Annotated in this window: 54 protein-coding genes and 1 other annotated feature; of the genes, 15 read left to right on the top strand and 39 right to left on the bottom strand. The window is 34.8% G+C overall.

Annotated elements, in window-relative coordinates:
* The first annotated feature begins 83 nt into the window (after positions 1 to 83).
* Positions 84 to 419, top strand: a complete 336-nt coding sequence (locus ACH0B5_RS10550) for a hypothetical protein (RefSeq protein WP_122973366.1) — start codon at positions 84 to 86, stop codon at positions 417 to 419.
* A 186-nt stretch (positions 420 to 605) separates the two neighbouring features.
* Here the strand turns inward: ACH0B5_RS10550 and ACH0B5_RS10545 are convergent, their stop codons facing one another.
* The 3 genes from ACH0B5_RS10545 to ACH0B5_RS10535 all read right to left on the bottom strand — a co-directional run bounded on the left by ACH0B5_RS10545 (position 606) and on the right by ACH0B5_RS10535 (position 2743).
* Complete coding sequence (locus ACH0B5_RS10545) at positions 606 to 1022, bottom strand: hypothetical protein (RefSeq protein WP_122973367.1); 417 nt, start codon at positions 1020 to 1022, stop codon at positions 606 to 608.
* A gap of 417 nt (positions 1023 to 1439) precedes the next feature.
* A complete protein-coding gene (locus tag ACH0B5_RS10540) occupies positions 1440 to 1643 on the bottom strand; it encodes a hypothetical protein (protein WP_122973368.1) in 204 nt (67 codons plus the stop codon).
* 518 nt (positions 1644 to 2161) lie between these two features.
* Positions 2162 to 2743 carry a phosphatidylglycerophosphatase A family protein gene (locus tag ACH0B5_RS10535; protein WP_122973369.1) on the bottom strand — a complete coding sequence of 194 codons (582 nt, stop codon included), beginning with the start codon at positions 2741 to 2743 and terminating at the stop codon, positions 2162 to 2164.
* 141 nt (positions 2744 to 2884) lie between these two features.
* Here ACH0B5_RS10535 and ACH0B5_RS10530 point away from each other — a divergent pair, with 141 nt between their 5' ends.
* From ACH0B5_RS10530 to ACH0B5_RS10520, 3 genes are all read left to right on the top strand, one after another.
* Positions 2885 to 3604, top strand: coding sequence for an alpha/beta hydrolase (locus ACH0B5_RS10530; RefSeq protein ID WP_122973370.1), 720 nt, complete (start codon positions 2885 to 2887; stop codon positions 3602 to 3604).
* An 81-nt stretch (positions 3605 to 3685) separates the two neighbouring features.
* On the top strand, positions 3686 to 4201 hold the full coding sequence (locus ACH0B5_RS10525; RefSeq protein WP_122973371.1) for a YjcG family protein: 516 nt from the start codon (positions 3686 to 3688) through the stop codon (positions 4199 to 4201).
* Between the two features lie 4 nt (positions 4202 to 4205).
* Positions 4206 to 4637, top strand: a complete 432-nt coding sequence (locus ACH0B5_RS10520; RefSeq protein WP_341361827.1) for a GNAT family N-acetyltransferase — start codon at positions 4206 to 4208, stop codon at positions 4635 to 4637.
* Positions 4638 to 4717: 80 nt separating this feature from the next.
* On the opposite strand, the gene ACH0B5_RS10515 is transcribed toward ACH0B5_RS10520, so the two are convergent.
* The 6 genes from ACH0B5_RS10515 to ACH0B5_RS10490 all read right to left on the bottom strand — a co-directional run bounded on the left by ACH0B5_RS10515 (position 4718) and on the right by ACH0B5_RS10490 (position 7449).
* Positions 4718 to 4966, bottom strand: a complete 249-nt coding sequence (locus ACH0B5_RS10515; protein ID WP_122973373.1) for a stage VI sporulation protein F — start codon at positions 4964 to 4966, stop codon at positions 4718 to 4720.
* Positions 4967 to 4979: 13 nt separating this feature from the next.
* On the bottom strand, positions 4980 to 5156 hold the full coding sequence (locus ACH0B5_RS10510) for a YjcZ family sporulation protein (RefSeq protein ID WP_174232710.1): 177 nt from the start codon (positions 5154 to 5156) through the stop codon (positions 4980 to 4982).
* 67 nt (positions 5157 to 5223) lie between these two features.
* Positions 5224 to 5592 carry a stage V sporulation protein AE gene (gene spoVAE / locus ACH0B5_RS10505; protein WP_122973374.1) on the bottom strand — a complete coding sequence of 123 codons (369 nt, stop codon included), beginning with the start codon at positions 5590 to 5592 and terminating at the stop codon, positions 5224 to 5226.
* Positions 5593 to 5602: 10 nt separating this feature from the next.
* Positions 5603 to 6598 (bottom strand): beta-ketoacyl-[acyl-carrier-protein] synthase family protein, encoded by a 996-nt coding sequence (locus tag ACH0B5_RS10500; RefSeq protein WP_122973375.1) that lies wholly within the window; start codon positions 6596 to 6598, stop codon positions 5603 to 5605.
* The gene (gene spoVAC / locus ACH0B5_RS10495; protein ID WP_341361826.1) at positions 6592 to 7047 is read right to left on the bottom strand and encodes a stage V sporulation protein AC; all 456 of its coding nucleotides are present in this window, start codon (positions 7045 to 7047) and stop codon (positions 6592 to 6594) included. The genes ACH0B5_RS10500 and spoVAC overlap by 7 nt, the downstream gene beginning before the upstream one ends.
* A complete protein-coding gene (locus ACH0B5_RS10490) occupies positions 7048 to 7449 on the bottom strand; it encodes a hypothetical protein (protein ID WP_122973377.1) in 402 nt (133 codons plus the stop codon). It abuts the gene before it with no gap.
* 192 nt (positions 7450 to 7641) lie between these two features.
* Here ACH0B5_RS10490 and ACH0B5_RS10485 point away from each other — a divergent pair, with 192 nt between their 5' ends.
* Positions 7642 to 8154, top strand: coding sequence for a CotY/CotZ family spore coat protein (locus ACH0B5_RS10485; RefSeq protein ID WP_122973378.1), 513 nt, complete (start codon positions 7642 to 7644; stop codon positions 8152 to 8154).
* A 47-nt stretch (positions 8155 to 8201) separates the two neighbouring features.
* Here ACH0B5_RS10485 and ACH0B5_RS10480 read toward each other — a convergent pair whose 3' ends face one another.
* The 6 genes from ACH0B5_RS10480 to ACH0B5_RS10455 all read right to left on the bottom strand — a co-directional run bounded on the left by ACH0B5_RS10480 (position 8202) and on the right by ACH0B5_RS10455 (position 12976).
* The gene (locus tag ACH0B5_RS10480) at positions 8202 to 8534 is read right to left on the bottom strand and encodes a 4-diphosphocytidyl-2C-methyl-D-erythritol kinase (RefSeq protein WP_122970996.1); all 333 of its coding nucleotides are present in this window, start codon (positions 8532 to 8534) and stop codon (positions 8202 to 8204) included.
* Positions 8535 to 8608: 74 nt separating this feature from the next.
* Positions 8609 to 9985 carry a magnesium transporter gene (gene mgtE / locus ACH0B5_RS10475; RefSeq protein ID WP_122970997.1) on the bottom strand — a complete coding sequence of 459 codons (1377 nt, stop codon included), beginning with the start codon at positions 9983 to 9985 and terminating at the stop codon, positions 8609 to 8611.
* 128 nt (positions 9986 to 10113) lie between these two features.
* A complete protein-coding gene (locus ACH0B5_RS10470; protein ID WP_122970998.1) occupies positions 10114 to 11022 on the bottom strand; it encodes an RluA family pseudouridine synthase in 909 nt (302 codons plus the stop codon).
* Between the two features lie 12 nt (positions 11023 to 11034).
* Positions 11035 to 11829, bottom strand: coding sequence for an NAD kinase (locus tag ACH0B5_RS10465; protein ID WP_241559269.1), 795 nt, complete (start codon positions 11827 to 11829; stop codon positions 11035 to 11037).
* Between the two features lies 1 nt (position 11830).
* Positions 11831 to 12505: a GTP diphosphokinase gene (gene yjbM, locus ACH0B5_RS10460; RefSeq protein WP_122971000.1), complete on the bottom strand. Its 675-nt coding sequence runs from the start codon at positions 12503 to 12505 to the stop codon at positions 11831 to 11833.
* A gap of 84 nt (positions 12506 to 12589) precedes the next feature.
* Entirely contained in the window at positions 12590 to 12976 is a 387-nt protein-coding gene (locus ACH0B5_RS10455; RefSeq protein ID WP_122971001.1) for a UPF0738 family protein, read from the bottom strand.
* 100 nt (positions 12977 to 13076) lie between these two features.
* Here ACH0B5_RS10455 and ACH0B5_RS10450 point away from each other — a divergent pair, with 100 nt between their 5' ends.
* From ACH0B5_RS10450 to ACH0B5_RS10435, 4 genes are all read left to right on the top strand, one after another.
* Positions 13077 to 13667, top strand: a complete 591-nt coding sequence (locus ACH0B5_RS10450; protein ID WP_338322884.1) for a CYTH domain-containing protein — start codon at positions 13077 to 13079, stop codon at positions 13665 to 13667.
* A 21-nt stretch (positions 13668 to 13688) separates the two neighbouring features.
* Positions 13689 to 14423 (top strand): lytic transglycosylase domain-containing protein, encoded by a 735-nt coding sequence (locus ACH0B5_RS10445; protein WP_122971003.1) that lies wholly within the window; start codon positions 13689 to 13691, stop codon positions 14421 to 14423.
* Positions 14424 to 14642: 219 nt separating this feature from the next.
* Positions 14643 to 15044: a globin domain-containing protein gene (locus ACH0B5_RS10440; protein WP_122971004.1), complete on the top strand. Its 402-nt coding sequence runs from the start codon at positions 14643 to 14645 to the stop codon at positions 15042 to 15044.
* Positions 15041 to 15853: a DsbA family protein gene (locus tag ACH0B5_RS10435; RefSeq protein ID WP_122971005.1), complete on the top strand. Its 813-nt coding sequence runs from the start codon at positions 15041 to 15043 to the stop codon at positions 15851 to 15853. Before ACH0B5_RS10440 ends, ACH0B5_RS10435 begins: the two co-directional genes overlap by 4 nt.
* A 415-nt stretch (positions 15854 to 16268) precedes the next feature.
* On the opposite strand, the gene pepF is transcribed toward ACH0B5_RS10435, so the two are convergent.
* The 4 genes from pepF to spxA form a co-directional block, all read right to left on the bottom strand.
* Positions 16269 to 18077: an oligoendopeptidase F gene (pepF, locus tag ACH0B5_RS10430; RefSeq protein WP_406927799.1), complete on the bottom strand. Its 1809-nt coding sequence runs from the start codon at positions 18075 to 18077 to the stop codon at positions 16269 to 16271.
* A gap of 53 nt (positions 18078 to 18130) precedes the next feature.
* Positions 18131 to 19264 (bottom strand): competence protein CoiA, encoded by a 1134-nt coding sequence (locus ACH0B5_RS10425; RefSeq protein ID WP_122971007.1) that lies wholly within the window; start codon positions 19262 to 19264, stop codon positions 18131 to 18133.
* 151 nt (positions 19265 to 19415) lie between these two features.
* Positions 19416 to 20069: an adaptor protein MecA gene (gene mecA / locus ACH0B5_RS10420; RefSeq protein ID WP_122971008.1), complete on the bottom strand. Its 654-nt coding sequence runs from the start codon at positions 20067 to 20069 to the stop codon at positions 19416 to 19418.
* Between the two features lie 414 nt (positions 20070 to 20483).
* The gene (gene spxA / locus ACH0B5_RS10415) at positions 20484 to 20879 is read right to left on the bottom strand and encodes a transcriptional regulator SpxA (protein ID WP_174232646.1); all 396 of its coding nucleotides are present in this window, start codon (positions 20877 to 20879) and stop codon (positions 20484 to 20486) included.
* A 474-nt stretch (positions 20880 to 21353) separates the two neighbouring features.
* Positions 21354 to 21571 (top strand) — a binding site (T-box leader).
* A gap of 84 nt (positions 21572 to 21655) precedes the next feature.
* On the opposite strand from spxA, the gene trpS reads away from it, so the two are divergent.
* Positions 21656 to 22645, top strand: coding sequence for a tryptophan--tRNA ligase (gene trpS, locus ACH0B5_RS10410; RefSeq protein WP_122971010.1), 990 nt, complete (start codon positions 21656 to 21658; stop codon positions 22643 to 22645).
* A gap of 275 nt (positions 22646 to 22920) precedes the next feature.
* Here the strand turns inward: trpS and fabF are convergent, their stop codons facing one another.
* Both fabF and ACH0B5_RS10400 read right to left on the bottom strand, forming a co-directional pair.
* Positions 22921 to 24156: a beta-ketoacyl-ACP synthase II gene (fabF, locus tag ACH0B5_RS10405; protein ID WP_122971012.1), complete on the bottom strand. Its 1236-nt coding sequence runs from the start codon at positions 24154 to 24156 to the stop codon at positions 22921 to 22923.
* A gap of 68 nt (positions 24157 to 24224) precedes the next feature.
* Positions 24225 to 25163: a beta-ketoacyl-ACP synthase III gene (locus ACH0B5_RS10400; protein WP_122971013.1), complete on the bottom strand. Its 939-nt coding sequence runs from the start codon at positions 25161 to 25163 to the stop codon at positions 24225 to 24227.
* Between the two features lie 190 nt (positions 25164 to 25353).
* On the opposite strand from ACH0B5_RS10400, the gene ACH0B5_RS10395 reads away from it, so the two are divergent.
* Positions 25354 to 25545 carry a YjzD family protein gene (locus ACH0B5_RS10395; RefSeq protein ID WP_122971014.1) on the top strand — a complete coding sequence of 64 codons (192 nt, stop codon included), beginning with the start codon at positions 25354 to 25356 and terminating at the stop codon, positions 25543 to 25545.
* Between the two features lie 111 nt (positions 25546 to 25656).
* Here ACH0B5_RS10395 and ACH0B5_RS10390 read toward each other — a convergent pair whose 3' ends face one another.
* From ACH0B5_RS10390 to ACH0B5_RS10380, 3 genes are all read right to left on the bottom strand, one after another.
* Positions 25657 to 27789 carry an ATP-dependent Clp protease ATP-binding subunit gene (locus tag ACH0B5_RS10390; RefSeq protein ID WP_406927798.1) on the bottom strand — a complete coding sequence of 711 codons (2133 nt, stop codon included), beginning with the start codon at positions 27787 to 27789 and terminating at the stop codon, positions 25657 to 25659.
* Positions 27790 to 28006: 217 nt separating this feature from the next.
* Positions 28007 to 28321: a metal-sulfur cluster assembly factor gene (locus ACH0B5_RS10385; RefSeq protein WP_122971016.1), complete on the bottom strand. Its 315-nt coding sequence runs from the start codon at positions 28319 to 28321 to the stop codon at positions 28007 to 28009.
* A 54-nt stretch (positions 28322 to 28375) separates the two neighbouring features.
* Positions 28376 to 29140 (bottom strand): prolyl oligopeptidase family serine peptidase, encoded by a 765-nt coding sequence (locus ACH0B5_RS10380; protein WP_406927797.1) that lies wholly within the window; start codon positions 29138 to 29140, stop codon positions 28376 to 28378.
* Positions 29141 to 29351: 211 nt separating this feature from the next.
* Between ACH0B5_RS10380 and ACH0B5_RS10375 the strand changes: the two genes are divergently transcribed.
* Together ACH0B5_RS10375 and ACH0B5_RS10370 are read left to right on the top strand one after the other, a co-directional pair.
* A complete protein-coding gene (locus ACH0B5_RS10375; RefSeq protein WP_122971018.1) occupies positions 29352 to 30158 on the top strand; it encodes a Cof-type HAD-IIB family hydrolase in 807 nt (268 codons plus the stop codon).
* Positions 30159 to 30252: 94 nt separating this feature from the next.
* On the top strand, positions 30253 to 31107 hold the full coding sequence (locus ACH0B5_RS10370) for a DegV family protein (protein WP_122971019.1): 855 nt from the start codon (positions 30253 to 30255) through the stop codon (positions 31105 to 31107).
* 97 nt (positions 31108 to 31204) lie between these two features.
* Here the strand turns inward: ACH0B5_RS10370 and ACH0B5_RS10365 are convergent, their stop codons facing one another.
* The 12 genes from ACH0B5_RS10365 to ACH0B5_RS10310 all read right to left on the bottom strand — a co-directional run bounded on the left by ACH0B5_RS10365 (position 31205) and on the right by ACH0B5_RS10310 (position 49946).
* A complete protein-coding gene (locus tag ACH0B5_RS10365; RefSeq protein WP_406927796.1) occupies positions 31205 to 33031 on the bottom strand; it encodes an oligopeptide ABC transporter substrate-binding protein in 1827 nt (608 codons plus the stop codon).
* A gap of 153 nt (positions 33032 to 33184) precedes the next feature.
* Positions 33185 to 34090, bottom strand: a complete 906-nt coding sequence (locus tag ACH0B5_RS10360) for an ABC transporter permease (protein WP_122971021.1) — start codon at positions 34088 to 34090, stop codon at positions 33185 to 33187.
* A gap of 30 nt (positions 34091 to 34120) precedes the next feature.
* Complete coding sequence (gene opp4B / locus ACH0B5_RS10355) at positions 34121 to 35083, bottom strand: oligopeptide ABC transporter permease (RefSeq protein WP_406927795.1); 963 nt, start codon at positions 35081 to 35083, stop codon at positions 34121 to 34123.
* Between the two features lie 2 nt (positions 35084 to 35085).
* Positions 35086 to 36033, bottom strand: coding sequence for an ATP-binding cassette domain-containing protein (locus ACH0B5_RS10350; RefSeq protein WP_122971023.1), 948 nt, complete (start codon positions 36031 to 36033; stop codon positions 35086 to 35088).
* Positions 36011 to 37039 (bottom strand): ABC transporter ATP-binding protein, encoded by a 1029-nt coding sequence (locus ACH0B5_RS10345; protein ID WP_122971024.1) that lies wholly within the window; start codon positions 37037 to 37039, stop codon positions 36011 to 36013. Before ACH0B5_RS10345 ends, ACH0B5_RS10350 begins: the two co-directional genes overlap by 23 nt.
* A 306-nt stretch (positions 37040 to 37345) precedes the next feature.
* On the bottom strand, positions 37346 to 38806 hold the full coding sequence (locus tag ACH0B5_RS10340; protein ID WP_122971025.1) for an alpha-amylase family glycosyl hydrolase: 1461 nt from the start codon (positions 38804 to 38806) through the stop codon (positions 37346 to 37348).
* Between the two features lie 255 nt (positions 38807 to 39061).
* Positions 39062 to 39427, bottom strand: coding sequence for a YisL family protein (locus tag ACH0B5_RS10335; RefSeq protein WP_122971026.1), 366 nt, complete (start codon positions 39425 to 39427; stop codon positions 39062 to 39064).
* A gap of 152 nt (positions 39428 to 39579) precedes the next feature.
* Positions 39580 to 40482 carry a fumarylacetoacetate hydrolase family protein gene (locus ACH0B5_RS10330; protein ID WP_122971027.1) on the bottom strand — a complete coding sequence of 301 codons (903 nt, stop codon included), beginning with the start codon at positions 40480 to 40482 and terminating at the stop codon, positions 39580 to 39582.
* Positions 40483 to 40600: 118 nt separating this feature from the next.
* Positions 40601 to 41773 carry a DUF418 domain-containing protein gene (locus tag ACH0B5_RS10325; protein WP_406927794.1) on the bottom strand — a complete coding sequence of 391 codons (1173 nt, stop codon included), beginning with the start codon at positions 41771 to 41773 and terminating at the stop codon, positions 40601 to 40603.
* Between the two features lie 127 nt (positions 41774 to 41900).
* A complete protein-coding gene (addA, locus tag ACH0B5_RS10320) occupies positions 41901 to 45623 on the bottom strand; it encodes a helicase-exonuclease AddAB subunit AddA (protein WP_341361821.1) in 3723 nt (1240 codons plus the stop codon).
* Complete coding sequence (gene addB / locus ACH0B5_RS10315; RefSeq protein WP_122971030.1) at positions 45604 to 49125, bottom strand: helicase-exonuclease AddAB subunit AddB; 3522 nt, start codon at positions 49123 to 49125, stop codon at positions 45604 to 45606. The genes addA and addB overlap by 20 nt, the downstream gene beginning before the upstream one ends.
* A 167-nt stretch (positions 49126 to 49292) precedes the next feature.
* Positions 49293 to 49946, bottom strand: coding sequence for a TVP38/TMEM64 family protein (locus ACH0B5_RS10310; protein ID WP_122971073.1), 654 nt, complete (start codon positions 49944 to 49946; stop codon positions 49293 to 49295).
* 496 nt (positions 49947 to 50442) lie between these two features.
* Here ACH0B5_RS10310 and ACH0B5_RS10305 point away from each other — a divergent pair, with 496 nt between their 5' ends.
* Entirely contained in the window at positions 50443 to 51153 is a 711-nt protein-coding gene (locus tag ACH0B5_RS10305; protein WP_122971074.1) for an AzlC family ABC transporter permease, read from the top strand.
* Positions 51150 to 51473 (top strand): AzlD domain-containing protein, encoded by a 324-nt coding sequence (locus tag ACH0B5_RS10300; RefSeq protein WP_341361820.1) that lies wholly within the window; start codon positions 51150 to 51152, stop codon positions 51471 to 51473. Before ACH0B5_RS10305 ends, ACH0B5_RS10300 begins: the two co-directional genes overlap by 4 nt.
* Positions 51474 to 51558: 85 nt before the next feature.
* On the opposite strand, the gene ACH0B5_RS10295 is transcribed toward ACH0B5_RS10300, so the two are convergent.
* The 3 genes from ACH0B5_RS10295 to ACH0B5_RS10285 all read right to left on the bottom strand — a co-directional run bounded on the left by ACH0B5_RS10295 (position 51559) and on the right by ACH0B5_RS10285 (position 54977).
* Positions 51559 to 52728: a PDZ domain-containing protein gene (locus tag ACH0B5_RS10295; protein ID WP_341361819.1), complete on the bottom strand. Its 1170-nt coding sequence runs from the start codon at positions 52726 to 52728 to the stop codon at positions 51559 to 51561.
* A gap of 135 nt (positions 52729 to 52863) precedes the next feature.
* Entirely contained in the window at positions 52864 to 54303 is a 1440-nt protein-coding gene (locus ACH0B5_RS10290) for a S41 family peptidase (RefSeq protein WP_341361818.1), read from the bottom strand.
* A 104-nt stretch (positions 54304 to 54407) separates the two neighbouring features.
* A complete protein-coding gene (locus ACH0B5_RS10285; RefSeq protein WP_122971034.1) occupies positions 54408 to 54977 on the bottom strand; it encodes a peroxiredoxin family protein in 570 nt (189 codons plus the stop codon).
* Positions 54978 to 55189 lie beyond the last annotated feature (212 nt).

Here is a 55189-nt window from a genome sequence, read left to right as displayed (position 1 = left end):
ACCTTTGTCGAAAAATATTTTTTTAACACGTGATCAATGGTTCAAACCGTTGGTACAACAACATTTATAGAGGGAGGTTAATTATGAAAAAAATCATTTTGACAGTAGGAACCCTATTATTACTATCAAGTTCTTTTGGTATTAGTACTAATGCTTCTACGCTACTTACAGAAACAACTTTCACTCCAAAGTCAAAAGTTACAGCAGCAATTGAGCAGAAGTTTTACGAAATTGAAATTAGTAGAACCAACTATTTAGACTTCCCAAATGCTATATGGTATAGCTCCGGTGGATATTCAGGATATCTATATTTTAGATCTTATATGAAGCATAAAAATGGACTATGGTATGGAACTTACAATGGGTACTTATTAAAAGGCCCTTTTGAAAGTAATTCAATTAAACCAGAAGTGAAATAATTGTAATTTAATTTAAATTAATAAGAGTATTTTCTCAAAAGTCATATAACATAAACTGCGGGATAGCCCTCTTTCTATTAAATTATATGTATCAAAAAAATAGGTGTAGAGAGAGCATTTTTCTTCTCTCCACCTATTTTTATATTTCCTTTCAATTGTTTATTCGTTATTTATTAATTTATTAATTTATTCTTCTGGATATTTCCCAGTATAATATTCCATTCCTTCTTCATCAGTAACAGTTCGCTCCCCAGTTTTTTTGAAAGTTAATGATAACCCATCAGCAGTAATGAAATACATGTCCTGTTGAGTTTTAATTTCTACATTTTTATATCTTTTTTCATAAAATTCACCTGGGACAGCATCATCAGACTCTAATAATTTATCGATACTTGTTTTGTTTTTAGATTCCGGATTATTATATGCAGCGTAAATCACAAGCTCATCATCAATTACTACAATCCTTTGACTGTTCCTTTCAAACCCTTCCCCTTCAAAATCACTTGCTTTTGCCTCATACTTAACTTCATCACTTTCTGTACACGCTATTAGAGTCAAAATTAAACTAATACTTAAAAATAATAATCCCAAAGTTTTTCTCATCATCTCACCCTCCTTTATTTAAATATTTATACGATTCAAAATATTGGAAGTTTCATTTATAAAAACAAATAGAACTTTAGACCTTTATATAGTTGTATACCATTTTTAAAACCAGAAAATCTAATTAAATATCCCTATAAAACAGTCGCACAATTCGTAAATAATAAATTTAATTGCTTTCTTTCAAGATAATTTGTAATATTCAACGAAAATACAATCGATAATAAGCTAATCATTACCTGTCCCTTGTATTCTGATGTGGAAAATCCCTAAAAATGTATATCTTTATATTTTATAAATGAATTTACATTAATGTATTACTGTTCTATAAATAAACGCCCTACTAAGAATCAAATGTATAAATACGATTCTTAGTAGGGCGTTACTCTTTGTCTCATTTATCTAGTTCTTTCCAAACTAATTCAACGGAACAGCAGGGATTATTTTATCCGCCTTTGGAATTGGTGTAGGGTAAAAGCCACCGTTTTCAGCACGATCATAAGTGTTTACGATTATATGCGATTCTTTATATTGTTCCCTTAGTAGTATTTCAAATTGTTTCGGAGTCATATTTGAAATACGATAATAAAATTTTTCTTTATTTTTTTCTTGAATGTACATGTGTACCCATATTCTTTACTAAGCTTCGTCATGATTTTTTCATAAGGGATTAGAGATAAATCAATATTGCATCATTCGTGTTAACAGTTGAAGTAGCAGTTGAACAAAATATAGATACAAGCAAGAAAGTTACTGCTATATGCAATATTTTCTTCATCTTTTTTCTCCTTCTATTATTAAAATTTATTCACCAAATAAAAGACAAAAAAGATTGGCCTGAACTCTTTTATATCAAAAATTCTATACTTCTCCAGCGAGATTAAGGCTAATATTGCTAGTCCAAATTGGTATGACAATCATCTATTTAAACAGTAAATATAAAATGACCGCTATAATAATTACCCCACTCGAAATTAAAGTTTTTATATCAGATGGTTTCATACTATTCCTCACATTTTTGCTAATTTTCAAATGACCAAAAAAATCACTTGTTATAGTCATTATACATCTACATAAATATGTACAAAATAATGATGTATATATTTATGTAGTTTTTTATTTTTTGTCCAAATATCTCTTTACATCTCTGTATTGGATTTATCGGTTGAATCTAATATGACAGGAGGAACATCTGCAAAAGTTTCTCCCTCTTCCTCTAAATCCCGAGTACGGTGGGCGATTCTTGATGCGGCACATGCGGCAATACTAGCAACTAAATCATCTAAAAAGGTGTGTACACCTTCACCGCTTTTCGTATCAAGTTTTTTTATAATGCCAATTTTATTTTTATCTAGATGACCATAGGTTGTTAATGCAATACTACCATAGGTCATCACCGAACCTAATGCCAATGTTTCATCTACCCCAAATAGACCTTCATCAGAAGCGATAATGGATTGTAATGGCTCTGACAGCAATTTCTTTTCAGCTAATATATCTAATTCAATTCCTACTAAGACTGAATGTTGTACTTCTCGTTTACATAATACTCGCTCTACGGAATCGATACAATGTTCTATTAATAACCCTTCATTATAAGGAGACTGCATTTTAAAAACAATTTCAGCTATGTCTTCTACTTTTACGCCACGTTTTTCTAACGCTTCCTTCGTTGCTTTTGTTACTTCTTTTGAAGGTACTCGAATATTTTTATCATGCATGGTTTTCATCCTCATTCCCATTTTTGTTTTTGTAAATTATTCTACTAGAAACCCATTCGATGACTTACAAACATAGTACACGTTGTGATTGGTTTATGATACAATTTCGATACACTTACGATTGAAGAGGAGGGCCCCTTCGTGAACAAAGGAACTATTAAAGATATTCCATTTTTCAGTAACGCATTACAAGAAGAAATCGAATTACTAATTTATGTGCCTGCAAACTATACACCACTAAATAAATATAACATTTTAATCGCATCCGACGGGAAAGATTACTTCCAATTAGGAGGGATTACTCGTCTGGCAGATCAATTATTGGATGATTATGAAATCGAAAATATGATAATTGTCGGAATCCCTTATAAAAACGTCGAAGATAGGAAAAATAAATATATTCCAACAGGAAAATACCATGAGGCCTACTTACGATTTTTAGCCCATGAATTAGTTCCTTATTTGGATAAAGAATATTCCACTTATCAGTTAGGTTCTTCAAGAGGACTTATTGGAGATTCTATGGCTGCGACAGTTTCTTTAATGGCTGCAATAAAATATCCTAATATATTTAGTAAAGCGATATTACAATCACCATATGTGGATGAACACGTTTTAAACACTGTAGAACAATCGAAAAATAGTAACACCATTTCCATTTATCATATTATTGGTAAAGAAGAAGATAAGGTATTAACAACCGATAAACAAATAAAAGATTTTTTAACACCTAATCGAAAACTCCATCAATTATTATTATCAAAAGGGTTCAAAACTTTTTATGAAGAGTTCGAAGGCAACCATACATGGAAATATTGGAAGCCAGATTTAAAGCGGGCATTAATTGAAAATTTCAGTTAATAATTATGCCCAAAAAATGTCTAAATATTTGAAATCTGTTATAATTCTTTTATAAATTAGAATTTTAGGGGGCAATGAACTATGAAATACGGTATCGTCGCATTTCCGTCAAAAAGATTGCAAGATTTAGCTAATACGTATCGAAAACGATACGATTCCCATTATTCCAAAATCACACCGCACATTACGTTAAAAGAAGCTTTTGAAGCCGATGATCATGAAATTAACCGAATTTCTCAAACTGTTGCTTCAATTGCACAAAATTATGGACCTTTAGCGATCCATGCATCACGTATCAGTTCTTTCTTCCCAACGACAAATGTTATTTATTTCAAAATAGAACCAACAGAGCAATTAAAAAATTTACATGAAGATATCCAACAACAATTAAATATCGGCCAACCGAAACATGTTTTTATTCCACATATCACCATAGCACAAGATTTAACTGAAACAGAACATGGTGATATTTTTGGTCAATTACGAATGGTTGGTGTCGATGAACAAGAAACAATTGACCGAATTCACCTAGTTTACCAATTAGAAGATGGTTCTTGGACTACTTACGAAACATTCCGTCTAACAGGAGCGAAATAGTATTATGTTTGAAGTAAAAACAGTAGAAAATGAAAAAGAGTTGGAATTAGCATTCGCCGTTAGAAGAAAAGTTTTCGTTGAAGAACAAGGTGTTCCTGAACATTTAGAGCTAGATGAACATGATGCTACAGCTATCCACTTCATTGTCAATGATGAAGATAAAACGATTGCAGCAGCTCGACTTCGCGAAATTGAAAGTCAAGTTGGAAAGGTTGAACGTGTTTGTGTATTACAACCATATAGAGGAAAGAAGCTTGGCCTTCTTATTATGAAAAAGGTAGAGGATTATGCAATCGCTAAAGGGTGGAAAAAACTTAAGTTAAATGCCCAAAGCTACGCTATTCCATTCTACGAAAAATTAAATTATGAAGTTACTTCTCCAGAATTTTTAGATGCAGGAATTCCCCATCGTGCTATGGAGAAAATGATAAAATAAAAGCAGTCACCTTTTGTTTTGCCTCTCTTATTGTTAGTACTTCTAACAATTAGGGGGCGAAGTAGGTGACTGCTTTTACGTTAGCCTAACATTTTTTGAATTTTACTTAAATCTAAAGATTTACCTTCTTGCATAATCGATTTTACAATTCGATCTTCTAATTCTTTCGATACAGGTTTATTTGCTAACTTGCTTACTTTTTTAATGATTTTACGAACTTGCTTCTCATTGGAAAAGTCTGCATGTTGAATTGCATTCGCAAGTGCAAATATTTCTTCCATATCTACACCTGTTTTGCTTTCAATTTGTTTGAAAAAAGGGTTTTGCATTTAACTCCCCTCCTTACATATAACACTTACCTACGATAATTAATAAAATAAATAATACTACAATTAATACAAATGCAGATCCTTTATATCCTTTGCCATCCCCCATATCATATGCAGGACTTACTTGACTGGAACCACAATAATTAAAATCATAAGTTGGATTTACTTGCCCTCCACATTTATGACACATCAAAAAAAATCCCTCCTTTCTCCTTTGTATACTATGTCGGTATACAAAGAGAAGGAGGGTTATTTGTCTAATTTGCTTTACCTTTTGGTTTAAAAATTAACGCTGCAATAAAACCGAATACAATTGCAGCACTTATACCGGAACTTGTTACTTCAAACATTCCTGTTAATACACCAACCCAACCGTGCCGTTCTGCTTCAGCTAAAGCACCGTGGGTTAAGGAATTCCCGAAGGACGTAATCGGAATAGTTGCTCCTGCACCTGCAAAGTCGATTAACGGTTCATATAAACCGAGTCCATCTAAAACGGCACCTACTACAACTAATATTGATAATGTGTGGCCGGGTGTTAATTTGAAAACATCCATTAATAATTGGCCAATAACACAAATGAATCCACCAACAATAAATGCAATTAAAAAGTTAAAAAAAAGCATTTCTCTCGCCTCACTCCATCGTTATTTCGATTGCATGCGCAGTACAAGGTATTGTCTCCCCTTGTTGAAATGACATTGGAGAGAGTAGAGCGCCTGTCGCAACTAGTAATACTTTTTTATAACGTCCTATTTTAAGTTGCTGTTCAATATAGCTAAAAAATACGGATGCTGAACACCCAGCGCCACTAGCTCCAGCTTGAAACGTCTTATCATCACCGTAAAACTCTGCTCCAGCATCCCTTAATATATCTAAATCTTCCTGTTTGGCACCCGTTTGAGCAAACATCGCTTTTAAAATTTTTAATCCTATCTTCCCTAAATCTCCAGTCATGATCAGATCATAATCCGTTATTTTTTGATGACGTTTTTTCAAATGGGAAGTAATCGTGTCATAAGCTGCAGGCGCCATTGCTCCTCCCATATGAAACGGACTTACTTCACCATAGTCAACTACTTTCCCTACTGTCCCCGCTACAATCGAAGGATATTTAGGATTATGTTTTCCAACAAGGGCATAACCTGCTGCCGTTACTGTCCATTGAGAAGTGGCAGGTTTTTGAGCACCATAATCAATTGGATAACGAAATTGTCGTTCAATAGAATTATGTTGACTCGAAGCTCCTGCTATAGCCAGCTCCGAAGCTCCTAGCTCCGTAAGTAGACTGGCAATAATAACAGAAGAGATAGATGTAGCACATGCTGAAAACAATCCAATAAAGGAAATAGCCAGTTCTCGAGCTGCAAAATTGGTAGGTGTCATTTGATTGACTAAATCTCCACTTAAAAAGAAATCCACATCTAAATTGTTTATATTGGCTTTTTTCATTAGAATGTCACAAGCTTCTTGAATCATTTGAGAGTGACCTTGTTCATTCGTCTTTTGTCCCCATCTTTCATCTTCAATGACAGAGTCAAAAAATGAATAAAATACACTCTTTCTTTCAACTGGCCCTGCTACGGCTCCACAAGCAAGAATTGATGGTTTTGATGGGAATAAAATTACCATTCTAGCACGCCCACCGATACTAAAATAAGTTTAATAAGAGCTACAAAAAAAGCGGAAGCGACACCAAATAAAATAACAGAGCCAGCTAATTTAAACATATTGCTTCCTACACCAAGAACAAATCCTTCTGTTCGCCCTTCGATTGCAGCTGAAATAACCGCATTACCGAATCCTGTTACCGGTACTGCACTACCAGCCCCTGCAAATTGACCAAGTTTCCGATATAAACCTAATCCAGTTAATATCATAGCTATAAAAACCATCGTTGCTACTGTCGCATTACCAGCAGTTTGTTCTGTAAAATTAAAAAAGATTACATATAAATAAGTAATTGCTTGTCCAATCGTACAAATAATACCTCCAACAAAAAAGGCTTTTAGCACATTTTTAAAGTACGGAGTAGGAGGAGTCATTTGTTGCTCCAACTGTTGATATTCTTGCGGATCCATTTATGTTTCCTCCTTTGCTAAATCTTTCAACTTTTTAATTTCATCCGCCATTTTTTTCTCATTCTCTTCCTCTAAAAGCTTCTGGGATTCCCAATGCAATTTGTAATCTGAGGATACAAGAACTTTTAAATCGGGGTATTTTTCTTCAATTTCCTTTTGAAGTCTTTTTTCTACTTTTTGTTCTTTAAATCCGAGCCAAGGATTTACTTGAATGGAAACTAATAATTCATCTTTAACAAAAATAGCCGTTGCTGAATATATTTCTTCCTGATTACGTATCGATTCCTCAATTTCAACTCGTTTCTCCTCATCAGCAGCTAAATCTGTTACTTGAATAGTTTGTTCATTTGAACATCCGATTAAAAAAAATGGGACAAATAAAAGTGATGCCAATTTTTTCAAAATTCAACCCCCTTTTTAACCCATTATGCTCATGAAAAAGCGAATTTATTCAGTGCGTCCAATTAGGTAAAAGGGTAATTTTTTTCATAAAAATGGTGAGGAATTTTAAACGCCTATAAACTATCGCCCGGTTTTCCTTTTCAAAATGACATATTGTAGATTGAAGCTATGATAAAGTGAGGTGAAATGATAATGGGTTGTGGAAGAAATAATAATATCGGTGGCACATCACATCATCATGAAGGGTGTGTTTGTGAAGTTGTAAAAACAATATTAGATATACAAAATCAAGCAGTAAACGACGACTGTGACGGCTGTGGCACAAGCTGCTTCTTAGAACCACTAGGTGGTCTTGCTTTCCCATCAAGACAACAAGCAGATACTCGAGTATTCATGTTATTAAATACAAATGGCTTACCGTTCTTTGCATGGTATAAATCAAAATTAGGTGGAATGCATCCATCACCATTCTTCAGAGTGGAAGATGCCTTTGATTGCTGTGCTACATTACGTGTAGTTGCTCCAGTTGATATGTCTGAAGGTGACGAAGTAAGTTTATTAAATGAAGATGAAACAGGATTATCTTTATGTTTAATCCCAGACGTATGCGACTTCAAGAAAACAGAAACTTGTTTAACAGTAGATCTTTCAGCATTTGCAGGAGTTCAATGTATTAAAGATACAAACTTACACATTTGTGACTAACATGAAAAAAAGAAGTCGGCAAATCCAATAGGATTTGCCGACTTTTATTAATATTTTGTAGAAATCGATACAATATCTGTTCCATTAATGACTTCCACATTTTCATTAACTTTCATCTTCACTTGATAGCCATCAAATTCTTCAATCACACCAATTACTTTTTCGTTATTTCGTAAATTTAATACGAGAACACGTCCACTTTTCTTTCTAACTGGCTGACAAAAATAATAAAGCTGTTTTGCAATGACCGAATTTGTTTTCTCTGATCGAGAAATTTCATAGACAGAAGTACTTTCTTCAAAAAACTGTTGCGTTTCTTCCTTATCCAACTCGATATAATAAAACGGCGGAGTTGGAATAAACAATAAAGGTTCTTCCATTTTACACATCCTTTTTTACTTATAAATATGCAAAATGAAATTTTTCGTGAATCACGCCACCTCCATTGTTAAAGTTAACTCAACTGTCCTAAAAATGTTGTAGCTAATCCTAGGTAGATTAATATACTCGTTACGTCATTAAGGGTTGTGATAAAAGGACCTGAAGCGACAGCAGGGTCTACTCCAAGCTTATGAATTAATAATGGAATAAAGGAACCGGCAATCGTAGCAACTAATATTGAACAACTGATAGCCGCCCCTACTAATAACCCAACAACTAACGTATGTTTCCATACGAAAATAATCCCGACGACAATTAACCCACAAACAATTCCTGTTATTAATCCTGTTAGCACTTCCCGAAGCAACATCTTCATTTTACTTTTTTCATCAATTTCGCCTGTTGCTATACCGCGCACGGCTACAGCTAATGCTTGTGTCCCACTATTCCCTGAAGTACCGGAAATGAGCGGAATAAATAAAGCGAGTAAAGCAACTTTATCTAACGTTTCTTCAAACTGACCCATTAAAGTTGCCGTTATCATTCCTAAAAACAGTAGCATAATGAGCCAAGGCAATCGTTTTGTTGCCGCTTTAAAGGGACTTGCTTCAATATCGTCAATATCCGTTACACCAGCTAGCTTTGAATAATCGTCGGAAGCCTCTTCATCGATAACGTCGATAATATCATCGACTGTAATAATCCCTATTAATTTATTTGACTCATTTACAACCGGAATGGCAAGGAAGTTATAGTCTTTCATAATTTGCGCGATGTCTTCTTGGTCATCAGAAACTTTTACATAGACAACACGTTCGTTCATAATATCTTTAATTAACGTATCTTCGTCGGAAATAATTAAATCACGTAACGAAATAACGCCTGTTAAACAATGATTTTCATCCACAACAAATACATAATAAATCGTCTCCGCATTCGGTGCTTCATTACGAAGAACCGTCATGGCTGAACGTACAGTGGAATTTTCAAGTATCGAAACGTATTCCTTCGTCATAATGGCACCAGCAGTATATTCCTCATATGCTAGGAGCTCATTAATTTCTTCAACCGTTTCACTATCCATAATTTCTAAATAGCTTTCACGGTGTTCATCATCTAATTCATTTAAAACGTCCACCGCATCATCGGTATACATATAAGAAAGCATTTCTGCCCCATATACAGTGTCCATTTCTTTTAAAAATTGTTCATATTCTTCATCTTCTAATTCAATTGCTTCAAAGATTAAAGCCATTTCTTGAGGAGACAAGAATTGATAGATTGTTTTACGTATGTCAGGTCCAACCTTCTCATAAAATTGTGCCTGATCATATGGATGAAGTTCTAAAAAGCTTTCACGGAAACTTTCAATATTACCTTCCAGTAAATATTGACGTAACTCTTCTACATTATATAGTTCTTCATTTTTATTTTGTTGTTGCTCTACCATACATGTCCCCTCCTCTCAAGTTATTATAATAGGTGGATTTTGCTTCTACGTAAACCTATTTTTAAAACATCATAATATTTTTATAATTCCATCAGAAAAATAAAAGATGTTCGAGTACTCGAACATCTTCAACTTTCATGATTCAATAACCGTGCCATCGATTCAAGTATTTCACTGGAAAAATGTAAATTCTCTCCTGTTAATGGATGGTTCATTTCAAGTAAAACGCAATGAAGGGCTTGTCTATTATACAGCTCTCGACTTCCTCCATATAGCTCATCTCCAACTAAAGGATGACCAAGATAAGCCATATGGACACGTATTTGATGGGTTCTTCCGGTATGAAGCTTTAACCTTACATGGGTAATCGGCTCTCCATTTTTCATATACCCTCTTTTTAAGACTTTAACATCGGTTCGGGAATATTGACCATCATGTCGAACTTCCCTTTCTATAATACTTGTCTCTTTTCGTCCGATTGGGGCTTCAACAATTTGCTCATCTAATACGACATGACCGTGGACCATCGCTTCGTATTGTTTATTGATCATCTTATTCCTTTGTTGTAGCCCCATCAAATGATGAATATGGCGATGTTTTGCAATGCACAGTAACCCGGAAGTGTCTCGGTCAAGTCTTGTAACAATATGTACAGTAGAAGGAATACCTTGCCCTTCAAAGTAACCACTCACCATATTGGCAATACTACCTGTTGGTTGTTCCCGAGATGGGATTGTATTCATAAAGGGAGGCTTATTTAAAATAAGCAATGCCTCATCTTCATAGACAATATTCAATTTTCCGTATTCTACAATTAATCCACTACTTACTTTTTCTTCTGGAAAAATAATTGTAATTTGATCGCCCTTTTTTAAAACATAACGAACAGTTTGCTCCACACCGTTAACATGGATCGTACCACCATTAAATTTAATCGATGTTAAAGCTTTTCTAGAAATACCTTGGCGACTAATGGCATCCCGCAAAAGTTGGCCATCTACTTCCGCTTGGAATTGTAATTGAAATCTTTTTCCCATATGTTCTCCTCATTATTCATTCGACACGAATGAATCATGTACCCTCTCCCAAAATGGAAATGGACGGAATCGGGCAAATCGTACTTTTTCGTTTGCTACTTTGAAAGTAACGCATTTTAAATCATCCTGGATGAGATGGATATGATCAATTGTCATCGTAAATTGTTGGTCTTTTACCGGCTTTAACGTGCAACTATGATGGGCAGGTAACACAAGGGAAGATCCAACGGTACGGAAAACGCGATTATTAATCGAAGCCATTTCCGTTATTTGAAATGCTTGCAAAGTCGGGTGAATAATTGCTCCACCTAACGCTTTATTGTATGCCGTACTTCCTGAAGGAGTTGAAACACAAAGGCCATCTCCACGGAATCGCTCAAATTGATTCCCATTAAGTTCAATATCCATTACTAACGTAACATCCGGAGATTTGATTGTTGCCTCATTTAAAGCTAAATAATTTGCAGTTTCGGCGTGATGGGTATGGACTTGCACTTCCAACAAAGGATATTCCACAACATTGAACTCATTTTTCGCTATTGATAATACTAATTTCTCTAACTCTGACGGTTTCCAGTCAGCATAAAAACCAAGATGACCTGTATGAATCCCAACAAAGGCAACTTCATTTAGACGATGGGAATGGCGATGGAAGGCATGCAATAGCGTCCCATCTCCACCAATGGAAATAACAATTTCCGGCTCTTCATCATCTAAGACAAGTCCAAAATCTTGTAAATACGTTTTGGCAAGTTCCATTAATTCATTCGATTGAGAATCTCTGCGTGATTGAATAGAAAATTTCAATTTACTCACGCTCCTTTCCCTCATTAGTTGATCGTATTTTTGGATTGATTGCTTCTTTAATCTCACTGAAGTAAACTTGAGCTTCCTGAATTTCACTACGAATCGAAGACATTTCTTCATCTAATTTAAAAGCTGCTTCCGCCGCGTTTTGTAATCGATATTTAATTTCTTCTGGGAATATTCCCTTATATTTATAGTTTAATGAATGTTCAATGGAAGCCCAAAAATTCATAGCAAGGGTACGAATTTGAATTTCTGCTAATACTTCCACTTTGCCAGTTATCGTCTCTACCGGATACTCCACAATCATATGATAAGATCGATAGCCGCTCGGTTTACTATGTGTAATATAGTCTTTTTCTTCAATTACTTTCAAATCATCCCGTTGACGAATTAAATTTACTACCGTTGAAATATCATCAACAAACTGGCACATAATTCGTAGCCCTGCGATATCTTGTAATTCGGTAGCCAATTGTTGAGAAGGTTCAAAGGCTATTCCTTTTTCCAGGGTTTTATCGTATATACTAGCTAATGGCTTTACCCGACCTGTCACAAATTCAATTGGAGAAGTTGATCCCGTAATTCCAAATTGTGAACGCATCCCTTTTAATTTAATTTTCAATTCATCTACAGCCTGTTTGTACGGACTTAGAAATGTACCCCATGGTACCATAGAAGACTCCCCCCAACGCAAAGACAGCATTATTTCTGGCTTATGATTCATTTTTTAGGCTTTGCAAATGATTTTGTTTACCTACTATTCACCAATTAAAATTTCTTTAAAAATTTTTTCTACAGTACCAACAAACTCATTTCCGTAATTATCATTTCCTTCAATATTGAAAAGAAGGGAATGCAATTCTTCCGTAAAGTTGGTTAATTTAATTTTTTCATCTTTCACCATTAAATAAGGATCACGGTTTAGCTTCACTAATTGAACAAGTTCTGACCAAAATTTTTGAGGAATTTGTACGTAGCTATACCCATCCCCCTCTTCAACTAAATAAATAAAAGCGAGGTTATCCGAATCTGCAAGAACTTGTCCAGCAGGTTCAATTTGTATTCTATTTAGACTTTCGTTTAAACTAAAGTGTAAATCGTTATGTAAGTATTGACATTTCTCTATTTTATAAAGGTTTCGCATTATGTAACTTCCCTTCACCACTTATCTTTTCATATTTTAACATAGCCCCCTCCATTTCGAGAAAAAGAATGTGGAAAATTACATATTTAGAAAGGAAAAAATGATGAATCAACAATTTGAAATTGAATTTAAAAATGTACTAACAAAAGAACAATATGAAAACTTATTAAAAAAATTCCAAGTAGAAGAAAAAATGATTGTCCGTCAAACGAATCATTACTTTGATACTCCCCAATTTCATTTAAAAGCATTATCTTCTGGATTGCGGATTCGCCAAACAAAAAATAAAACTGTTGTCACATTAAAAGAAAAAACAGCAGAAAACATTCACCTAGAAACAACGGAAGAAATTACTGAGGAGCAAGCTCGTAATATGCTTCAAGGAAATGGATTTGTTGCCGACAAAGTAAAGGAACAATTAAATCGATTGAACATTCCCATTGAAGAATTAAAATTATTCGGTTCATTAACGACAGACCGTGTGGAAATTAATTACAAAGGTGGAACTCTTGTATTTGACCACTCTTTCTATTTGCAGTGTGATGATTATGAGGTAGAATATGAAACAGATAATGAAATCGAAGGAAAAGAAATTTTCCAGAACTTTTTAGAAGAAAATCAAATCGCTATTCAAGCGGCAGATAAAAAAATCGCCCGCTTTATGAAAGCTTTAAATGATAGGAAGGGTTGAAGCGGATTGGAAATATCATCAATGAAGAAGTTACTTGAACTTCAAGCAATTCAATCATTTGGTAACATATCAAACGTTCAATCGTTATCGGATGGCAATTCCATCTTTACACAATTATTGGAAGAAATGATGCTGACTTCATCCACTTCCATAAATAGCTCAGAAAATTTACTTGGCTATTATGCAAGCATACAAAATGAACCTACAACGAATTTAATAGATAATAATTACTTATCAAATTTTGCCTATAACAGTGATGCCCAATATTTATCTCCTTATTACAACGAATTAATTCAAGACGTTGATAACAATCTATTTACAAACCATATAAATAAAGATTATGTTAATTCGACAGGTTACAAAAATGTATTAGCTGGTGCTGAAGCATATGCTGATATTATTGCACAGGCATCTGAATTATATGGAGTGCCTGAAAAACTAATTGCATCAGTTATTAAGCAAGAATCAAACTTTAATGAAAAGGCGGTTAGTTCCGCTGGCGCTACAGGCTTAATGCAACTAATGCCAGGCACAGCTAGATACCTCGGTGTAGAAGATCCAACTGACCCTGTCCAAAATATTATGGGTGGAACAAAATATTTAAGTCAAATGTTAAATAAATTTGATCAGAACGTTGAACTTGCTTTAGCAGCATACAATGCGGGACCAGGGAATGTAACGAAATATGACGGCATTCCACCATTTAAAGAAACTATACATTATGTTAATAACGTATTAGGATATTACAAGGCGTAATAGGTTTACAGTCATTCTTTCAATCTATTTTCCCCTCATATATGCGATTTGTTTGTGAAAAAGGGATTACGTTGTTAGAATATAACTAACACCTTTTGATAAAGGTTACTAACGATAGCTATTTTGGCTTAATTACTTTTGTTGTCAATTGATTATACGGTATGCAATACGCAGATATTTCATTACGTATACTTATAAAAGAAGTAAAGGAGTACACCTATGAATCGAAAATATACGATTCCTTACGAGGAAATTGGTGCTGAAAAACTTTCTGACCTCCTTCACGCTTTTTATAAACGTGTTGCGAAGCATCCACAGTTAAAACCGATCTTCCCAGAAGATTTAACTGAAACTATTAGAAAACAAATTCAATTTCAGACCCAGTACTTAGGTGGGCCAAATCTATATACAGAAGAACACGGTCATCCGATGTTAAGAGCTCGTCATATACCTTTTAAAATTACACCAGATCGTGCACAAGCTTGGTTGGAATGTATGAAAGAGGCGATGGATGAAGTCGGATTGGAAGGCAAATTCCGTGAAGTCTATTATCAACGACTTGTCTTAACGGCTAATCATATGATTAATTCGCCAAATGAAGATGAGGAGGAGTTTGAATGAATAATGTCCAATTATTATCGAAACCTGCCGCACCTTCTATTACAAAACCAATAGAATTATATATTTTTCTCGATCCACTTTGTAAAAAGGCATTAACAATGCAAACGATGCTACGAAAGTTAACTGTAGAGTATGAACATTATTTTACTTGGCGTTATATTTTAAGTACAAAGCTAGCCTCTTTAAATACGCTAAGTCGTCGTACAAAGGGATGCATGACTGGTGCCGAATTGGACATTACCCATCCAGCACTCCCATCTATTGCGATTAAAGCAGCGGAACTTCAAGGTAAAAAAGCTGCGACTCGCTATTTATTAAAGCTACAAGAACATGCGTTATTAAAAACGAAAAATGTAACTTCCTATTCTGCGTTAATTGAAATTGCAAAAGAATCAAATATCGATTTTGATGAATTCATTTCCGATTTCGGTTCGAAGGAAGCAGCAAGAGCCTTTCAATGTGATTTGCATATAACCCATGAGATGGAAGTTGACGAAATTCCAACAATTGTTTTCTTTAATGAATGTATTGAAGATGAGGGATTAAAAGTTAGTGGAATGTATGCCTATGAAGTTTATGTTCAAATTTTACAAGAGATGATCAATGAAGAAATCACTTGTAATCCCCTTCCTACCTTTGATGAATTGTTTAATCGCTTCCATATACTAACGACTAGTGATGTGGCAGAAATTTATTCAATTTCTCATCAAGAAGCAGAACGAGAATTAAAAAAACGAATGCTTCAGCAAAAAATTGAACGCCTAGCAAACGATGATGTAACGTTATGGCGCAAAAAATGTATTCAATAGAGCACTTATTATTTCATCTATTATTCTATTAATAGACAGAGACTTTCATTGTCTTTGTCTTTTTTTATTGGAATTATATGAACAAAATAAAAGAGGCGTCATTATCCTTCTACAAGAATAATGACGCCTCTTTTCACAAAGGGGATGGGAGAAATGTTCACGTTCAAACAAAGGGGTGTATGTTTGTTATGTGATTTATTTCACGTATTTACTTTATCACGGAAAGATAAGGGATGCAACGAAACTACAGTTGTTTCACAAAATCGTCAAATAGTAAACGTTTTCAATGGTTTCCATCCTCTCCGAAGGCAGTTTTAAATGAAAATTATATTAATGGAAAAGGATATTTTCATAGATTTTTTACAAAAAAATGGTGCCACACTTTAATGTGTAGCACCAACAAGATTCGTTTTATTTACTTTTTTAATAAAAGGCTTTCTAATTCATTTAATTTTTCTTCAAATACTTTACATGCATCTTGAATAGGCTTTGGAGACTCCATATCCACACCTGCTGCTTTTAATACTTCTATTGGGAAGTTGGAACAACCAGCTTTTAAGAAATTGTTAATATAACGATCTACAGCAGGTTCCCCTTCTTCTAAAATTTGTTTGCTTAAGGCAGTGGCAGCACTTTGTCCAGTTGCATATTGGTAAACATAATAGTTCATGTAGAAATGAGGAATTCTTGCCCATTCCAATGCAATTTCTTCATCGACTGTCATGTCATCGCCGAAATATTGTTTATTTAAGTCATAATAAATTTCATTTAGTCGTTCAGCTGTAATGGCTTCCCCGTTACGATCCAATTCATGAACAATATGCTCAAATTCAGCAAACATTGTTTGACGGAAAACGGTACTGCGGAATCCATCTAACCAATGATTTAATAAATAAATTTTATGCTGCGGATCTTCTGTAGTTTTTAATAAATAATCAAATAATAATTCTTCATTACATGTTGATGCTACTTCCGCAACGAAAATAGAGTAAGAAGCATAAGGATATGGTTGATTTTGACGCGTATAGAAACTGTGCATACTATGACCAAATTCATGGGCTAACGTAAATAAATTATCTAAGTTATTTTGCCAATTCATTAAAATATATGGATTTGTTCCATAAGTACCAGAAGAGTATGCCCCGCTACGTTTCCCTTTATTTTCAAGTACATCTACCCAACGGCTTTCCAATCCTTTTTGAACATTCGATTGATATTCTTCACCTAGTGGTTCAAAGCTTTTCACCATAATGTCTTTTGCTTTTTCATAAGGCATTTCAATTTTCACTTCTTTTACAAGCGGTGTAAATAGATCATACATATGCAACTCTTCAACACCTAAAACTTGTTTACGTAATGACACGTAACGATGAAGAACAGGTAAAAATTCATGAATGGTCGAAATTAATTGATCGTACACTTTCTCAGGAATATAATTATTGCTCATTGCCGCATGTCTAGCAGAATTATATTGTCGTACTCTAGCACTAACGTTATGGGTTTTTACATTCCCAGCTAAAGTAGAAGCAAAAGTATTTTTAAACTTACCGTAAGTATCGTACATTGCTTTAAAAGCATTTTTTCGCACTTCTCGGTTATCACTTTCTAGAAACGTTATATAATTGCCGTGGGTTAATTGAATTTCTTCCCCTTCATCATTTTTTACAGTAGGAAATTCTAAATCCGCATTATTTAATGCACTAAACGTATTTCTTGAGGAACCTGTCACCTCTCCAAGTTGGGCAAGCAGCTCTTCCTTATCTGCTGTAAGAATATGTGGACGTTGTAAATTGAGTTCCGTTAACATTTGATTATATAAACTTAACGGCTCATACTCACGAATATATTGTTGAATCGTTTCTTCTTCCATCGATAATATTTCTGGTGTTACGAAGGACCATGCAGCAGATAGCTTCGCACCTAAAGAACGAACTCGACTATCCATCGCTTGATACTTTCCATTCGTCGTATCTTGGTCATGTTTTAAATGGCTATAAACATAAAGTCTTCCAAAGCGTTCGGATAATTTATCGCTAAACTGTAAAGTGTCATATAAATTTTTTGCACTTTCTGCTACTTTTCCTTTATATTGATCCGCCTCTGGTAGTATTTTTTCAATTTCCTTAAATTCCTGTTCCCATGCCTCGTCTGAAGGAAAAATCCCTTCTAAGTCCCATGTTAATTCAACAGGTACTTCTTCTCGTGTTAACACTTTTTTTGCCATGTAATGACCTCCCATACCATTTATTTCGTAAATCGAATTACAAATCCATTTTCTCAATATTTAGTTTTTATTGCAAGAAAATGACTATATAACTGATAAAATAATTCTTCGTAATGAATTGATTGCCGATAATGCTCAATTGATAGAGACTCGAGTATTTTACAATAATCACGGACAACCGATATGGCAAAATTCGTTTCAGGTAACTTTGCCCATTTTATAAATTGTAGAATGACGGTTTGATTAATTTGGGCTAATGATTTTTTTGTGACGTGCAAAAAATAAAAAAGGGCTGCTTGCCATTCTAATGGAGATACTTTTAAATGTTCACTTCCATGAATCGGTATGCCGATGTAGTTAGGGAGAGTTTGTCCATTTAAACGAAGTTCATAAAGGCTTCTTAAAAGTAAATGATGTACCCCCTTTTTATTAACGAATAAAACTGATTGTAAATAATTATGCTTCACACGATTAAATAAAATGAAATATTGTTTAAACTCCTGTTCGGTTAATTGTTTAGGTATATAAAAGGGAAACTGCTGTTTCATTCGGGGAATCACTTGTACTTTGGAAATAAAACGATTGCCATATAGATGCATGAGATTAGTCATATAAAGAAATTGTCGCACTATTGGATTGTACTCCATAATATAAGAATGTCGGTCAACAGTCATCTTAAATAGTTGGAGTTGTTTATTTAAAGATATTATTTGTATTCCTTTTTGATAACTTTTATTAGGTGTTTTCGGAATCCAAAAAGGTACAATCCCGTTACTTTTATAGCCGAAATTTCGCTCCTTCAATCGTTGTAAAGTTATTGGACTGCATTGAAATTCAATGGCAAAGCGTCTATTTTCTTTTTCTATTAGTAAATCTGGTCGTTGTTTTAATTCGGATAGGTAAGGTTCTATTTCAACCTGTAATCCAAGATAATGGAATAATTGATATAACTGTTCTTTTCCTAACAAATGCTGTTCTGACTCTCTTTCAGAAAAGCGATGCTCACATTCTTTTTTGGAATAATGGGCAAAATGGGGAATTTTAAAAGTACCAATTTTCAATAGAAGGGGCTCTTTACATTGGGGACAATAAAATCTTTCCATTTGTCTGAGTTGCTTTAATGTTGTTTTCGGTATGCTTGAATTCAGTACAAATCGTTTATTTTGCTCAGTGTAAGCTACAAGCATTGTTTACCTCCCTTTTTTATTATTTTAAAAAAGGAGCAGAGATGTTTTCAACAATTCCACTAGTAAAGTCTTCAAAATAAAAATTTCCAATGCTACTTCTTTTGTAAGAAGCAAAAAAAGAGATGCCTTGAAAAAGACACCTCGTTTTATTTTATCCAAAATATTGAATTACAGTTTCAAAACAATCTTCTGGCATGATTGCTTCACCATATTCTTGTAATCGATAAATCGAAATTTTCGAGCTACCTAAATATTCATTAATAATGGAACGAATATTTTGGCGTTCAACTTTTTCAGTGATATTTGAAAAATCAATCGCTACATAATAGTATTTTTCAAATTTGAATAAAGAAGATTGTAATCCGAATGGAAGCAAACGATTTGCTACAGGAATAATTTCATCAATATCTTTAAATTTGTAAATAGAGATATGATTTGTTCCTTGATGATTTACTTCTTCTTCTTCAAAGGAATCAAAAATGGATTCATCTAAATTTTTGTTATGGGCAGCATCTCGATGTTCCTCAAAACTTGATAATAATGAATTGGATTCACCATCTGAATTTATATTAGCACGAGTTACAATCACTTCAAGACCATGTTCAGAAGCATTCACATGTATCCAAATTGGTCCATCAAGATCAAAGTAATCTTCTGTATTGATCTCTCCAATCATATCCCAGAAAAGTTCTTCCCCTTTTGCTCTGTTATACCAAATCTCCTCACGACTATAACCACGATCTTCAATATCACGATAAGTAATGAAGAGTTTAATTGTGTTTTCGTTTACGCGTTCGATGTCCATTAGACTCAACTCCCTTCACAGTCATTCGTTGAAAAACAAAGAAAGCGTTCTTAGTATGTTTTGTATTGTACAGTTTTAACCTGACAATTCAAAAACTTACGACCAGTAATACAATGCAATTTTTGCTACAGAACAAAACGGTTTTTATTTATATCTATGCTTTATTCTATAACTCTATTGTATGATTACCTATTTAAAATGAAAAGAAAAAAACACTGTTCAAATAAAATAATTTGAATATTGAAATTGTAGTTGACTATACAGATGAAATCAAGTATAACGATTTGAAAAATGAATTAAAATTTTCCTTTTTTTCTACTTTATAAAATAGAATTAGATATATAAATAAAAAACGATAAAATCCAAGATTAATGGATTTTATCGATTAACGAATCTAAATATTCCTAAAAATAATTAATTCACCATTTTTTGTGCTTCTAACAATTGAAAAGCACGAACTTTCCTTGGTAAAAATCGTCGGATTTCATCTTCATTATATCCAACTTGTAAACGTTTCTCATCTAAAATGATAGGTCGACGTAATAATCCAGGATATTCTTGAATTAATTCATATAATTGTTGTAATGGTAAACTTTCCACATCAACATTTAATTTTTGGAAAATTTTTGAACGTGTCGAAATAATTTCATCTGTTCCATCTTCAGTCATTCGTAAAATTTCTTTAATTTCACTGATTGTTAATGGCTCAGAAAATATGTTACGCTCTCTATATGGAATCTCATGTTCTTCTAACCATGCCTTTGCTTTTCGACAAGATGTACAACTTGGTGATGTAAATAATGTTACAATCATTATTACACTTCCTTCCTAAGTGGTATCGGTGTGTATATTCTCAAGCTTTTATTAGTTTAGAATTAATTTAATTTAAAAACATGTTTTCATTATACAACAATCTTTTTCATTTGGATATAGCTTACCATTAAAAAAGAATTAACATGTCACATTAATTATGTCATTTTTTTCTCTTTTAAAACGGAATTTCTTAATTTATTGTTAGTTACTCTATTTATTTCCCTTATAGATAAAAAATTAAACTATTTCCATTCATCAATTTCAATATTCTCAATTAGCCGACATTAATCGAGAAGATATCGCAACTTTCTGTTAAATAGTACGTTTTTTTCAAGAAAAGCGTAACTGGAAAACGATTTATTGCGTTCTTCGATACAATCCTACCCAAACTTTTTCATTTTCATTCCAACAATAGAAATAAATTAATATTTGCTTTTAGTTCTAATTTTTTATATAATTTTTAAACAAATTGAAAAAACGATGAAAAAGAGTAGTACTTTTGCCTACCGTGCATAGAGAATCTGTGGTTGGTGTAAACAGAAGACGGAGCAATAGGAATGGACTTTCGAGTTGGCTTTATGAACTTACACTTTTAGTAGTAAAGCCCGTTTACTTCTCGTTACGAAGTCAAAGTGGTCATTAATGACAAACTGGGTGGTACCGCGGATTCAACATCATTCGTCCCATTACGTGAAAACGTATGGACGTATGATGTTTTTTTATGCTTACTTTTAAAAAGATTAAATCTTTAAAGAACATTAGGAGGTTTTTACATGAAAACGATTTTTTCAGGTGTTCAACCAACAGGAGTTATTACATTAGGAAATTACATAGGAGCACTTATGCAGTTTCCAGCCCTTCAAGATGAAGGAAACGCCATTTATTGTATAGTAGACCAGCATGCAATTACCGTTCCACAAGATCCTAAAGAGTTACAATCAAACATTCGTACATTAGCTGCAACTTATTTAGCAGTTGGAATTGATCCAAACAAGGCAACATTATTTATCCAATCGGAAGTACCCGCCCATGCTCAAGCTGGCTGGATGTTACAATGTGTAGCAACGATTGGGGAACTTGAACGTATGACCCAATTTAAAGATAAATCCGATGGAAAAGAATCGGTGAATGCTGGTCTTTTAACTTACCCACCATTAATGGCTGGTGATATTCTTTTATACAATACAAACATCGTACCAGTTGGAGAAGACCAAAAACAACATATCGAGTTAACTCGCGATTTAGCAGAACGCTTTAATAAGCGATTCGGCGATGTCTTTGTCATTCCTGAAATTCAATTACCGAAGGCAGGGGCTCGTATTAAATCCCTTCAAGAACCAACGAAAAAAATGAGCAAATCTGACCCAAATACGAAGGCAACGATTCGTTTACTCGATACGCCAAAACAAATTGAAAAGAAAATTAAATCTGCCGTTACGGATTCAGATGGCTTTGTAGCATTTGATGAAACGAATAAGCCAGGTGTTTCAAATTTATTAACAATTGAATCAGCTGTTACAGGGCTAGATATTGCCACATTAGTAAAAAAATATGATGGCTTAGGCTACGGTGCTTTCAAAGAAGGGGTCGCAACAAGTTTAATTGAACATTTGACGCCTGTCCAAGAACGCTTTAACGAGTTAATTCATTCTGAAGAGTTAGATCGCATTTTAGATGAAGGGGCAGAGAAAGCCAATGCCATTGCATCTAAAACGATTAAGAAAATGGAAAACGCGATGGGATTAGGTCGAAAATCAAAATAAATAAAATAATCAGTGACACGATCGCTATGTATAATTCATGGGTTCCAACAATAAATGACCAAACTGCTGACCATGAATAACCTAGTGTTCGATAATTTAAATAAAGTAGTAAGTTCCCTACTGACATGACACAAATTCCATAGCTAAATAAAAAGAGCATAAATCGAAACATGTCCACCATCCTTTAATAACTAAATATTCATTTTCATAAACAAAAATGCCTTTAGCTTTTCGCTAAAGGCATCTTTTATTTCGACATAATGTCAGAATTAAAATTAATCGACTTTTTTCAACAATAAACTTGCATTATGACCACCAAAGCCAAGGGAATTACTCATTGCATATTCTACAAATTCTCTACGTGCAGTGTTTGGTACATAATCTAAATCACATTCTGGATCAGGATTTTCTAAATTAATTGTAGGCGGTAAAACACCTTCTTTTAACGCTAAAGCAGTAAAGATTGTTTCTACCCCCCCAGCAGCACCTAGTAAATGACCTGTCATCGATTTCGTTGAACTCATTGCCAATTTGTATGCATGATCGCCAAATACTGTTTTTACGGCTTTTGTTTCAAATAAATCGTTATATTGAGTACTTGTTCCGTGGGCATTAATATAACCTACTAATGATGGACTTACTTCACCATCATCTAATGCTTGTTGAATAGCACGGGCAGCTCCTTCACCTTCTGGAGCTGGAGCAGTAATATGATAAGCATCACCTGTTGCACCATATCCTACTATTTCTGCATAAATTTTTGCACCACGTTTTTTAGCAAGTTCATATTCTTCTAATACTAAAATACCAGCACCTTCTGCAATAACAAATCCATCACGATTCGCATCAAATGGACGGGAAGCAGTTTGGGCATCCGGATTTAATGACAATGCAGTACTTGAGCAAAATCCTGCTACTGCCATATTTACGATTGGCGCCTCAGCACCACCAGTAATCATCACATCTGCATCGCCACGTTGGATTACTTTAAAAGCATCCCCGATTGAGTTAGTCCCAGATGCACATGCCGTTACAGAACATGAATTGATACCTTTTGCTCCTAAGTGAATGGACACTTGACCAGAAGCCATGTTTGGAATCATCATCGGTACAAAGAATGGGCTTACCCGACGTACCCCACGTTGTTGGAACGTTTCGAATTGATTTTCAAAAGTTTCCATACCACCTATACCTGAACCGATCCAAACACCTACTCGTGGTGCTAATTCTTCCGTAATCTCAAGCTCAGCATCTTTTACTGCCATGATAGAAGAAGCTAACGCATAATGAGTAAAACGGTCCATTTTTCGTGCTTCTTTTCTATCTATATATTGTTCAATATCAAAATCCTTTACTTCAGCTGCTACTTTAACAGGAAACTTTTCAGCATCCACTCTCGTTAAAGGTCCAACACCTGATTTTCCAGCAATTAAATTTTCCCATGTCTCTTCAATTGTGTTACCAAGCGGTGTAACAGCTCCGACACCTGTAATCACGACTCTTCTTTTCATGGTTTCTCTTTATCCCCCTTAGGTTCTAAACTATTTATTAGGTTACTATAAAAACGCTATGATTTCTATTATTTTCCCCATTTGAGCACTACAGCGCCCCATGTAAGTCCTCCGCCAAATCCAACTAAAACGATAATATCATCATCTTTAATTTTTCCAGCTTCTAACTCATCTACTAACGCAAGTCCGATAGATGCTGAAGAAGTATTTCCATACTTATGAATACGTTTGGATAATTTTTCTTCTGGCAAATTCAATCGTTCTCTAGACGCTTCCATAATTCGAATATTTGCTTGGTGAGGGATTAAAAAGTCTACATCTTCTTTTGATAGACCTGCTTTTTCTAAAACTGAAATCGCTGATTCTCCCATCTGTCTCACAGCAAATTTAAATACTTCACGGCCATTCATAGCAATCGCTTTTTGATCATTTAAAAATAAATGTTTACCGCCAGTTCCATCTGCACCTAACTCGAAAGATAGAATACCTCTACCTTCACTCACTTGCCCAATCACTGCTGCACAAGCACCATCACCGAATAATACTGCCGTGTTTCTGTCTGTCCAATCCGTAATCTTGGATAATTTTTCAGCACCTACTACTAACACATATTGATAACTTCCGCTTTCAACAAATTGTTTTGCTGTAGAAAGTCCGTACATAAACCCTGCACATGCCGCGGAAACATCCATTGCTGCGGCATTGACAGCACCTAGTTTTTCCTGTAATTGACAAGCAACGCTCGGGAATCCACGGTCAGGTGTTACCGTTGCCACTAAAATTAAACCGATTTGATCCGCTGAAATTTCAGCATTTTTTATAGCAGATGCAGCTGCTGCATAGGCTAAATCTGATGTATCTTCGTTTTCACTCGCAATTCTTCTTTCTTGAATTCCAGTTCGAGTACGAATCCATTCATCATTTGTATCTAAAATTTTCTCTAAATCAAAATTTGTCACTACTTTTTCGGGAACATATTTGCCTACTCCAATTATCCCAGCATTCATTTTTTAACCCCCTGTTTTTACGACTAACAATTAGTACTTGGTCTTAATTATAGCTCATAAAGATTTTTTCCTCAACCTTTTAATTCACGAATTGTTCTAAAACTTTATTGTTCTTTTTTACAGACCTATGTTATGATAAATAAGATGAATATAGGTATACTAACTTAAAAAGTTTTTAGAGGTGAAATGAATGCGATATTTAATGACTTTAGTATGGTCTTTCCTTTTAGTTACGATGTTAAACTATGTTGTAAGTTCCATTTTAGCCGTAGAATTCAGCTTAACAACTAGTGCAATCCTTGCAGTTATTTTTACTGTTTTAATCTTTATTATTAGTGCAATCATTCCGAACGAGCCGACTCCTGAAGCGGATCATCACTAATAAAACAAGCACTTCCATATAGAAGTGCTTTTCTTATTTTATAGAGAATTTAATAGAGAACGGGTAACTCCAATGAAGAGTTACCCGCTTTTTTATGTCAGTTGAACTTTTCTATTCTTTCCACACAGTTAGTTGGTCATTTTCCATCGTTACATGTAATGTATCGCCTGGTAGTACTTCCCCTTTTAATAATTCTCTAGCCACAGCTGTTTCAACATGACGCTGGATAAAACGTTTTAGTGGTCTTGCCCCAAATTGGGGATCGCTTCCTTGCTCAACAATCCAATCCACTACGCGTTCATCCACTACTAGATTGATTTCTTGTTCTGCTATTCGTTTACATAATTGTTCAATATATTTCCAAGTAATATCACTAAAATGTTTTGAAGATAGTGCATGGAAAAGAATAATATCATCTATTCGGTTTAATAATTCTGGTTTAAAGTGTAACCGAAGTTCATTCATTACTAAATCTTCTACTGCTTCTTGTTGTTCTAGTTTTGATTCCAGTAAATAATGGGAACCTATATTAGATGTCATAATGACTACTGTATTTGTAAAGTTGACTAGTCGACCTTGACTATCTGTAATTCTACCATCGTCTAATATTTGTAATAATATATTTGCCACATCTGAATGGGCTTTTTCAATTTCATCCAATAGAACTACTGAATATGGGTTTCTACGGACCGCTTCTGTTAATTGGCCACCTTCTTCATATCCAACATATCCAGGAGGTGCTCCAACCAGTCGTGAAACACTATGTTTTTCCATATACTCACTCATATCGATTCGAATAAAATGCTCTTCTGAATCAAATAGTTGAGCTGCTAACGCTTTCGCAAGTTCCGTTTTCCCTACTCCGGTAGGGCCTAAGAAAATAAAGGAACCAATTGGTCTGTTCGGATCTTTAATTCCTGAACGGGCACGCCAAACGGCTTCTGTAACTAGATTAACAGCCGTATCTTGTCCAACTACTCGTTCATGTAACGTATCCTTTAAGCGTAATAACTTATCCCGTTCCCCCTCCACTAACTTTGTTACAGGAATTCCTGTCCATCTAGAAATGATGGATGCAATTTCTTCTGCCGTTACTTCTTCACGTAAAATTCTATTTTCAGAACCAACTTTCAATTGTTCTTCGAGACTCGCTAATTCTTTTTCCAAAGCTGGAATTTTACCATGGCGTAGTTCTGCTGCTTTATTTAAATCATATTTACTTTCCGCCTCTTCTAAATCGCGACGATATTGATCTAATTGTTCCCGTTTCTGTTGGATTTTTTGTAAACTTTCCTTTTCTTCTTCCCATTGTTTCCGCATCTTTTCAGATTTTTCTTTTAATGTGGCCAATTCGCTATTTAATGATTCGAGACGTTTTTTACTTCCTTCATCGTTTTCTTTCGTCAATGCTTGCTCCTCAATTTCCAATTGCATGACACGTCTTGTTACCGAATCTAGTTCTTGAGGCATCGAATCAATTTCCGTACGAATCATAGCACATGCTTCATCAATTAAATCAATTGCTTTATCCGGTAAAAAACGATCCGTAATATAGCGATTTGATAATTGGGCTGCCGCGATTATCGCTCTATCATGAATCCGTACCCCATGATGTAATTCGAAACGTTCTTTTAGTCCACGTAAAATGGAAACCGTATCTTCAATGGAAGGTTCCCGAACCATTACTTGTTGGAATCTACGTTCTAATGCCGGATCCTTTTCTATATACATTCGGTATTCATCTAATGTCGTTGCACCGATACAATGGAGTTCTCCACGGGCTAACATCGGCTTTAACATATTACCAGCATCCATTGCACCATCTGTTTTGCCGGCTCCAACAATCGTATGAATTTCGTCGATAAATATAATAATTTTTCCGTCTGAATTTTTCACTTCCGTTAAAACGCCTTTTAATCGTTCCTCAAATTGTCCACGGTAACTTGCCCCCGCAATTAATGAACTCATATCAAGCTCGTATAAAATACAATCCTTTAAACCTTCTGGCACATCTTTTCTAACAATTCTTTGAGCTAATCCTTCTATTATCGCCGTTTTACCTACACCCGGCTCACCAATTAAGACAGGGTTATTTTTCGTTTTTCTTGATAGGATACGAATGACATTTCTAATCTCTTCATCTCGACCAATAACGGGATCCATTTTCCCACTTTTTACTTCTTCAATTAAATTGCGACCAAATTGTTCTAATGGACTGCGATTGTCTTGTTGTTGAAATTGCATTCAATTAACACCCTTTCAAAAGATGAAATTAATTTGACCTTTTTTGACTATTTCAATTATATGTTGTTTAAGGGAGCAATGCAAAAATTGACACTAAAAAGTTTTAGACATAACGTTTATTCCCATTCAAGTTTCAATAAAAAATTAAAAAGTGCAGTGTAAGTCAACGTGACTTATACTACACTTTTCTTTTTCACTCAGAACTTAACGAGCGATTTTATCGAATACCTAAAGCCATTTTTGCATAACGTGACATATTATCTTTTGACCATGCTGGTTGCCAAACGATGTTGACATCTACGTCTTTTACTTCAGGTAAATCACTTAATGCTGTTTTAATTTGGTCTACAATAACTGGACCTAATGGGCATCCCATAGATGTTAGGGTCATCGTAATTTTGGCTACCCCTTCTTCATTTAAATCAACTTCATATACTAAACCTAAGTTAACGATATCAATACCTAACTCAGGATCAATGACATTTTCTAAAGCACCTAAAATACTTTCTTTCATTTCTTCACTAATTGCCATTTTTCGTTTCTCCTTTCATTTCCTATTGACTTATATCATAGCAAACCAAATTCGTTATGCCAAATGATGTGAAAGAAACTCCGTTACAGCAAGTACACCAGATCGAGGAACTTTATGTCCATAATTAGGTGACTCTACAAATTTTAATCGTTCAGGTGTTTGTTCATAGTATGAACGCAATTGAGTATAAAAATGATATGTATTTTTAAATGGTACAGTCTCATCTTTATGACCATGCCAGAAAATAACTGGTCTTTGATTGAAACGAGTAGGATCCTTTGTTATATCATTTTCTGCTAAAAGCGCTTGTAACTGTTCCTTCTGATGATCATCCATTGGTAACTTAACACCTAATGATTCAAATTGGTCTAATTGATAGTTAGAAAGTTCAACATATCCAGGAGCTCCCATACATATACCAGCCGCATAAACCCAGTCATAAGCATTTAGGCAACCGCAAGTGACAATTCCTCCCATAGATGTTCCAGCGATTCCTACTTTTCCGGAAGTTAAAAGTCCTCTTTTTTGTAGCTCATTATATAATATGTCCACTTCTTTAATGGACTTTAATACAATCTCCCAAAAGTGAACATTCATTTTCATTTCAGAAAGATTTTCAGAACGATCACCATGTAAATGAGCATCCGGTAAGATGACACGAATACCCTTTTTTACGAATTGATAAGCATAGTGTAAGTTATGTTCTTTTGCGCTTCCAAAACCGTGTAAAAAGATTACGACCGGTGATTGTGGCGTCATCGAATTATTATAAACGTGTAATAAAGGAATCCCATTCCACATATCCTCTTGAACAAGCATCTTCTTGTCACTCCTTTAATATATTGAACAATACATCATTTCTTGAGTCGTTTTCTCTTATAGTTTTATTTGTAGTAGAAAAAACTACTCTAAGAACATCATATCACTGTTGGAAATTTTTTTCTGAATGAAAGGAATATAAAATACAAAATTTTGACTAAATATATCCATAAGGGATAAAATCAGTAAGATAGAGAAAGGAGAATTCCTTATGAAACAACATTTAATCGTATTAGATTTAGACGGAACGTTATTAACCGACAAACAACAAATTTCTGAAAAAACAAAAGCAACTTTAATGAAAGCAAAAGAAGCAGGTCATCAAGTGATGATTGCGACTGGACGTCCATTTAGAGCAAGCCAATTGTATTATAATGAGTTAATGTTAAATACACCGATTGTAAACTTTAATGGTGCTCTCATCCATCATCCGAAAAATAATGCATGGAAAACTGTTCACTCACCTATCGATCTGAATGTCGTATATGATGTCGTTGACTCCGTTGATAAGTATCAATATGAAAATTTAATAGCGGAAGTAATGGACGACGTGTTTATTCATGTAGAGGACAAAACGATGATGGATATTTTCAAAATGGGCGATCCTCGCGTCACAATTGGAAATTTAAGAGGAAACTTAAATGAAGACCCAACGAGTTTACTAATCCACGCAGAAGAAGTAAATGTACCAGGTATTCGAGATCATTTAGAAAGCGTCCATGCAGAACTTATTGAACATCGCCGATGGGGGGCACCTTTCCATATAGTTGAAATCGTCCGAAAAGGTTTAAATAAAGCGGTAGGCATATCCCTCGTCGCAAAGGATTTGAATATTCCCCGCGAAAGAATCATTGCCTTCGGTGACGAAGATAACGATCTAGAAATGATCGACTATGCAGGAATCGGTGTTGCAATGTCCAACGGAATAGATGATTTAAAAAATATCGCCAATGAAATTACATTAAGTAATAATGAAGATGGGATTGCCAAAGTCCTAATAGAAAGACTAAAATTGTAAGTATAGATATCGGTGGAAATCCTTTTTATTTCCTCTTTATCCTCAACATGAGAATGACTGAAAAATACCATTCATCATTCAAGGAGGTAGATTTATGAAAATTTTTGCAGATAGTGGCTGTGATTTACCAAAGCAATTTTTCACAGAGGAAGACGTCGAATTATTTGCATTACGAGTTGATTTAAATCATACAGAGTACAATGACATCATAGATATTGATCCTAAAACGGTATATGATGCGATGAGACAGGGAGTTACGCCAAAAACGTCTCAAGTGTCACCTGAAGTATTTTTAAATGAATTTGAAAAACTCGCGAAAAATGATGAAGAAGGGCTTTATATTGCCTTTTCATCCAACTTATCGGGTACATATAGCACCGCGGTCATGATTGCTGCACAGGTACGCGAAAATTATCCAAATTTCAAATTGAAAATTATCGATTCGAAATGTGCTTCTCTAGGCTGTGGCTTACTTGTAAAAGAAGCTGTTAAGTTGCGTAAGGAAGGTTTATCTTTAGATGAAATGACGTCTCGGATTGCCCATTTAGCTGAACATATGACCCACCTTTTCACAGTGGAAAATTTAGATTATTTAGCAGCTGGAGGAAGACTTTCCAAATCCAGCGCCTTTATCGGTGGCCTATTAAGTATAAAACCGATTTTACATGTAGAAGATGGGAAATTGATTCCCCTTGAGAAAATTCGGGGTCGTAAAAAGGCGATTAATCGTATGATCGATTTAATGGTTGAACGAGGTGGCGACTTCTCGAATAAAATCGTCGGAATAAGCCATGGCGATGATTTAGAGTTTGCTCAAGAAATACAAGCATTAATCGAAGAAAAGTTAAAACCAAAAGCATTTGAGATGACAATGGTTGGAGCTGTTATTGGCGCCCATTCTGGACCTGGCACAATTGCTATTTTCTTTACAGATAAAGACTATTCATAACGGAAAAGTTGTTCCTATGGGACAACTTTTTTCTATTTTCCAAATTAAAAGGATGAATCAAAGAGTGGAACTCTTCGATTCATCCTTTCATTTATCATTAGTTAGAAGCAACTGGTTCTTCAGCAGTTAATTCGATTTCATGTAAATGATCTGAGTAATCATTTCCATATTCGATACTGAAGTTTTTCACTCGCTTATTAACTGGAACAATTTCATATCGGAATTGCATTGGAATAGTTGTTGCTACTTCCTCGATATGTTGTTGGAATTTTTTAAATTCCTGTGCACGGTAATTCGTATCGAACGCTTTTGGTGAATCAATATTTTTAACCGCTGATTCTAACTCTTCAGAAGTATAACGACTGTAGTTAAATTGGTCTGCTTTACCGTATAGTCCTGCTGGAGATGGGTTAGTACCTGTTCCCCAAGCACCCATGAACATATCAATTTCCGGATCATCTGCTTCAACTTTATCGTAGAATGAGTTGAACTCAATTAGACGACCAGTCGATAATTGAACATTTAAGCCAACATCTTTCCAATTTTGAAGGTAGAATGCGATAATTTCTTCTTGTGTAGCATCCCCTGACATAGCAGCTAATTTAATTTCTAATTTTTCACCGTTTTTATCTTCACGGAAGCCATCACCATCAACGTCTTTGTAACCAGCTTCATCTAATAATGCTTTCGCTTTTTCTGGATCATAAGTGTATCCTTCTAAAGAGTCATCATAGAATGCTTTAAATACTGGTGGAATTAAAGAATTTGCACGTTCACGAAGGTTATTGTAGAACACTTCTGATACTTGTTCGATATCTAAAGCATACCCCATCGCTTGACGTAATTTCACATCACCCATTTTAGAACCTTCTAAATCTGTTACAACTGTATTGTTTTCAAAGTCGTATTTACCAACTTTAAATCCTAAATAAGAATAGTAAAGTTCTTGACGACCTAAGATTGAAATGTTATCGAAGTTTTCAATTTCTGGCATTTTTGTTGCGTTAAAGCTTTGAACAAGATCATATTCTCCAGAACCGATAGCAACTGAAATAGAACTACTTGGAACTACTTCAACTACAACACCATCTAGTTTTGGTGCACCTTTCCAGTAATGTTCGTTTCGAGAGTATTGTACCGATTCACCTGGTACGATTTTGTCAATTTTGAATGCACCTAACGTTACAGGATTTTTACGAACCGCATCCGATTCTACTAATTCTGCAACTGGAATATCTTTAATTTGATGACTTGGTGCTGCATATGACCATAAACCATCACCTGAATAATAAATAGCTGGAGATAATTGTTTAAAGCTAATTTCTAAAGTATGATCATCGATTTTCTTAAGACCTGAAATCGTATCAGCTTTTCCAGCATTATACTCTTCCGCACCAATAATGTTTTGGAATTGAGTATCATAACGAACTCCAGTATAATCTGGGTGTCCGATAATTAGATACGGTAAAATGACATCATCAATTGTAAATGGTTCACCATCAGACCATTTCACACCTTCACGAATTTTAACAGTTACTTTATTATTATCTTGGTCTACATCTAATGTAGCAAGCCCTGTATCTGTAATCATAAAGTTTTCATCTGTTTCAAAAATGACATTTGTAGCCCAGTCCATAAGATCTGCATCATATGCATCTTCATAAAGTTCCCAGTTGAAAATCCCTTGGAAAGGCTCATCTTTTACCATGGCAACACGAAGCGTTCCACCTTCAATGGCTTCCTCATTATTTTCTACTGCAAGTGTAAATAGCTCATCAGCAGTTTTTGCATCTGTTTCAGTTCCTGTATCTTCTTCTGCACCTTCTGAGTCTTTTGCTGGCTCATCATCTCCGCCATTACAAGCAGCTAAAACTAGTAAGACAGAAAATAATAGCGCCAATAATGACCACTTTGTTTTCTTCATTCCTTTTCCTCCCTTTTCTTTTTGTACCTGTTTATATTTTTATATAGTCAAACATATTTACCTTTTAATTGTAAATATGGCGGTACCAAAATGATTTCTAAAAAGTTTTAATACAACTAATTTTCAGTTATTTTAAAACATAATTTCTTTGCATTAACCTAAACGCTGACGGGCATCGGCTGATCTTCGAAGCGCCTGTCCGACGTAATTAATACCGAGCATCATGATTAAGATGAATAGTGATGCCGGTAACCAAACCCACCAATATTGTTGTAATACGAGCGGGTTGTTTGCATTACTAACGAGTGTTCCGAGGGATGGAGTTGACATTGGTAATCCGAATCCTAAATAAGATAAGCCAGTTTCAATTCCTACATTTCCTGCAAAGTTTAACGTAAGCTCTACGATAATAATCGAGCTTAAATTCGGTAACAACTCTCGTACAATGATGACAAAGTCATTTGTTCCAAGGGTTTTCGATGCTTGTATATAGTCCCGTTTACTTTCAGACAATGCTTTGGAGCGAATAAGCCGCGCCGTTCCTGTCCATAAAAATAAACTCATAATTAATACAAAAGCCATAACACTATACTTCGGAACAACTGTTACAAAAACGATAATTAACATTAAAGATGGAACAGTAATGAAGAAGTCAATAATACGCATGAACATATTATCAATCCATCCGCCAAAGTATCCACAAACTAATCCAACAACTACACCAAATATACCCGTAATAATCGTAATAGAAATTGCTATGAGAAGAGAATTTTTCGCACCGACAATAATTTGACCGATAATATCTTTACCGCCTTCATCGGCTCCTAATAAAAACTTATCGCCAGGTTCTGCAAATTTATCCCTTAAACTTACACGCATTAATTGCTCTTGGTCGATAAAGAAGAAAGCCCATATAAAGACTCCTACTATAACAACGATTAATCCAACTAATGAAAATAAAGCCAATTTATCTTTCATAAATTCTCTAAATACTACTTGAATGCCAGTAGGAGGAGAATTTACATAAGTTTTATTTTTTTTATATTTTTTCTTTGCCATTTTGGATCCTCCTTAACTTTTTAGTGTCACCTATTCAATCCTAATGCGAGGGTCAACAATACTCATAATAATATCGGATAAGAGACTACCTAAAAGGGCTAAGAAGCCAAATAACATAACGAGTGCTGTTATTACACTATAATCTCTAGATGAAATTGAACTTACAAACAATTGTCCCATTCCAGGATAACCAAAGATTGTTTCAATAAAAATTGAACCTCCAAGTAACCCTGTAATAGTAAATCCTAAAAATGCTGCAATAGGTAATAAAGAGTTACGGAAAATATGTTTAGAATACACTTTTCTCATCGGAATACCTTTACTCCGGGCAGTTCGAACGAAGTCCATTGCTTTTGCATCGATAATTTCTGAACGTAAATATTGAATAATCCCCGTCGTACCTAAAATCGCATAAGTAATTGATGGTAATATAATATGATAGAATTTGTCCCAATAATAACTTAACGTACCTGGCTCATGTTCAATATTTACACTGCCGTTCGTCGGGAACCAATGTAATTGGTAACCAAAAATAAATAGAAATACGAGAGATAAAACAAATGTCGGAATGGCATATGTAACAAAGCTATAAAATACAATTGATTTATCTAAAAACGAATTTTGATATCTACCCGCTAATATACCTAAAGGAATGGCAATTAAATAAAGTAGAATCACACTTAATAATGACAGCCAAAACGTATTTAACGCACGCTCACCAATTAAAGCAGCAACGTCCCTTTTATACGTATAACTAAGTCCTAAATCGCCTTGGATTGCGTTGCCAACCCATCGAATATATTGTATATGCCAAGGATCGTTCAACCCTGCTTTTTCTTGTAGTTCCTCAATTCGCGCAGGATCTGTTTGTGGTGTAATCAGTCCTGTAAAAGGATCCCCAGGCATAAACTTCGCCAAAATAAATATAATAACACTCAGAACAAATAACTGTGGAATCATTATTAAAAATCGTCTGACAATCGTTTTCCACATAACTACATGTCCCCCTTCACCTGTGAAGTAGCTGCCACAAAGTGGGTGCTTGATACAGGTACTAAATCAAATACCCGTTCATTTTCATCAAAGTAATTTTTATGTTCTACTTGATAATGTTGTTCGACTTTTATTCTTTCTCGCTTCCGTTGTTCCCTTCCTACCGGAGTCACTTCTGGAATAGCAGAAAGTAATCGTTTTGTATATATATGTTGCGGGTTATTGTATATATCACTTTTTGTCCCCGATTCAACAAAGCGACCTTTATACATAATCGAAATATGATCACACATATGTTTTACAACGCCTAAATCGTGGGAAATAAATAAATAACTAATACCGAACTCATTTTGAATATCTTTCATGAAATTAAGCACTTGGGCTTGGACAGATAAGTCTAATGCAGATACAGGTTCATCTGCAATGATTAATTTTGGATTTGTTGCAATAGCCCGAGCAATTCCTAAACGTTGTTTTTGACCTCCAGAGAATTCATGGGGGTATTTAAACTTTGCATCTTCAGGCATCCCCACTATATCTAATAGTTCACTTATTTTTCTTTCCTCTTCTTGCGGAGATAGCTTTAAAAAATTGCGAATCGGTTCGGCAATAATGTCTTTTACCCGTTTTCGAGGGTTCAAACTAGAATGGGCATCTTGGAAAATCATTTGAACATCACGACTAAAGGCAGATTTTCGACTTCTGCGTTTATTTGTAACATTTTCACCTTCATAAATAATGGATCCGCCTGAAATTTTTTCTAGCCCAATAATTGCCTTACCTGTAGTCGATTTTCCACATCCTGATTCACCAACTAATCCATAGGCTTTTCCTCTTTCAAATTCCATCGTTATTCCATCAACTGCGTGAACTTGATCAATCACCCGGTTAAAAAATCCTCCGCGAATAGGATAGTGGACTTTTAAATCATTTATTTGCATGAAGCTCATATGTCCCGCCCCCTTTATCCGTTTTAAAGTGAAACTCTTTCCAACATGTACAACGTACAAAATGACCAGGTGAAATTTCATGAAGTGCTGGATTTTCCTCGTGAGCTTCTTCCGGAATCCAAGGAATTCGTTGAGAAAATCTACAACCAGTTCGAGGTAAGTTCATTAATGATGGAACAATACCTTCGATGACATTTAAACGTTCTGACTCAGAATTCATCTGAGGAATGGAATTAAATAGCGAACGAGTATAGGGATGTTTCGGATTTGTAAACAACTCATTTACTGGAGCCTCTTCAATAATTTCTCCCGCATACATGACGGCAACTCGATCTGCTACCTCTGCTACAACACCTAAGTCATGGGTAATTAGAATTATTCCCGCCTCAGTTTCAGCTTGTAAATCAATTAATAAATCTAAAATTTGAGCTTGAATTGTCACGTCCAACGCTGTTGTAGGTTCATCCGCAATAATAATTTGCGGTTTACACGAAATAGCAATGGCAATAATAACCCTTTGTCTCATCCCACCCGATAATTGGTGTGGGAATTGTCTAGCTACCCTTTCAGGATTTTTAATTCCAACTTGACTCAATAATTCTAGTACTCTCGCTTGTCTTTGTTCAGCTGTTAAATTAGTATGATAAATTAAGCCCTCTTCAATTTGTTCCCCAATGCGCATTAACGGATTTAATGCTGAAAGAGGATCTTGGAAAATCATACTAATTTGAAGACCTCTAATGTCATTCATCTCTTCCTCAGAAAGAGCAGCCAGATTTTTTTGTTCAAATAAAATTTCTCCTTGAACACGTGTTTTGTTTTGATCATACAGTCCAATAATGGAAGTTGCAAGGGTACTTTTCCCACACCCTGATTCACCAACGATTGCAAGAATTTCGTTTTTCTTTAATGTAAGGGAAACTCCATCTACTGCATCATAAAATGTATCTTTAATTCGAAAACCGGTATGTAAGTCTTTAATTGTTAATAATTCATCTGTTTTCAAATTAACGCTCCTTTCTAGCAATCATGTTCGCTTTTATTAATTTGAAGATTACAAATATTCTTGTTACACAATCTTTTCCGAAAACTATTAATCTTTTAACAATTTATGTATTGTTGCAATAAATTATATATTTGTGTAATAAATGAAGTCAACAAATTTCGAATTTATTTTTCAGAAATAACTAAATATTTAAAATGTACCTTACATTTTATGAATAAAATACTTCTCTTAGACATCCCAATATTATGCTGTCCATAAGAAAAAGACGTCCCATCGGTACAAACTACCGTTGAGACGTCAATTTTTTTAATTTTGATTTGCTCTTCTACGTTTACCTCGTTTAATTAAAGCGATAATAAAGCCAATAAATAGTAGATAAACTAATCCTAACGCTATTAAGTAAGAAACGTTAATACCTTTTTCCTCTGTAACTTGATAAATTTCTACAATTTCACGATCTAATACGATAGGGAAATTTCCTTCGTCATTTACACGTATTGTATCACTATCTAACATAGCACGAAGTTCCTTATTCTCACCGATTTCATCAGCAGAAATATCAACCTTTGTTGTTTTTCCCGTGTTATTAATGACTATAATCCATCTTTCTTCATCAGAATAACGTTCAAATACTAAGAAACCATTTTCATTTTTAATTAGTTTAAATTCCCCATTACGTAACGTTTCAGACTGATTACGTAATGTTTGAACGTCTCCTATAAATTCCACCATATCCTCATCTGTCCGGAAATTATATAGCTGATGCGCATTCGGACCTGCCTCCCCGTTCATAATAATTTCTGTCCCATATTGCATTACTGGTACGCCTGGTAGTAAAAGCGTTGCAGCAATGGCAAGTCTTACTCTTGTTGGAGGATAGGCTTCGGCAGATAACGTAAAACGATCTGTTAATAAGGAATCAATCATCAATTGGGCAGGAGCTTGTTTTCCTTCAACAAATGGAGTTACATTAGTTAACAATGCCGCTGAATTCTGATCCACGTTTTTGTATGCATTGCGAAATGCGTCGTTTGTTTCTTCAAAGTATTTCGCATCAAAATTAGCGTCGCTATCTTCATTTGAAATGACATAAATATCGTTATTTACTGATTTAATGGCTTCAATCATTTCATTTAAAAATGGAGTGCTAGCCGTATCTAAATTCGTTAATCGTACGCCATCTACGTTATATGTAGTAATAAATTCAACTACTGAATTAATAAGCGCTTGCTGAACTTCTTCGTTATTTAAATCCCAACGAACTTTCCCGTTGGCAGTATCGACAATCCAATCTGCTTTTTCAGGATCTTGTGCCCATTCATGATTTTCACTAACATTCGATAAAGGGAAATCAATCATGATTTTTACATGATCATCATGAAAAGTGTCAATTAAGTTTGTCAGTTCTTCTGGCGTTCCAAACTGCGGCTCAATTTGACTATAGCTTGTGACCATTGAACCGTCATACGTTTCAGTTGTAAACACAGAACCGATTGAAGCGATTGTGAAACCCATTTTGGTGATCAAGGATCGTTTTTCAAGTAAACCTTTAAAGTCACCACCAGCAAATTGGGACGGATCTTCCGCATTGGCATTGTAATCGTTCTCTAATGTTCCATTTAATATTCGATCAACTAACAAATCATATATACTTTCATCTTCTATTGATTTTGTCTCTTCTGCTTTCGCTACAGAAGAAGTTGTCAATGAAGCAATTAATAAAAGTGACGCCGCTACGCCACTAATCCACTTTTTAAATTTCAACATAATCCCTCTCCTTCAAACCATACCAACGCCATTTTACCAAAAAAAAAAGATGAACTGCCATCTTTTAAAAGGAAAATAACAAATCCTACTATGAAATAAGACAAAACAGTGAACAACTGTAATTCTGAAAGATTTCTCTTTTAATCTGTCCAGAAGGAAATGATTTTATTGTTATTTTCTATTATATTATTCAGATTTAATTGGCGGATGAAATAAAAAAATCGTAAAGCACACATGCACTTTACGATTTTTCTATTATGCTAAGAAATTTTCACCCATTGGTAATTTGAAGCCCATAAATAATACTGCAAATAAGAAAATAGCGAATAAAACCCAAAATAGAGTAGTTGGTTTATTTTTAGCTTGACGTACTAATACCATTTCCATCATACCAATGACTAAAATACCTAAAAGGAATTTAATGCCATATTGCATTCCCATATTGTAATCCATTCCTTCGATAAATAAAGCTCCACCTGTAATAATGACTAAAATATAGAATAGACGTAATGCCATGTGAATTCCTTTAGACTTAGATGCTAAAGCTGCTACAAAAAATAATACTAATGCTATTACCCAAGTTGCAATGTGTAAATGCGTTGAGCTTGTTAAAAAGTCCATTTTATTCCCACCTTAATTTTCATTGTCAGCATTATCCTACCATAGTTAAGTTTGGAGATTCAAATATAATAGTTCTGTAGAGCTTTACAATACAAAAATAGTTTAGGTTTCATAGAGAATACTTTCAAACAAGTCATTGTTTACATCATTTGTTAAGCAAAACGATTGGAAAGAGTGCCTATTCCTTCAATCGAAATTTTCACTTCATCTCCTGCTTTTAAAAATGTTGGTGGGTTCATTCCCTTGCCGACACCTGCAGGAGTACCTGTTAAAATAATATCTCCAGGCTCCAATGTAATATGTTGAGATAAAATAGATACTAACTCCTCTACTGTAAACATCATATCTTTTGTTGAACCATTTTGGCGTACTTCACCATTTACTTTTGTTACGATTGTCAATTTTTGAGGATCTACAATTTCATCCTTCGATACAATATAAGGACCTAGTGGACAAGAAGCCTCTAAACTTTTCCCTAAAAAATATTGTTTATGTTTATCTTGTAAATCACGAGCTGTTATATCATTTGCAATCGTATAGCCAAAAATATAATCAAAGGCAAGATTTTTCGGAATATCCTTTCCTTTTTTGCCTATAACTACTGCTAACTCACCTTCGTAATCTAAGGAATTCGTTTTACCTTCATGAATCGGTAATACTTGTTCATCAGCTGCTATGGAAGTTGGTGATTTTGTAAATACGACTAAATCTTCCGGTGCTTGCTGTAAGCCCATTTCCTTTGCATGATCATTATAGTTTTTACCAATACAAATAATATTTTTTGGCGTTCTAGGTATTGGAGAAAGCCATTCTATTTCAGTAAATGGACGCTTAAATTGTTCCACTTGTTCAGATTTACTTGCAGCGTCAACTAATTTGCGAATTTGTTCAACAAAGTCAAAACCTAATGCAATCCCATCAATAATTTCTGTTGGAAAAGAAGGGAGGATATTCAGCTCTTTTTGAATGGCTAGTACATCCCATACCGCTTCCTCTTTTTTTACTTTTGGACCGAATTTTACTTCTCCATTTAAATTAAACGATAAAATCTTCATAAATAAAGGCGCTCCTTCTTTTATCCTTTGTTGATATACATTCAACTTGAGTAATTCTCAAAATCTATTAATTGAATGTATATTTTATTCCATCATACATCAAATTTTTCGAAATTGCTCATTTTTCCGACAATGTTGTTTTATAAATTAATTTTTTTACGAGCCATTCTAATGGTCCTTGTTTAAATTTAATAAACCAAAGCTCAGCAAATATAACTTGAACAATAAAAATACCAATCGCAATTAATGTACCCGTCTGGACATCAATTTCACCATACAAACTAAAACCAAAATGATAGAACAATAATGTGCAAATAATAGATTGCATAATATATAAAGAAAGGGACATTCGCCCAGCCCTCGCTAATGGTGCGAGTATTTTAACGATAAACGGAATCATACATAAACAAATCATAATTCCAATATAACCAACGGAAAGGATAGGTCCCCCTACGTACACTTTTAAATAATCAAGTAAATAAGTGCGAGTAAAGGTATATGGAGCACTTTTTATCAATATACCGAGTACGAGAAATACGATGGCTAAAGTAATCCAAAGACCCTTTAGCTCTTTTGCCCTTTCAATTAAACGCCATTTGGCAGCTGCAGCTCCTATAAGCATATATGGCAGGATAGTCGTTAAAGCTGATATCCACATACTCACCCCCATCTGAAGGGATAAATCTTTTAAACGTTGGAAAAAGGCATCCACCCAATTACCCACTCCATAAGCGGTAATGGCATCGTTAATCATTACAATATCGACTGCCGGTGCTTCTACTTCCATATTGCTCATTCCTGTTAGCGCAAAAATAGCAATGAAAAATAAATGCATGAACCCATTAATAATTAACCCAAACGTTAATAACCATCCACCGCTAAAGCGTAAAAATAGCAATAGGAAAAATCCGCAAAAGGCATACATCGTTAATATGTCGCCCCACCAAATGAAAAAGGCGTGGAGTAATCCAATAATAAGTAATATAATTAGCCTCTTTGGTCCAAATTGATAAAAGTTACTTCCAATGGTTTCTGCTTTCATAAATTGCATCGCTAACCCATATCCGAAAAGCATAGAGAAAAGGGGATAAAAACTACTTTGCACATAAATATCCAAAGTTTGATGCCAAATAATATCGGGCGCCTCTGTAAACCAACTGCCTAAATCAATATGGGGCATAGGTAAATAAAAGGCAAACATATTTACCAGTAAAATACCAAGTAAACTAAATCCGCGTAAAATATCAATCGAATGAACTCTTTCATTCAAAGTAGTCGGTTGAAAATTCACAATAGGTTCTCCTTTTCTTGTAACGTCAAAACGTAAAGTTTATCTTTCATTTTACTATATTAAGAAAAAACCTTCGAAAAAACAGCCTATTAATTTGAATCAAATTAATAGACTGTTATCTTTAAAGCTAATTGAAATGAATCTCCTTTTGAGCATTATATAAATATAAGACTTTTTCATCCACTTTTACTTGTAAAATCGATTCAATCGCTTCACTATAAATTCGAAGCTGTACTTCATATCGTTTTTTCATTTCATTTGTTAAAAAAGGTTCCTCTTTAAAAGACGGCAATATTTTATCAGTTTTATAATCAAGGAGCACCCAACGGCCTTGTTCATCTTGAAATAAACAGTCTAAAATCCCTTGTACAATTTGTGAATCCCCTTCCTCGTCTTCAATGCTTAAAGTAAAAGGAATTTCTCTATACAATTGTACTGCTCGACTAAAACGTTGGCCGATATCGGAAGCAAAAAACTGTAAAACCTTTTCAAGTTCAACTACTGCCAATTCTTCCGAAGTTAAGAGCTTACGATCTACTAATGATTGTAGGTAAGCTTGCACTTCTTCCACACGGTCGAAACCTCTTTGTGGAATATGTTGCATAACCGTATGAATAACGGTACCTATCTCTGTCGCAGATAATCCTTTTTCTTGTAAAAACATCGGTCTTTTCATAGCAGAAGAGGATGTCGATTGAATAGGGTATGTCTCCTCTTCTTCTTCCCGTTGTAAATTTTCAATCCTTTTAATCTCTGAAACACTCGTCTTTGATTTTTTCAAAATGGCATTTTTAAACGAATAACCTGTTGTAAAACGGTTTCTTAACTCGTTATAAACCTTCTCATCTAGATGGGTATCTGCCTGTTCTCCTGCTTCTTCTTGCTGTTCTGAAGTAATGCTATTCATAAAGAAGGTGTTGGAAATTGGTGTAATTCTCCACTTTGATGGGTGATCAATTGGACGATACTCTTCATCGCTAAAAGGCTCAAAGGAAGCATGTCTAGCAACAACTGGTCCAATCCAATCTAAATAGCTTTTTGCTCTAGCACGTAAATATTCAGGTAACATCACATCGGTAGGTAGTTGTTGTACTTCACACCATTTTGAACGAACCTTTTCCCAATCCTTTACTGAACCAACTAAAATCAATCTTTCCTTTGCGCGGGTCATAGCTACATATAAAATTCGCATCTCTTCCGCTTTCATTTCGAGAATTTTTTTCTCTTTCATGGCTAAAAACGGCAGTGACGTATACATAATGCGGTCATCTGGATCAATAGCTTTCACCGCTAGTCCAAACTGTTGGTCAAATAAATAAGCATTACTAAAATCCATTTGGTTAAAACTCCGACCTAATCCTGCAACAAATACGACTGGGTATTCTAATCCCTTTGAAGAGTGAATCGTTACAAGTCTAACAACGTCGTCCTTTTCTCCGATTGATTTGGCGACACCTAAATCATCGCCCCTTGAACGCATTCGATCAATAAATCGTAAAAATCGGAACAGTCCTCTAAAGGATGTCTTTTCATACATCAATGCCCGATCATGGAGAGTTCTTAAATTCGCTTGACGTTGTTTGCCATTCGCCATAGCACCGACCATTTCATAATAATTTGTATCTAAATAAATGCGCCAAATTAAATCGGATAGGGAACCACGGCGAGCTAAATTTCTCCATGTGTCAAGCTGTTGTAAAAACCTTTGAAGCTTTTCGCTAGTCTCAGAATGAATACCAGATTGTTCTTCTTCTACAAATTGTTTTACTGCTTCATAGAAAGGTGCTTTTCGATTAGCAAGACGAATTTTAGCTAATTCATTTTCTGTACAGCCAATAAATGGAGCTCTTAGGACGGAAGCTAACGGGATATCTTGATATGGATTATCAACGACTTTCAATACGTTCAACATCACCATCACTTCCAGTGCTTCAAAATACCCTTTTGAAGATTCCGCAAATAACGGAATACCAGCTGCTTTAAATTCTTCAACTAAATCATTCGACCAAGTCATGGAACGCATTAAAATCACGATATCGCTATATTTCATTGGTCGAATACGTTTAGCAGGATCTTTCTGCTTCGTATCATAGACCGTTGTCCCACCGTCCATTAATTCACGAATTCGTTTAATAATAAAACGGGCCTCTTGTTGAGATTTTTTTATCTCTTCTTCGATGATGAAATCCATTTCAGCGTCTTCATCGATTTCTTCTCCATCATCTTCCTGCTCTTCATATATGATGGCAAGTTCAATTGGCATTTCAACAGAATCATAAGGGGCTCCAGGCTTTAGGCCAGCCTTTTCATCATATATGATTTCACCGACCGTCTCTCCCATAATTTGTTCAAAGACAAAATTCGTTCCATGTAATACTTCTTGCCTGCTTCGGAAGTTCGCATTTAAGTCGATTTTTAATCCATTGGAAACAGGTTCTTCTTCAAAGTGTAAATATTTATTTAAAAAGAGCATTGGTTCTGCTAAACGGAAACGGTAAATGGATTGTTTAACGTCTCCTACCATAAATAAATTCCCGTCCATTTCACTACCACTTTTAACGAGCTGCAAAATCGTTTCCTGTAACATATTCGTATCTTGATATTCATCTACTAATACTTCTTTAAATTTTTGTTTAAAATCTAATGCAACAGGTGATGGTTGCAGTTTACCATCTTCCTTTACCGTTAAAATATCTAGAGCGTAATGCTCTAAATCGGAAAAATCGACTAATCCTCGTTGTAGTTTAGCTTCTTTGAACTTATAACTATAAGCTTCTGTTAATTCCACCAATGTTTTAATGATTGGTGCCATTAAACGAATTTCTTGTAAAAGGCGTTCCGGCTTTCGTAGAAAGAAAGATTCCTTTATTTGAGATAGGATTTTTTTTGCTTGATCCCGCTTTTTCTTTGCCCTTTCCTGAAGAACTGGATCACAACTATCCTTTTTCATTCTTGCTAATGTCGACCATTTTAAACGATTGAAAAATTCATAGGCTACTTGCCAAGTACTGTGTTCCATAATACGAATAGCTTCTTCTATTAAAGCAAAATCTAGTTCTGCCGTTTCTCCATAGGCATAAGGTCCATCTGGCTTTAAGGCAAGTTGTCGAACTTCTTCAATATGCTCCCGCGCTTCTTCTAAACTAAATTTAATCGATTTTTTTAATGGCTCTATAAAATCAAGTTCATCGATTGTTACATGCTCAGGTAAATCATATTGTTTCGGTAAAGAGCGTAACCATTTTGTCGGTTCAGGATGTACACGGGATGTTTCATATAATTTATCGATTAACGTTTCGATTGCTTGATCATCACGGTCCGATGTAAAACTATCAACTAATCGATAGACTGCATTTACTTTTTCTTCGTCTTCACTATCGTAAGCCTCTTCCAACACTTCCGCTAAAACATCATCACGAAGTAAGGCTGACTCCCCTTCATTTGCTATACGAAAACCAGGGTCAATGTCTATTAAGTACGCATATTGGCGTACAATCGCTAAACAAAAGGAGTGAAGCGTAGAAATTTGTGCTTTATTCACTAAGCTTAATTGACGTCGTAAATGCTGATTACGAGGATCTTTCGCAATTTCCTTTTCAAGGGCTTCTGCCATTCGGTGGCGCATTTCAGCAGCGGAGGCATTAGTAAAAGTAACGACTAATAGTTCATCCACATCAATTGGATTTTCTTTCGAAATTACTTTTTCTATCATTCGATTAATTAGTACAGCTGTTTTACCTGAACCGGCAGCTGCTGAAACTAATGTATCTTGACCTGTGGCCCAAATTGCCTTCCATTGTTCATCTGTCCAAGTTACATCTGGTTGTTTTTCAGGAATCGATAGACCCATTATTGTTCAACTCCTCCCGTATTTTATTGACAACATTGTTCGGTTTATCTGCTTGAAGGGAATGATATAATTGCTCATGATCAGTTGGATCAAATTGACAGACCGATTTAAAACTACAAAAATCACAGGCTGTTTTTCCCTTTAATCGGTATGGATAAATGCCTGTTTCACCGCTCAATATTCCATCACCAGCAGCTTTATGTTTTTTTCTAACATATTGTTTAATTTGATTCATATCAGCAGGATGTACGACCCGTGATAATGATGGGGACGCTGTTCCATCCTTCTTTAAATAAACTGGTACAATTTTCGAACTACCACCAAGTTCCAAATCTTCATCCATCGCAATTAATGATTCCGCATTTTCAGTAAGAAGGCCTTTCATTTTGTATTTCTTCATTCTTTCCATTTCTAATGTAGAGTCATCTAGCTCTTCTTCTACTTTTAAAATTGGATTATGAACGTGAACATATAAAACTCCAGCTGCCTCTACATCATCATCTAACCAAATATTCGCATTTTCAACTGCAACGTCTAAATACGTTAATAACTGTAAAGAAATTCCATGATACACTTCATTCAAATCTAAGTCGCGACTTGAAGATTTATAGTCGATTACTCGTAAATAAGATTTGCCTCCAACTTTAGCACTGTCAATACGATCGATTCGACCGCGAATATGCATTTTGCGTCCACCCTTTAAATCAATTTCTAAAGGTGGAAGTTGTTCATTTGGTCCAAAGGCTGCTTCTATCGCAACGGGTTTAAAGAAAGATACCTTCGCATGTTGGGAAAGGGCCATCATCGTTCTTTCTACAATTCGTATTAATTTACGTTGTATATATCGATATCGGGCACTACTCAATAATATTTGATGAGAAAACACAGGAACGATTTGCTCCACAGCTTGTCGCGCTAATTGACTACATTGAGCCCGTGTTAATCGATTCCACTGCAGGTTTTGACGCTCTGTTTCTAATGTAATCCATTTTAATGCTTCATGGAACAGGTCACCCATTGCAAAATTTTCCAATCGATAAACGGCTCGCTCTTCTAAACGCAATCCATAAGTTGTAAAGTGGGAAAATGGACAGCGGTAATATTTTTCAATACGGGAAACACTTGATGTTAATTCTGTTCCGTATAGAGCTTCCGTTATTTCAGGTGTTAATCTTTCCGCTACATTTTTCTTTTCAATAGGACGCATTACTCCATGTAATACACCTTTCCAATATGGGTCTTGTTCATAAAACGTTTTTAATGCTTGCCATTCAGTTGCAAGTTGTGCAGTATGTTCTACTTGGCGTAATTGCATCATTAAAAAGGCAAGAGACGTTCTAGGATGACGTAAATATCGAAGAACATTACTGTTTTCCAATTCTTCGCTTGGATCAATGAATACGCGATGATGGGGTAAAGTTTTTACACCATTTACTTCAAACAATTTATGTAAACGATTCACATAAAGGGATGGGAGTAATGCTTTGCTTTCTTCATCGCTACTTGCGAACGTTACATAAAGTCGATCAGTAGGTGAAGAAAAAGCACGATATATTAAAAACGCTTCTTGTAGTAATCTGTGTTTTGATGTAGGTGAAAGTTCCGTATCTATTTCAGCAAACCATCCACGTTCCACATCCGTTATTAGTCCTTCGTAATCCATCCGCATCGGATATACACCATCATTAACCCCAATAACAAATACAACTTTTTTATTGTCAAAACGGGAGAATTCAACGGTCGCAACCGTTACCTCATCAACGGAAGGAGGAATTTTAGAAAATTGGAGAGTATCGTACCCTTCATCCAAAATTTGTGCTGCTTCTTCAATAGATAGTGGTTGATCGCCGAACATATTCACAAATTGGTCTAATACATTAATCCATCTATTCCATGCTTGGTCATGTTCACTTGCTCCATCAAGTTGATGTTCCTCTAATTCAGCATCTTTTAACGCTTGAAGTTTATCGTATATTTGCAGTTCATCAATGCAACGATAAAGGGCCATTGCAATTTCTCGCCCCGTCCTTGCCGTTTTCAAGTCATCTTGTAATTTTTTTAGGGGCGTCCGAATGATTTCCTTCATTTCATCAATCAAGGATTGCATTTCCAACTCTTCATCCGTTTGTCTTTTCGAGTAAAATTCTAGTCCACGGTACTTTTTATAAAACCAGCGGGAATCTTCAAACCAACGGTGACCGTAAATCCCTTGTGCAATAATAAAGTTTTCAAATAGATCTCCTTTTTCCCTCATTTCTTTTAAATTGCTTTTCAACGGGAAAAACAAATCCGTTTTCACACTTCTAAATATCGGTTCATATTGCCAGTTGGATACGATGACTTCAAGAATAGAACGACTAAATTCAATTAAAGGATGGTGAAGCATTGATTTCTTTTCATTTGTAAAAACAGGTATATCATATTGGGCAAATATCGTTTCAATTAATGGATCATATATATCTGCTTGCCGATACATAATCCCAATATCTTTATAACGCATGCCTTCTTCTTGGACAATTCGACATATTTCCCGGGCAATTCCGTGAACTTCCGCTCTGCGATTTGCCCCTTCTAAAATTTGAACATAACCGTCGGATTGGATTGGTTCCACTACTGGTTCGTGAAATTGTTCTTCTACGTGTTGTAAATCATGATTATGGAAACGATAGCAATTATCCAAATGAATTCTTGGTTCAATTTCCAATTGAATTTTATAAGCTTCTTGAAGTAATTTATCGTACATCACTGCTGGTCGATAAAAAACAGCTTGGTCATTATATTTATCCTTTTCATCTTCAAAAGGTAATACGATCGTGACTCTTTTAGCTAATGTGAGCAATTGTTTTACAATTTCAAACTCACGAACAGTAAAGGCTGTAAAACCATCAATGTATATATGGGCGTCTTTTATTTTTTCAGAGTTTTGCAGTTGTTCTAATAAAACGGGATAATAACTGTCACCGTCTACATAACTATCCCCTAATACTTCTTCCAATTTCGTTAAAATTAACTGTAAATCCTTTGATTTTGCTATTAATGTATTAGGAGCACCTGTATCCTCTAATTTTTCAATGACCCCTTTTAAAGCCAAACTGTCGATATTATATTGGTTAAACTCCTTAATTAACATTTCTACTTCCTGGGTAAAACCACGTTTATCTGCAGCTTGGCGGAATAATGAAAATTGATCTTTGTTTTCTGTAAGCAATCGACGGATTAACATTCGATAACCAATTTTATCGATTTGTTCTTTTGCAATCCCACCGGTTTCTTGTAAGATATACCATGCTAAACGTTTAAACGTTACAACTTGAGCTCGTATAATTCCTTTAATATCATATAAATTGGTAAGCATATGCTCCGCTTGATAGGACATTTGGTCTGGTACAATTAAATAAATAGGTGAACCGAGTGGTTTTTCTTTCAATTCTTGTACGATTTCTTCATGAATGAAAGTAGTCTTCCCTGTACCGGCTCGTCCACTAATAACTCTTAACGACATAATGCTCCCCCTCTTTGATTACTAACTTCTATTATATAAGAATATATGTTCGATTCTTTAAATTTTTTATATTTTAATACATATTAACTAGATAACTTTCATTGATATTTCTCTATTATAATATTTTTTTATCATGATAGAAAAAATATCGAATTAAAAAGAGCAGTTTATAACAATCGCTCTTTTTTTACAGACATTTTCACTTTTTTTTTCTTATCGGATTGTTCACTTAAATCTCGATCAACTTTTTTATTCAAATGTTTTTCTATTGCTTTCCCAATGAACCAAAGCAAGAAAATCGCAACCCCTGCGATAATTAATTTTATCGGATCTGTTAATAGTGCTTTTAAGTCATAGCCGAGAACACTCATACTTGCAATCATAATAAATTTCCCCGCCATAATGACAAATAAATAATATTTTTTCTTTATGTTTGAAAGCCCGGCAACAATATTAACTAATACAGATGGGGTAAACGGAAAACAAAGTAAAATTAAAAGTGGACTTATTCCCCTCATATCCACCCATCTTATAAGTTTTTGCACCTTTTCTTTCCCTATAAAAACTTGTAATCGAGGATGTTTTCCAAACTTTCGAACGATTAGAAATACAACATACGATCCAAGTACCGTTCCAACCCAAGATAATAAGAAGCCAATCCATAAGCCATAAGAACTTGCATTTGCAACTACGATTACAACTAGTGGGAGGAAAGGTAAAAAGGCTTCAATAAACGGAAGTAAAATTCCGATTAGCGGTCCAAGTGTCCGATAATGTCCTGCTAAATTTTCAATATTTTCTACTGTAAACCAATCGTTCACATGTTCCACCCCAATATAAATCAAATATAAAATAGAGATAAGATCTCCTTCTAATAACCTTAATAAATTTAACCTTTGTCTAAATTAGAAACTAAGCTGTCTATGTAGATGTAATTGTTACTGCCACCTAATTGTATGCATTTTTCATAATGATAGCATTTGCAACATCGACAATATTTAACCACTTATAAAAATAATTTTTTAAGGAATTTTCTAATTTTTTCTTGATATCATTATAGTAGAAATTATTATTCATTAGACATCTTTTGTATGACAAATCTATGAAATACTATTGCCCGATATCCATACTTTTTATGACCTTATACATAATTTCCTTTTAGTAATTAACGAAAAATAAGGTTATTTTGTTTCATATTATTTTTATAATTGAACATTGCTTTACTAGAATCTATCCATTAAAGTTATATATTACTAGAATTATAGCAATCAATACTTTTTGATGAAACGAAAGGATTGTAAAAAATTGAATACAAAAATGAATGTAAATGAAGCACTTCCCCTTGATACATTTTCACAAGGTGTTAAAGACTGTATCCCGACTCTACTCGGGTATATTAGTATTGGAATAGCATTTGGTGTTATTGGGATTACATCCAATTTATCAGTTCTAGAAATATTTCTATTATCGGTGCTTGTATACGCCGGGTCTGCCCAGTTTATTTTCTGTGGATTGTATTTAGCTGGTGCTCCCTTTTCAGTCATAATTATTACTACATTTATTGTAAACCTCCGACATTTTTTAATGTCTTTAACCGTTGCCCCCCATCTAACCCAATACTCTGCATTGCGAAATATAGGGTTTGGGACATTATTAACAGATGAAACCTTTGGAGTAGCTGTTACAAAACTTGCGAAGGAGAAAACCATTGGTGGTAATTGGATGGACGGGCTAAATCTAACTGCTTATTTCACATGGATTGCCTCCTGTACCCTTGGTGGTGTAGTAGGCAAATGGCTTCCTAATGCTGAAAGTTGGGGATTAGATTTTGCCTTAGTAGCAATGTTTGCTGCTTTGCTTATTATCAACTTAGTCGATGTAGGAAAAACGAAGTTAATGCATTACTTAAAATTAATTGCCCTAATGGCCCTTATTATGTATGTTCTTTTATATTTTCTTCCTGGACATATTGCGGTGCTGATTACGACAATTATCGTTGCTACAATTGGGGTGGTGACGGAAAAATGACGACTTCCTTATCCATGATATTATTAATGATTGGTTGTGCCATTGTCACTTGGCTCCCAAGGGTAATCCCCTTTATGTTAGTACGTAATGTAAAATTACCAGATATTATTCTTAGATGGTTATCCTATATCCCTATTTGTATTTTAAGTGCCCTAGTGTTAGAGTCATTATTTAACTCCGAAGGAACTATTGTTACTTTAAATTGGTTAAATGTTATAGCATTTATACCTACATTAATTGTTGCTATTTTTACAAAAAGTCTATTTAAAACGGTAATTGTAGGAGTTTTAACGATGGCTATTTTAAAATTTTTCCTATAAAAAAGTGCGAAAGTCTTTTTGAGACTCTCGCACTTTTTTCAATTCATACTTTATAAAATATTATTTTACCGAATCGTTATATTGATTATTCGGCAATTAAAAGTCCAATACGATGGTGATCATCACTATATACAACGTGTTGCGTTAAGCGCACTTCCTTTTGATGATTCAACACTTCTAAGCGGCAATGGGCAGCATTAATTTGTAACGCTTCATATAATTGACGCTCTGTATGAACTTCAACCCCATTTACCTTTCGAATCACTTCACCTACATCTAACCCCATTTTGTCGGCCGGTGAATTGGGTAATACTCCCGCAATCATTACACCCGTTGATTGTGGAGATACCGCGTAAATATCCCTTTTTTCGCTGATTGTGTGAATAATTGAGAGGACGATTCGAGCGACTGTACCTGCTATTAAACAAATGATTCCAACGATTGGCTCAAAGTAAGCAACAAGCCCTCCCATTACAACTAGCACTCCTAGTAAAACAATTTTACGTCCCATTTTAGGATACAACTGTACCGGTAAGGAACGGCGGGCCATTTGCTGAAATCCTAAAACAATTGGAAATAAGACTAATGAAAATTGGGTCGCACCTAACGAGAATTGTGGCCACCAAGGCATATAGGCATCAATTGCATTGCCAGGAATAACAAAAAATATTGGTAGTATCCAAATTTTTTTACTTAAAAAGGCTACTGATTTCAATCCCCGTTTTGTATTTTCAACAATGGGCGATGCATAAGATGCACCATTTTTTCGTATTAACAGCCCTTCTGCAACAAGTAACAATCCGACAAGTAATGTTGTCGTAACGGCTGTACCTTCTGTTAAGTTCACACTATTAAACTTAAATCCTAATAATGAGAAGGTCCAGTCGAAATAATCCATGACCATTAATGCTACTAAACTTAAAGTAAAGATTAAGATAGGAGAAAGGAAATGGAAAACATAAAGGATAAGTGCTATCATACTAGCAATTGTCACAAAATATAAAAGCTCAGCTGATACAGTTAACCCAAAAGCGATTGAAAGTATGGAGATGCATAATGAAACTAGTAGACCTTCACTTAACAAGCCTTTTGTTTCAGACCATCCCCATAAAATACGGGTATGGAAAAACTTCCTTTCCCTTTTTACACGACGATAGCCTAAATAAACTGCCATTAAAATTGCTAAATAAAATAGTGGGTTGATAAACATACGTCCAATTGCTATAGCAATTTCTAATAATATTTCTGTAACCATTTTTCCACCGCCTAATTACTAACTATTGTCATTGTATCAAAGGAATTACCAAATGCGTAGATATAAACTAACTATTTCGCGGTGAAAAAATCGTGTATGAAGTCTATTATATAAGATTTAACTTCTTTTTTTTGATTAAATATCTCCTTTTAATCGATTCATCATAACACTAATCCCCATATTTAACTGTACATCATTTTCCATATTTTGTTTATATGATGTAACTTGCTCTCTAATACTAGCAAAAAATTCATCATCCATTTGACGACCGTTTTTTAATTTATTTTTCTTTCGATATTGTACGACTGACTCTGCTGTATCTTCATCGAAGAAACCATCCGTCCTAGTAATACTATAACCAAGACCACTTAATACTTTTTGAGTGTAGGCAATTTCTTCACTAAAGTCACCTTCACCAAACTCTCCACTTAAAGGAATTAGTTCTAATAAAAATAGTGGATGCTGCTCTACTTCTACATCGGCCTGAATACCTTTCCCATGAATCCACTCTCTTTCTGGTGTTAGCCATTTATTCGTGGAAAGTTTCAATTCGCCACCATTTTCGAGTCCCCAAGTTTCTTGCACGGTTCCTTTACCGAAACTTTTTGATCCTACAATAATTGCCCGTTCCCAACTTTGAACGGCTCCTGCCATTACTTCACTTGCAGAAGCACTTCCTTCATTTTGAAGAACGACAATTGGGAGTTTTTTCATTGTATTCAAATAAAATTCTTCCGCTTCAATGTTTGATGTTTTTAATGGTTCCATCTCACCGGCACCGTTTTGCATGTAGGCAAATGTTGTATTTGCCTTTTCAATACTACTTACGACAGCAGCTACGCTATGTAAATATCCACCTGGATTATCACGTAAATCAACTATCAATCCTTCCACATCTTCACTCACTAGTTTTTGAGTCGCATTCACCCACTCTTCGGCTGTTCGTTCACCAAACATTGAAATCGAGATGTATCCAATATTCGCTTCATCTAATTCTAGTACTTTTGATGTGACGGTTTCATTATTCATCTCTGCCCTTTCGACGCTCACTTTAATATGACGTTCCGTACTAGGACGATATAAAACGAGAGTAACTTTTTCCCCAGCTTTTCCTTGTATCATTTGCATGAGTTCGCCAATTGTTTTCCCTTCCAAACGTTGATCATCCACTTGGACGATTTCATCGAATGGTCGGATACCGGCTTTTTCAGCAGGAGAAGATTTTACAGGTGCTACAACAATAAATTTCCCATTTTTTTCTGTTATTTCAATTCCAATTCCTACCCTTTGTCCAGCCAATGATTGTTTGTGTAAAGCAGCCTCCTTTTCTGTATAGTACGTACTATAAGGGTCTTGTATGGCATTTGCCATCCCCCTTATTGCTCCTTCTATCAGCTCTTCTTCCTTTGTACCGTATACAGATTTTTGAGTAATAAGGGAGTAGGCTTGGTCAATAACAGATACATCGCTGACCTTCGATTTATCATTCCCACTATTTAAATTGTTCCAAGTTACACCCCCAGTGACAATGATACAAAGTAAAGCAAGTATTAAAAAAATTCGACTTTTCCGCATTATTTACCTCCTCTCGTTCAATCTATGAAAAAACAAAAGGAGATAACACATCGGAAAAGCCGAATTTTCTATTTTAATATTTATATCGTTGTTCCAACATCGTTTTAATTTAAATTTGTGACATATTCCTCTAATTTTTTTTGATCAAGGGGACCAACAATATGGTGCTGAATTCGCCCTTCTGTATCAATCATAAAGGTGGAAGGGATTGTTAAAATTTGATATAGGTCATCTACCCCCTTCTCTTCCATTAATAGAATGGGAAATGTTAGTTCATAACTGTTAACGAATTGTTGGACTCTTTTTACAGAATCCTTATTATACGTTATATTGATGCCGACGATTTCAACGTTTTCTTGTTTTGCATATTGGTCATAATACTCTTGTAAATGGGGCATTTCAATTTTACAAGGTGGACACCATGTCGCCCAAAAATTTAAGACAACCTTTTTCCCTTTTAAATCAGACAATTTAAACGTATCACCAGATAAAGTCTTTAATGTGAAATCAGGTGCCAATTGTCCCTTTTCTAACCCTTCTTCTTCTAAGTCTATTTCATAACCGATGGCATTTTCATCAATTGCTTTACTTTTATCAACTTGATTTTTTATATACGTACTAAGCATGATAACAACGAGTGTCATAATGATGATTAGACCAATTATTTTCTTCATAATCTACTCTCCAAAATATTATTAACGATATGTTTGTAAATGATGTAGAAGTTTACGATTCATTCTTCATTTATCCTTCATTAGAATAACACAGAACTGAAAAAGACCAAAAATTTGAAGTATCGACCGAAAAGAAAGGCTCTAAAATATTTGTTGGGGTACAGATAAAATTCAGAAAAAATAAACACGCAATCTCCTAATTTTGTTAGACT

It is taken from the genome of Ureibacillus sp. 179-F W5.1 NHS, assembly GCF_045369345.1.
Taxonomy (GTDB): domain Bacteria; phylum Bacillota; class Bacilli; order Bacillales_A; family Planococcaceae; genus Ureibacillus; species Ureibacillus halotolerans.
The sequence above is the reverse complement of the archived record's forward strand: the minus strand, read 5'-3'. Positions and strand labels throughout refer to the sequence as shown.

What these genes read in the sequence shown, in the direction of transcription:
- ACH0B5_RS10515 (WP_122973373.1), bottom strand. Translation starts at nt 4,966, where the DNA reads ATGCAAAACCCTTTTTTCAAACAAATTGAAAGCAAAACAGGTGTAGAT.
- ACH0B5_RS10455 (WP_122971001.1), bottom strand. Translation starts at nt 12,976, where the DNA reads ATGCGAAACCTTTATAAAATAGAGAAATGTCAATACTTACATAACGAT.
- ACH0B5_RS10485 (WP_122973378.1), top strand. Translation starts at nt 7,642, where the DNA reads ATGGGTTGTGGAAGAAATAATAATATCGGTGGCACATCACATCATCAT.
- ACH0B5_RS10520 (WP_341361827.1), top strand. Translation starts at nt 4,206, where the DNA reads ATGTTTGAAGTAAAAACAGTAGAAAATGAAAAAGAGTTGGAATTAGCA.
- ACH0B5_RS10285 (WP_122971034.1), bottom strand. Translation starts at nt 54,977, where the DNA reads ATGAAGAAAATAATTGGTCTAATCATCATTATGACACTCGTTGTTATC.
- ACH0B5_RS10335 (WP_122971026.1), bottom strand. Translation starts at nt 39,427, where the DNA reads ATGGACTTTTTAACAAGCTCAACGCATTTACACATTGCAACTTGGGTA.
- ACH0B5_RS10525 (WP_122973371.1), top strand. Translation starts at nt 3,686, where the DNA reads ATGAAATACGGTATCGTCGCATTTCCGTCAAAAAGATTGCAAGATTTA.
- ACH0B5_RS10340 (WP_122971025.1), bottom strand. Translation starts at nt 38,806, where the DNA reads ATGTTGAAATTTAAAAAGTGGATTAGTGGCGTAGCGGCGTCACTTTTA.
- ACH0B5_RS10425 (WP_122971007.1), bottom strand. Translation starts at nt 19,264, where the DNA reads ATGCTTGTAGCTTACACTGAGCAAAATAAACGATTTGTACTGAATTCA.
- ACH0B5_RS10380 (WP_406927797.1), bottom strand. Translation starts at nt 29,140, where the DNA reads ATGCTTGTTCAAGAGGATATGTGGAATGGGATTCCTTTATTACACGTT.
- ACH0B5_RS10330 (WP_122971027.1), bottom strand. Translation starts at nt 40,482, where the DNA reads ATGAAGATTTTATCGTTTAATTTAAATGGAGAAGTAAAATTCGGTCCA.
- mecA (WP_122971008.1), bottom strand. Translation starts at nt 20,069, where the DNA reads ATGGACATCGAACGCGTAAACGAAAACACAATTAAACTCTTCATTACT.
- ACH0B5_RS10360 (WP_122971021.1), bottom strand. Translation starts at nt 34,090, where the DNA reads ATGGCAAAGAAAAAATATAAAAAAAATAAAACTTATGTAAATTCTCCT.
- ACH0B5_RS10540 (WP_122973368.1), bottom strand. Translation starts at nt 1,643, where the DNA reads ATGTACATTCAAGAAAAAAATAAAGAAAAATTTTATTATCGTATTTCA.
- mgtE (WP_122970997.1), bottom strand. Translation starts at nt 9,985, where the DNA reads ATGGTAGAGCAACAACAAAATAAAAATGAAGAACTATATAATGTAGAA.
- ACH0B5_RS10365 (WP_406927796.1), bottom strand. Translation starts at nt 33,031, where the DNA reads ATGAAGAAAACAAAGTGGTCATTATTGGCGCTATTATTTTCTGTCTTA.
- ACH0B5_RS10395 (WP_122971014.1), top strand. Translation starts at nt 25,354, where the DNA reads ATGCGATATTTAATGACTTTAGTATGGTCTTTCCTTTTAGTTACGATG.
- ACH0B5_RS10535 (WP_122973369.1), bottom strand. Translation starts at nt 2,743, where the DNA reads ATGCATGATAAAAATATTCGAGTACCTTCAAAAGAAGTAACAAAAGCA.
- addB (WP_122971030.1), bottom strand. Translation starts at nt 49,125, where the DNA reads ATGTCGTTAAGAGTTATTAGTGGACGAGCCGGTACAGGGAAGACTACT.
- ACH0B5_RS10295 (WP_341361819.1), bottom strand. Translation starts at nt 52,728, where the DNA reads ATGGTTACAGAAATATTATTAGAAATTGCTATAGCAATTGGACGTATG.
- spoVAC (WP_341361826.1), bottom strand. Translation starts at nt 7,047, where the DNA reads ATGGATCCGCAAGAATATCAACAGTTGGAGCAACAAATGACTCCTCCT.
- ACH0B5_RS10480 (WP_122970996.1), bottom strand. Translation starts at nt 8,534, where the DNA reads ATGGAAGAACCTTTATTGTTTATTCCAACTCCGCCGTTTTATTATATC.
- ACH0B5_RS10450 (WP_338322884.1), top strand. Translation starts at nt 13,077, where the DNA reads ATGATGAATCAACAATTTGAAATTGAATTTAAAAATGTACTAACAAAA.
- ACH0B5_RS10470 (WP_122970998.1), bottom strand. Translation starts at nt 11,022, where the DNA reads ATGGGAAAAAGATTTCAATTACAATTCCAAGCGGAAGTAGATGGCCAA.
- ACH0B5_RS10305 (WP_122971074.1), top strand. Translation starts at nt 50,443, where the DNA reads ATGAATGTAAATGAAGCACTTCCCCTTGATACATTTTCACAAGGTGTT.
- ACH0B5_RS10445 (WP_122971003.1), top strand. Translation starts at nt 13,689, where the DNA reads ATGAAGAAGTTACTTGAACTTCAAGCAATTCAATCATTTGGTAACATA.
- ACH0B5_RS10390 (WP_406927798.1), bottom strand. Translation starts at nt 27,789, where the DNA reads ATGCAATTTCAACAACAAGACAATCGCAGTCCATTAGAACAATTTGGT.
- ACH0B5_RS10350 (WP_122971023.1), bottom strand. Translation starts at nt 36,033, where the DNA reads ATGAGCTTCATGCAAATAAATGATTTAAAAGTCCACTATCCTATTCGC.
- addA (WP_341361821.1), bottom strand. Translation starts at nt 45,623, where the DNA reads ATGGGTCTATCGATTCCTGAAAAACAACCAGATGTAACTTGGACAGAT.
- pepF (WP_406927799.1), bottom strand. Translation starts at nt 18,077, where the DNA reads ATGGCAAAAAAAGTGTTAACACGAGAAGAAGTACCTGTTGAATTAACA.
- ACH0B5_RS10300 (WP_341361820.1), top strand. Translation starts at nt 51,150, where the DNA reads ATGACGACTTCCTTATCCATGATATTATTAATGATTGGTTGTGCCATT.
- yjbM (WP_122971000.1), bottom strand. Translation starts at nt 12,505, where the DNA reads ATGGTACCATGGGGTACATTTCTAAGTCCGTACAAACAGGCTGTAGAT.
- ACH0B5_RS10500 (WP_122973375.1), bottom strand. Translation starts at nt 6,598, where the DNA reads ATGGTAATTTTATTCCCATCAAAACCATCAATTCTTGCTTGTGGAGCC.
- ACH0B5_RS10290 (WP_341361818.1), bottom strand. Translation starts at nt 54,303, where the DNA reads ATGCGGAAAAGTCGAATTTTTTTAATACTTGCTTTACTTTGTATCATT.
- fabF (WP_122971012.1), bottom strand. Translation starts at nt 24,156, where the DNA reads ATGAAAAGAAGAGTCGTGATTACAGGTGTCGGAGCTGTTACACCGCTT.
- spoVAE (WP_122973374.1), bottom strand. Translation starts at nt 5,592, where the DNA reads ATGCTTTTTTTTAACTTTTTAATTGCATTTATTGTTGGTGGATTCATT.
- ACH0B5_RS10510 (WP_174232710.1), bottom strand. Translation starts at nt 5,156, where the DNA reads ATGTGTCATAAATGTGGAGGGCAAGTAAATCCAACTTATGATTTTAAT.
- ACH0B5_RS10375 (WP_122971018.1), top strand. Translation starts at nt 29,352, where the DNA reads ATGAAACAACATTTAATCGTATTAGATTTAGACGGAACGTTATTAACC.
- trpS (WP_122971010.1), top strand. Translation starts at nt 21,656, where the DNA reads ATGAAAACGATTTTTTCAGGTGTTCAACCAACAGGAGTTATTACATTA.
- ACH0B5_RS10435 (WP_122971005.1), top strand. Translation starts at nt 15,041, where the DNA reads ATGAATAATGTCCAATTATTATCGAAACCTGCCGCACCTTCTATTACA.
- ACH0B5_RS10385 (WP_122971016.1), bottom strand. Translation starts at nt 28,321, where the DNA reads ATGGCAATTAGTGAAGAAATGAAAGAAAGTATTTTAGGTGCTTTAGAA.
- ACH0B5_RS10545 (WP_122973367.1), bottom strand. Translation starts at nt 1,022, where the DNA reads ATGAGAAAAACTTTGGGATTATTATTTTTAAGTATTAGTTTAATTTTG.
- ACH0B5_RS10550 (WP_122973366.1), top strand. Translation starts at nt 84, where the DNA reads ATGAAAAAAATCATTTTGACAGTAGGAACCCTATTATTACTATCAAGT.
- ACH0B5_RS10400 (WP_122971013.1), bottom strand. Translation starts at nt 25,163, where the DNA reads ATGAATGCTGGGATAATTGGAGTAGGCAAATATGTTCCCGAAAAAGTA.
- ACH0B5_RS10440 (WP_122971004.1), top strand. Translation starts at nt 14,643, where the DNA reads ATGAATCGAAAATATACGATTCCTTACGAGGAAATTGGTGCTGAAAAA.
- ACH0B5_RS10370 (WP_122971019.1), top strand. Translation starts at nt 30,253, where the DNA reads ATGAAAATTTTTGCAGATAGTGGCTGTGATTTACCAAAGCAATTTTTC.
- opp4B (WP_406927795.1), bottom strand. Translation starts at nt 35,083, where the DNA reads ATGTGGAAAACGATTGTCAGACGATTTTTAATAATGATTCCACAGTTA.